This window comes from Pseudomonas umsongensis, from assembly GCF_002236105.1.
Classification (GTDB): domain Bacteria; phylum Pseudomonadota; class Gammaproteobacteria; order Pseudomonadales; family Pseudomonadaceae; genus Aquipseudomonas; species Aquipseudomonas umsongensis.
Genome location: NZ_NIWU01000003.1, coordinates 2,501 through 56,872, shown reverse-complemented (window position 1 = coordinate 56,872; position 54,372 = coordinate 2,501). Strand labels below are relative to the sequence as shown.

Here is a 54,372-nt window from a genome sequence, read left to right as displayed (position 1 = left end):
TGCCGAACAGGCTGGCAGCGGCAAAAACGGCGCTGATGATCAGATTACGCATGCTTTACTCCTGGACAATTTTTTCGCCTCGCGAGACCTGATTTCAGACAGGTCATGGCGGGCTTGAGTTCTGTAGTGTAACGGCAGCGGCCACAAAAAAGGGCGGCCAAAGCCACCCTTTTTATACTTGCTGTGACGGATTAATCGAGCGTTAACGCTGCAAGGGTTCTATGCCTTGCGCAACGCCCGATCCATCGGTCTTAGTGCAGGCCCTGGATATAGCTGGACACTGCGGCGATGTCTTCGTCGCTCAGCTTTTTGGCAATGCTCTGCATCGGTTTGGTATCGCCGTCGTTATTGCGACCGCCTTCTTCCTTGCGGAAGTCAGTCAGTTGCTTGGCGACATATTGAGCGTGCTGGCCACCCAGGTGCGGGAAGCCGGCGGCCGCGTTGCCCGCGCCATTCGGCGAGTGGCAGCCGGTGCACGATGGCAGGCCCTTGGCCAGGTCACCGCCACGGAACAGTGCTTCACCGCGAGCCACGATTTTCGGGTCGGCGGCACCGACGCTGCCCTTCTGGCTGGCGAAGTAGGCGGCGATGTCCGCCAGATCCTGGTCGCTCAGGTTGGTCAGCAGGCCGGTCATTTCCAGGACGGTGCGCTTGCCCGACTTGATGTCGTGCAACTGCTTGGTCAGGTAGCGTTCACCCTGGCCTGCCAGTTTTGGAAAGTTAGGCGCCATGCTGTTGCCATCCGGGCCATGACAGGCACCACATACGGCGGCTTTTGCCTGGCCTGCGGCGGCGTCACCAGGTTTGACTGGCTCACCTGCAGCATGGGCAATGCCGGAGATCCCCACGGTCAACAGCAGACTCACGATCAATTTGTTCATCAGCTAATCCAACTACGGCTAAGGGTTAAGTTATGGACCGGGTTTACTCGCTCATCCAGCGGATGATGGCTTGGTAATCCTCGGCACTGCAGTCCATGCACAAACCACGCGGCGGCATCGCCTTGAAACCCTGGGTCACGTGTTGCACCAGCGTCTCCATACCTTTCGCCAACCTCGGCTTCCAAGCTTCCTGATCGCCCTTGCGGGGCGCCATGGGTAGTTGGCCGGAATGACAGGCACCACAAACACGGTTGTACACAGTTTCCGGATCCTGTGTAGCCTGAGCGCTGTAAAGCGGCATCAAGACTCCGGTAACTAGCAGCCATTTCGTCATAAAACGACCTTTTCAGGGTTGAGAGCGATCTGCGTTCTAGTGCGCAATCAAGGTCTGTCGCTCTCGTGAACTTCATCCTGCATCGGGACAAAGCGCACACAAAATCTGCGGCATTATATACTGGCGTCACTGAAACGGAAGCGACACTGCTTGCCGCGCCCATTCCTGGCGCCGCCCACATCGGAAATCCCATGCAACTCAAGAATCCCATCCTCGGTCTGTGCCAACAGTCCACCTTCATGCTCAGCGCCGCCAAAGTCGACCAATGTCCGGATGACGAGGGCTTTGAAGTCGCCTTCGCCGGGCGTTCCAACGCCGGCAAGTCCAGTGCCCTGAACACCCTGACGCATGCCAGCCTGGCGCGCACCTCGAAAACACCGGGGCGCACGCAACTGTTGAACTTCTTCAAGCTAGACGATGAACGCCGTCTGGTCGACCTGCCGGGCTACGGTTATGCAAAAGTACCGATCCCGCTCAAGCAACACTGGCAGCGTCACCTGGAAGCTTACCTGGGCGGTCGTGAGAGCTTGAAAGGTCTGATCCTGATGATGGACATCCGCCACCCGATGACCGACTTCGACCTGTTGATGCTCGATTGGGCCGTCGCAGCCGGCATGCCGATGCACATTTTGCTGACCAAGGCGGACAAGCTGACCTACGGCGCGGCCAAGAACACATTGCTCAAGGTGCAATCGGAAATTCGCAAGGGTTGGGGCGACAGCGTGACGATCCAGTTGTTTTCGGCACCCAAGCGCATGGGCCTGGAAGACGCCTACACTGTATTGGCAAACTGGATGGAACTGCCGGACAAAGGCGCTGACGAAGTAACTGGATAAGCGTGAAAAAACTGTCTCAGGAGCGGTCAGGCCAGCGTGGCGTGACCGCATCAGGCAGTTTTCAGGCAAAAAAAACCCCGGACTTCTATGGGGAGGGGGAAGTTCCGGGGTTCAAGTTCTAGACCGCTAGGGCGGGGTCCAGATATCTGCCAACACTTAACACAACATAGGAGCATCGAAGGGCTTCACCAGCCATTCAGTAAATCTGAGTGGCCTTGGCGAGATTAGTTCAGTTTATTTTCAGAAGCTTTGGAATAAACCCAATCGCTTTTTGGACTAAGCAGCGCAGACGGGGGGGGCTGCCGCGGCATCATGCCGCAGCAGCGTTTGTACTCAGTGCGCCTCATCCCAGTTATTGCCTACCCCGACTTCCACCAGCAATGGCACATCCAGTTTCGCCGCACCGCTCATGTGCAAGCGAATCTCGTTGCTGACTTGATCGACAAGGTCCTCACGCACTTCAAGTACCAATTCATCGTGGACCTGCAGGATGACCTTGGCATCCAGGCCGGAGGAGGTCAGCCATCCATCCACGGCCACCATGGCTTTCTTGATGATGTCGGCTGCCGTGCCTTGCATCGGCGCGTTGATGGCCGTGCGTTCGGCTGCTGCACGCTCCTGCGGCTTGTTGGAATTGATCTCCGGCAAGTACAGCCGTCGCCCGAAGAACGTTTCCACGTAGCCTTGATCCGCGGCCTGCACGCGGGTGCGATCCATGTATTCGCGCACACCGGGATAACGGGCGAAGTAGGTGTCGATGTACGCCTTGGCGGTCTTGGTATCAACGCCGATGTCCTTGCCGAGTTTTTGCGCACCCATGCCATAGATCAGGCCGAAGTTGATCGCCTTGGCGCTGCGACGCTGGTCGGAGGTGACCTGGTCCAGTTCGACCTTGAACACTTCGGCAGCGGTGGCGGTGTGCACGTCCAGGTTATTGCGGAAGGCATTCATCAGGCCTTCATCGCGAGACAGGTGCGCCATGATCCGCAGTTCAATCTGCGAATAGTCGGCAGCCAGCAGCTTGTAGCCGGTCGGGGCGACAAAGGCCTGGCGGATACGCCGGCCTTCCGCGGTGCGCACCGGGATGTTCTGCAGATTCGGGTCGCTGGATGAGAGACGCCCGGTGGACGCCACGGCCTGGTGATAGGAGGTGTGGATGCGCCCGGTGCGTGGATTGATCTGTTCCGGCAGACGGTCGGTGTAGGTGCTTTTGAGCTTGCTCATGGAGCGGTATTCCATCAGCACCTTGGGCAGTCGATAGTCGTCCTCGGCCAGCTTGGCCAGCACTTCTTCGGCGGTCGATGGTTGGCCCTTGGCGGTCTTTTTCAGCACCGGCAACCCGAGTTTCTCGTAAAGGATGACGCCGAGCTGCTTGGGTGAGCCCAGGTTGAATTCCTCTCCGGCAATCTCGAAGGCTTCACGCTCCAGCGCCACCATCTTATCGCCCAGTTCGATGCTCTGCACGCCCAGCAGGGCGGCATCTACGAATGCGCCTTGGCGTTCGATACGTGCGAGCACAGGCACCAGGGGCATTTCGATGTTCGTAAGCACGCTGGCCAGGGTCGGGATGGCGGACAGCTTGTCGAACAAGGCCTGGTGCAGGCGCAGGGTGATGTCCGCGTCCTCGGCGGCGTAAGGCCCGGCCTGCTCCAGCGCAATTTGATCGAACGTCAGTTGCTTGACGCCTTTGCCGGCAATGTCCTGGAAACTCACGGTGGTGTGATCCAGGTATTTCAGCGCCAGGCTGTCCATGTCATGGCGGGTGGCTGTGGAATTGAGCACATAGGATTCGAGCATGGTGTCGAAAGCGACGCCGCGCACGGTGATGCCGTTGGCCTGATCGCCACCGATGGCGCAGTTGGCGAGAATGTTCATGTCGAACTTGGCGTGCTGGCCGACCTTGAGTTTGTTCGGGTCTTCCAGGATCGGCTTGAGGGCGCGCAGGACGGTGTCGCGATCCAGTTGCTCGGGTACGCCGATGTACGAGTGGGTCAACGGGATGTAGGCCGCTTCGTTGGCTTGCACCGCAAAAGACAGGCCCACCAGTTGTGCCTGCTGTGCGTCGATGCCGGTGGTTTCGGTGTCGAAGGCGAACAGCTTGGCGTTTTTCAGTTTATCCAGCCAAACGTCGAATCGCGCTTGATCGAGGACGGTTTCATAGCGGGTTTCTGACGTTGTCGCCGGCACTTCAGCTTCAGCTCCGGCTTCGGCGGCACTGAACAGGTCGACTATCGGAGCAGGCTCAGAGGCAGCACCGCTCAATTCAAGACGCTTGGCGTCCCGATCAAGATCGTTCAGCCAGCTTTTGAATTCCAGCAGGGTGTAGAGCTCGTAGAGCTTGGCCGGATCTTCCGGGCCCATCTGCAAGTCGTCGAGGCCAATGTCCAGCGGCACATCGACCTTGATGGTCGCCAATTGGTAGGAGAGGAACGCCATCTCCCTGTGCTCTTCGAGTTTGGCCGGCAGGGTCTTGGCGCCGCGGATCGGCAGGGTTGGGACGATGTCGAGCTGCGCGTAGAGCTCGGTCAAGCCACCATTCACACCCACCAGCAGGCCGGAAGCGGTCTTTGGACCGATGCCCGGAACGCCTGGGATGTTGTCGGACGAATCACCCATGAGTGCCAGATAATCGATGATCTGCTCGGGAGCGACGCCGAATTTCTCCTTCACGCCCTCTACGTCCATGCTGCTACCGGTCATGGTATTGACCAAGGTAATGTGGCCGTCGACCAACTGCGCCATGTCCTTGTCCCCGGTGGAGATGATCACCGGGCGATCGGCCGCCGCGCTGCTGCGGGCCAGCGTGCCGATCACGTCATCGGCCTCGACGCCTTCTACGCACAGCAGCGGGAAGCCCAGGGCGATCACGCTTTGATGCAGGGGCTCGATCTGCACGCGCATGTCGTCGGGCATGCTCGGCCGGTTGGCCTTGTATTCGGCGTACATGTCATCGCGAAATGTCCCGCCCTTGGCATCGAATACCACGGCGAAGGGACTGTCCGGGTACTGCTTGCGCAGACTCTTGAGCATGTTCAGCACGCCCTTGACCGCGCCGGTGGGCAGGCCTTTGGACGTGGTCAGCGGTGGCAACGCGTGAAAGGCGCGGTACAGGTAAGAAGAACCGTCCACCAGGACGAGGGGGGCTTGGCTCATGAGCAGGATCAACCTTTTCGGCGGGTCTGGCGCTAGAATAGCGGGACCGTTGACGACAAAGGGACAAGGTTATCATGCGCACACTAAATCGCCTGTTGCTGGCTGGCTTGTTTGCAATTACACCGTTGGCCGTCATGGCGGCGGACGATGCGCCATCGCCAGATCCGGAAGTGACCATTCGCACGGAAGGCGACAAGGTCATTCAGGAGTACCGCCAAAACGGTTTCCTGTATGCGATCAAGGTCACGCCGAAGGGCGCACCGCCGTATTTTTTGGTGCGCGCGGATGGGACCGATGCAAACTTCATCCGCTCGGATCAGCCGGATATGCTGATACCGTCGTGGAAGATCTTCGAGTGGAAGTAGTTTCTTAATTTCAATCGGCGTTGGCTCAAGGGCGGCGCCTCCTACTGGCAGTTTTAATCATGTCTGTGTTTACCCCCCTGGCTCGGCCCGAGCTGGAAGCTTTTCTCGCCCCTTATGGCCTAGGCCGCCTGCTTGATTTCCAGGGGATTGCCGCCGGTAGCGAAAACACCAATTTCTTTATTAGCCTGGAGCAGGGCGAATTCGTCCTGACCCTGGTCGAGCGCGGCCCGGTCCAGGAGATGCCGTTCTTCATCGAATTGCTCGACGTGCTGCACGAAGCTGACCTGCCGGTACCTTACGCGCTGCGCACTACCGACGGCGTCGCGTTGCGCGAGCTGGCCGGCAAGCCTGCGCTGCTGCAACCGCGCCTGGCCGGCAAGCACATCAAGCAAGCCAACGCACAGCATTGCGCGCAAGTAGGCGAGTTGCTTGCTCACCTGCACCTGGCGACCCAGGCCAAGATGATCAAGCGCAAGACCGATCGTGGCCTGGACTGGATGCTGGAAGAGGGCACGCAATTTCTCTCGCACCTCAATGCCGGGCAGAAAGCTTTGCTGGAGCGGGCGCTTGAAGAAATCACACAGCAGAAAGAGAAAATTCTGGCGTTGCCACGCGCCAATATCCACGCCGACCTGTTCCGCGATAATGCGATGTTCGAAGGCACGCACCTGACCGGTCTGATCGATTTCTACAACGCCTGCTCGGGGCCGATGCTCTACGACGTGGCGATCGCCTTGAACGACTGGTGTTCGGACGATGACGGCTTGATCGACGGCCCACGGGCGCGGGCGTTGCTGGGGGCTTATGCCGCGTTGCGTCCATTCACCGCGGCCGAGGCCGAGCTGTGGCCGACCATGTTGCGGGTGGCGTGCGTGCGTTTCTGGTTGTCGCGCTTGATCGCGGCGGAGTCGTTTGCCGGGCAGGACGTGTTGATTCACGATCCGATGGAGTTTGAGCTGCGGCTAGCCCAGCGGCAGACGGTCAATACGCCGCTGCCTTTCGCCCTGTAGGAGCGAGCATGTCGAATCGTCGCACCGTCGCGATGGTGGTTAACGATGACGCGGGGTGCCTGACACCCCGCGATGCTGGGGATTTCTTCGCGAGCATGCTCGCTCCTACAGAGAGCTGGGTTGTTACAACGACTCCAGGCACCCCGCCAAATCATTCCCCAACTTCTCCAAAATCTGCTCATACCCCTGGGCGGTCGCCGGCGTATACCCGCCCAACGCATCCAGCTCCGCAAGTTTCACCGGGAGCCCGGCCACCAGGGTTTCCGCCAGGCGCGGGCGTAGCGGTGGTTCGCTGAATACACAGGTCTTGCCGACTTCCTGCAGCCGCGCACGCATCGCCGCCACATGCTGGGCACCGGGCTGCACTTCGGCGGCGACACTGAACACACCGGCGTGCTTCAGGCCGTAGGCGTCTTCGAAGTAGTCGAACGCTTCGTGGAACACGAAGTAAGGCTTGCCTTCAATACCAGCCAGACGTTTCTTCAGACGAAGGTCCAGGGCGTCGAGACGCTCACCGAAAGCCTTCAGGTTGCTTTGGTAACGCGCTGCATTGACCGGGTCGGCAGCGCTCAGGTCCTCAGTCATTTTCGCCGCAATAACCCGGGCATTGACCGGCGCCAACCATAAATGCGCATCCAGGCTGCCCGGACGGTGATCGTGGTCATGTTCGTCTGCTTCTTCAGCGTGGGAGTGGTTGTCCTCAGCGAAATGTCGCAGTTTCAGGCCAGGAAGGTCCTGCACCGCAACGCTCGGCAGCGTACGACCATTGAGCACCCGAGGCATGAAACCTTCCATGTCCGGCCCGATCCAGTACAGCAGATCCACCGATTGCACCTTCCGTACGTCGGATGGGCGCAAGGCATAGTTATGCGGCGAGGCGCCGGGTGGCAACAAGACTTCCGGGATCGCCACGCCGTCCTGTACGGCAGCGGCGATCAGCTGTAGCGGCTTGATGCTGGTGAGGACCTTGACTTCGGCTTGCGCTGAGCCGATCAGCAGAAAACTTGTGAAAATTGCGACAAAGATGGAAAAAAGTCGGGACACGATGACCACTCGAAGAGGCGAGAACGGGTAACATAATAACGTCTCTCACAATACTCGTCGCCGCTCATGCCTAAAACACCGATAGCCAGCCGTCCTCACGACCACTCTCATTGCGTTCACAGCGCACTGTCTGAGGCCGACGCCCTGTGCGCGCGCCAGGGTTTGCGCCTGACCGCGTTGCGTCGGCGGGTGCTGGAACTGGTGTGGCAAAGCCATAAGCCACTGGGGGCCTATGACATTCTTGCGGTCCTCAGTGAGCAGGACGGGCGCCGGGCCGCACCCCCAACGGTTTACCGCGCTCTGGATTTCCTGCTGGAAAACGGCCTGGTACACCGTATCTCCTCGCTCAACGCCTTCATCGGCTGTAATCACCCGACGCACGCCCACCAGGGTCAGTTCCTGATCTGCCGTGAATGCCACGCCGCCATCGAACTCGAACAGAAGTCCATCAGCGACGCGATCATCGCCAGTGCCAGGGACGTCGGGTTTGTCGTCGAAGGCCAGACCGTTGAAGTGATCGGTCTCTGTTCGGGCTGCCAGGGGGCTTGATGAGCAACGCGCTGATCCGCCTCGAGCAGGTTGCCGTCACGTTTGCCGGGCAACCGGTGCTGGATAACATCGAACTGAGCGTCGAGCCGGGGCAGATTGTGACCCTGATCGGCCCCAATGGCGCCGGCAAGACCACACTGGTGCGCGCCGTGCTCGGTCTGCTGAAGCCCGACAGTGGCAGCGTCTGGCGCAAGCCGAAACTGCGGGTCGGCTACATGCCGCAAAAGCTGCATGTCGACCCGACCCTGCCGCTCTCGGTGCTGCGCTTCTTGCGCTTGGTGCCGGGTGTGGACCGCGCGATGGCGTTGGCCGCGCTCAAGGAAGTCGGCGCCGAGCAGGTGATCGACAGCCCCGTGCAAAGTGTTTCCGGCGGTGAGATGCAACGTGTCCTGTTGGCCCGGGCCTTGTTGCGTGAGCCTGAGCTGCTGGTGCTCGACGAACCGGTACAAGGCGTCGACGTGGCCGGCCAAGCTGAACTCTATAGCCTGATCACCCGCCTGCGAGATCGTCACGGCTGCGGTGTGTTGATGGTTTCCCACGATTTGCACCTGGTGATGAGCACCACCGACCAGGTAGTTTGCCTGAATCGCCATGTCTGCTGCTCCGGCCACCCCGAGCAGGTCAGCGGCGATCCGGCATTTGTCGAGCTTTTCGGAAAAAACGCGCAAAGCCTGGCGATTTATCACCACCACCACGACCACGCCCACGATCTGCACGGCTCGGTGGTCAAGGCGCCCACATCGGGTCATACCCATGTTCACGGAGATAGCTGCAAGCATGGCTGATTTTCTGCTCTACGCCCTGCTTGCAGGATTGGCTCTGGCAGTTGTGGCGGGCCCGTTGGGCTCCTTCGTGGTCTGGCGGCGCATGGCTTATTTCGGCGATACCCTGTCCCACGCGGCATTGCTGGGCGTGGCGCTGGGCTTTTTGCTGGATGTCAGCCCGACAGTGGCCGTCACCGTCGGCTGCTTGCTGTTGGCGGTATTGCTGGTGACCTTGCAACAGCGCCAGCCGTTGGCCTCCGACACGCTTTTGGGAATTCTCGCACCCAGCACCCTCTCTTTGGGCCTGGTGGTACTAAGCTTCATGCACGAAGTGCGGATCGACCTGATGGCCTATCTGTTCGGTGACTTGCTGGCGATCAGCCCGACCGATCTGGCATGGATCCTCGGGGGTAGCGCTGCGGTGCTGGCGTTGTTGGTGACATTGTGGCGGCCATTGCTGGCAATCACGGTGCACGAAGAGTTGGCGAGGGTCGAAGGGCTGCCGGTGGCGGGATTGCGCCTGGCGCTGATGCTGTTGATCGCCGTAGTGATTGCCGTGGCGATGAAAATCGTCGGTGTGTTGCTGATCACATCGTTGTTGATCATTCCGGCCGCCGCGGCACAACGTCACGCCCGCTCACCGGAGCAGATGGCACTGGGCGCCAGCCTGCTGGGCGTGCTCGCCGTGTGTGGCGGGTTGGCGTTGTCCTGGTTCAAGGACACCCCGGCGGGCCCGTCGATTGTAGTGGCGGCCGCCGCGCTGTTTCTGCTGAGTTTTGTTCTGCCCCGTCGAGGGGTGTAGACTTGCTCGTTTTTTGCGCAAATAGAGAGTCGCAGGAATGAAGTCGTTCGCCTCCCGTTATCTGCTCCTTGTCGCATTTTCTTTGCTGCTGGGCGCTTGCCAAAGCACGCCACCGGCAGCCACCGAGGCCCCGGATGCGCGGGCCACGGCCATTGCACAGCTGGAACAAAGCCTGGCCAGCAGCGAGCTGGCCACAGCCGAGAATCAATTGGCAGCGTTGCAGGCCGAGTCCCCCAACGATCAGTCCCTAGAGCAATACCAGCGTCAACTGGCCGAAGCCTATCTGCTGCGTAGTCAGATCGTCCTGCAAAAGGGCGATGTAAACGCTGCTGCCACCGCATTGGCCCGGGCTCGGGTCTTGATGCCTAAAGCGCCTGCGCTGACCGGTGGTGTCAACGGTGCCATCGCACAAGCCCGCAAGGCTGAGCTGGAAAAGGCCGAAGCAGACCTCAAGTCCGCCGAAGCCAAGCGCAAGGCCAAGGTCATTGACCCTGAGGCTGAAAGCACGACGGTGAAGCTGAAAATCACCGATATGGGGAAAATGCGTCGTCAATTGGATGCTATTGCCGCCGATGTGGTGAATTTTCAGTGCGATGTGAGCCTTCAGGTTCCGCGTACCGATGATTATCCTTGGCTGGCCAATTTGTTGATCAAGCGCGTGCAGAAGCTCGATCCGCAGTTTGATCTGAAGCTGGAGCGGCAGATTCTGCGCAGCGTTCCGGCGCAGATGGTATTGAGTCCCCGCAAAGCCCCTTGAAAGCATCGCGGGCAAGCCCGCGATGGCATCCTATCCGACGATAAAGCTTTCTAGGCCGGAATCGCCTTGACCTTGGGCTCCCTCTCCCAAACCCGATGCTGACCAATCGCCGTAAAGAACGGCTTGGCCAACTTCGCATCCGTACCCACAATCAACCCCGCATCAACCTCCAGTTTCAACACATCCAGCAACTGCTTCGCCTCACCGTGCAACGCAATCGCTTTCAAATGCTTGTAAGCCTCCAGTACGTAATGCAACGCCACACCGTCAGTGCTCAGCGCCTTGATCGATGCCGCGCCTCCAGGCACGAACACAGCGTCGAATGTTACTGAAGGCGAGCCTTCCATGGACGCATCTACCGGCAACGACTTGCCATCGGAGGTTTTCACCGGGGCCGAGGTCGGGCCGAGCAATTTGGCATGCGCCCCTTCAGCTTCCAGCGCTTTCTTCATGGCATCGATTGCTGCCCCGTCCACGCCGTCGGCCGCCAGGATCGCTACCTTCCGGGTTTTGATGTCGCCTGGCAGCAGGTTGGCCTGGCTCAGGGCCGGCGAGCGGTCCGGGGACGTTTTCGGTACATCGACGGTCCCCGCTTTCGGCGCCGCAAGCCCGAGGTTCTGTGCCACCCGTTTGGCCAGCTCCAGATCGATGTTGGCCAGGATTTCATTCACTTGCCTGGCCCGGATGAACTCACGCTCAACCTTGCCCAGCTCAAAGCTGTATGCCGCGATGATGTGTTCTTGCTCATGCTTGCTCATGCTGTGGAAAAACAGCCGTGCCTGGGAGAAGTGGTCGCTGAACGACTCGCTGCGCTGCCGGATCTTATTGGCGTCGATGCGCTCCGCATAACTTTCGAAACCGCCGTCCTGGGCGGCAGGAGGTGTTTCTTTCGGCCATCCGCCGTCGATGGAGTTGGGTTCGTAGGACGCACGCCCCTTGTCGATGGTGGTGCGGTGTAATGCATCACGCTGGCCGTTGTGGAGTGGTGTTACCGGACGGTTGATCGGGATTTCATGAAAATTCGGTCCACCAAGTCGGCTGATCTGCGTATCGGTGTAGGAAAACAGCCGACCTTGCAGCAACGGATCATTGGAGAAGTCGATCCCGGGCACGATATGCCCCGGGCAGAATGCAACCTGCTCGGTTTCGGCGAAGAAATTGTCCGGGTTGCGGTTGAGCGTCATTTTCCCCAGTGGCGTAATGGGCACGAGCTCTTCAGGAATCAGCTTGGTGGGGTCGAGGATGTCGAAATCGAAGGCGTGTTCGTTTTCCTCCTCAATAATCTGCACGCCGAGTTCCCATTCCGGGTAGTCACCCATCTCGATGGCTTCCCAGAGATCGCGGCGGTGATAATCGGTGTCTTTACCCGCCAGTTTCTGCGCTTCATCCCACACCAACGAGCAGGTCCCGGCGGCGGGGCGCCAGTGGAATTTGACGAAACGCGATTTACCTTCGGCGTTGATCAACCGGAAGGTGTGCACGCCGAAACCTTGCATGCTGCGCAGGCTTTTCGGAATTGCCCGGTCGGACATGGCCCAGATCACCATATGGGCTGATTCAGGTTGCAGTGAGACAAAGTCCCAAAACGTATCGTGGGCCGAGCCGCCAGTAGGGATTTCATTGTGAGGCTCGGGTTTTACTGCATGGACAAAGTCGGGAAATTTGATGGCGTCCTGGATGAAAAACACCGGCATGTTATTGCCCACCAGGTCGAAGTTGCCTTCATTGGTGAAAAACTTCACAGCGAAACCACGTACGTCCCGCACGGTATCGCCTGAACCACGGGGCCCCTGCACGGTGGAAAAACGCACGAACACCGGCGTTTTCTGCGCCGGGTCTTGCAGGAAACCGGCCTTGGTCAGTACTGAGTGGTTCTCGTAAGTCTGGAAGAAACCATGGGCACCCGTGCCTCGGGCATGCACGATACGCTCGGGGATGCGCTCATGGTCAAAGTGCGTGATTTTTTCACGCATGATGAAGTCTTCCAGCAACGATGGCCCTCGGGCGCCGGCTTTCAAGGTGTTCTGATTGTCCGCCACCTTCACGCCCTGATTGGTACGCAAGGCCTGACCGGTGGCGTCGGAACGGAATTTTTCCAGGCTATCGAGCTTGGTATTGGTGTTGCTGCGGTCCAGGGTATCGGTCCCGGCCAGTGCGCTCTTGGGGGCGGCAGGCTTCTTGGTGCTCATCAGGCATGACTCCTCGGGGATTGTTTCGAGTGGCCTAATTAGTGACTGATGACGTTTCGAGCCGTTCCTTTTATCTGACCTTTGATCGCGTTATTGCCAAATGACTGGTTGAATACGAAATAAATGCTAAGAACTGCTATACGGACAGGCTAAAATGCGCGCCCGGCTAACCGCTGATCCTTTTCCAACGCGCCCCACAAGGTTCGCTACGTGATCGAGTTTCAAAACGTCCATAAAACCTACCGCGTCGCCGGTAAGGATATCCCCGCCCTGCATCCGACCAGTCTGACGATAGAGAATGGTCAGGTCTTTGGTCTGATCGGCCATTCCGGTGCGGGAAAAAGTACCCTGCTGCGTCTGATCAATCGCCTGGAAAACTCCAGCGGCGGCAAGATCATCGTGGACGGCGAAGAAGTCACTGCGCTCGATGCCAACGGACTGCGCCGTTTCCGTCAGCAGGTCGGAATGATTTTCCAGCACTTCAACCTGCTGGCGTCCAAGACCGTTGCCGACAACGTTGCGCTGCCGCTGACGCTGGCCGGTGAATTGTCCCGCCGCGAGATCGATCTGCGCGTGGCCGAGTTGTTGGCCCGGGTCGGTTTGTCCGATCACGCCAACAAGTATCCAGCGCAGTTGTCCGGCGGCCAGAAGCAGCGTGTAGGCATTGCCCGCGCCTTGGCGACCAAGCCGAAAATCCTGCTGTGCGACGAAGCCACCAGTGCACTGGACCCGCAGACCACGGCGTCGGTCCTGCAATTATTGGCTGAGATCAATCGTGAGCTGAAGTTGACCATCGTGCTGATCACCCATGAAATGGACGTGATCCGCCGAGTCTGCGACCAGGTCGGCGTCATGGACGCTGGCGTGATTGTCGAGCAAGGTTCGGTGGCCGAGGTGTTCCTGCATCCGAAACACCCGACGACCAAGCGTTTCGTGCAAGAAGACGAGCACATCGACGAAAGCGAACAGCGTGACGACTTCGCACACGTGCCAGGCCGCATCGTGCGTCTGACCTTCCAGGGCGAAGCGACCTACGCGCCCCTACTGGGAACCGTCGCTCGGGAGACCGGTGTGGACTACAGCATCCTGGCCGGTCGGATCGATCGCATCAAGGACGTCCCTTACGGGCAACTGACCCTGGCCGTGACCGGTGGTGACATGGAAGCGGCTTTTGCCCGCTTCACCGCGGCCGACGTTCACATGGAGGTGCTGCGCTAATGGAAGCCCTGACTAGTTTCTTCGCCAACATCGACTGGTTCGAAATCTGGCTGGCCACCGGTGATACGCTGCTGATGCTCGGTGGTTCGCTGCTGTTCACCGTGTTGCTGGGCCTGCCGCTGGGTGTGCTGTTGTTCCTCTGCAGCCCGCGTCAGTTGCTGGAAGCCAAAGGCGTCTACGCGATGTTGTCTCTGGTGGTGAACATCCTGCGTTCGCTGCCCTTCATCATTCTGTTGATCGTGATGATTCCGTTCACCGTGTTGATCACTGGCACTTCCCTGGGGGTCGCCGGCGCGATCCCGCCGCTGGTGGTCGGTGCCACGCCGTTTTTCGCGCGGCTGGTGGAAACCGCTCTGCGCGAAGTGGATCGCGGCATCATCGAAGCGACCCAGGCCATGGGCGCGACGACGCGGCAGATCATCACCAATGCCTTGCTGCCTGAAGCCCGCCCGGGCATTTTCGCGGCGATTACGGTGACTGCCATTACACTGGTGTCCTACACGGCAATGGCCGGTGTGGTCGGTGCCGGTGGTCTGGGTGACCTGGCGATCCGGTTCGGCTACCAGCGTTTCCAGACTGACGTGATGGTGGTGACGGTGGTGCTGCTGCTGGTGCTGGTGCAGGTCCTGCAAACCGTTGGCGACAAGCTGGTTGTGCATTTCTCTCGGAAATAAAACGTTCTCGTACATGACAAATGAGCCGGCCATTCGCTTGAGGCGCCGAAGACTGGCGCCTCAAGCGGGTACCCAAAAGGAGTTAGCTGAATGAAAAAACTACTCGTCGCATTCGCTGCTGTTGCAGCCTTTTCCGCCCACGCCGCCGACACCCTGACAGTCGCCGCGACTCCGGTTCCGCACGCGGAAATCCTCGAGTTCGTTAAACCGGCCCTGGCCCAGCAAGGCGTGGACCTCAAGGTTAAAGTCTTCACCGATTACATCCAGCCGAACGTGCAGGTCGCGGAAAAACGCCTGGACGCCAACTTCTTCCAGCACCAGCCGTACCTGGATGAGTTCAACAAGGCCAAGGGCACCAACCTGGTCTCGGTGGCCGGCGTGCACCTGGAACCACTGGGTGCTTACTCCAGCAAGTACAAGACCCTGGAAGAGCTGCCAAGCACCGCCACCGTGGTGATCCCGAACGACGCCACCAATGGTGGCCGCGCGCTGCTGCTGCTGGCCAAGGCCGGTGTGATCAAGTTGCAGGATTCGAACAACATCCTGTCGACGGTCAAGGACATTACCGAGAACCCGAAGAACCTGAAATTCCGTGAGCTGGAAGCCGCGACCATCCCGCGCGTGCTGACCCAGGTCGACCTGGCGCTGATCAACACCAACTACGCGCTGGAAGCCAAGCTCGATCCGTCCAAGGACGCGCTGGTCATTGAAGGTAGCGACTCGCCTTATGTGAACATCCTGGTTGCCCGTCCGGACGACAAGGACAGTGAAGCGATGAAGAAGCTGGTTGCTGCCCTGCACAGCCCGGAAGTGAAGGCCTTCATTCTCGAGAAGTACAAAGGCGCGGTGGTGCCTGCGTTCTGATTGGCTGACGCAACGAAAAAGGGGACGCCATAAGCGTCCCCTTTTTTGTGCCTGAAATATCGTTCCCGTAGGAGCGGTATGGTGGTTATTTGCGGTTGAGCATCACCGGCAATTGCGCCACCAGCTTCACATTGTTCAACGGCGCCCGAATGAAGCCGCGCTGGGTTCCGTCCGGGCCAATGACCGCGAGGTTACCGCTGTGGTCGACCGTGTAGTTCGGCTTGCTTGTATCGGCCGGAATGAACGGGATGCTCACGGCATTAGCGATCTTTTGCAGATCCTCGGTCGACGTCGCCGTTAGGCCGACAAACTGCGGATCGAAGTAGCCCAGGTACTGCTTGAGCTGCTTGGGCGTATCGCGGTGCGGATCGACACTGACCAGCACGATCTGCAACTTATCCACAGCCTCCGGCGGCAATTCACTCTTGATCTGGCGCAGTTGGGCGAGGGTGGTCGGGCAGATATCCGGGCAGAAGGTGTAGCCGAAGAACAGCAGGCTCCACTTGCCTTTGAGCTCGTTGATGGCCACCGGCTTGCCGTCCTGATCAGTCATCTTCACATCCGGCAGGTTGCGGCTTTGCGGCAGGAGAATGATCCCCGCGTCGATCAGTGCCGTCGGGTCGCCCTGGCCTTTGCCGGAGAGCACTTTGTTGATGGTCAGGCCCAGGACCAGCGCGATCAGGGCGACAAGGATGAAGACGGTTTTCTGGGTTCGGGTCATAGGTTCAACAATAAGTAGTGGTCAACGAGCAGGGCGATGAACAGCAGGAACAAGTAGTAAATAGAGTACTTGAAGGTGTTGATCGCCGCGTGCGGCCGAGTGCCACGGTACAGCACCACGGCCCATTGCAGGAATCTGGCGCCAAGACCGATGGCGCAGACCAGGTAGAGCAAGCCGCTCATGTGGATCACGTAGGGCATCAGGCTGACGGCCAGCAGCGCGCAGGTGTAAAGCAGGATGTGGATCTTGGTGTAGTGCTCGCCGTGGGTCACCGGCAGCATTGGGATGTCAGCCTTGGCATATTCCTCCTTGCGATGGATCGCAAGGGCCCAGAAGTGTGGCGGGGTCCAGGCGAAGATGATCAGCACCAACAGCAGCGGTTCGGCGCTGACGTGGCCGGTGGCGGCGGTCCAGCCGAGCAGCGGCGGAGCGGCCCCGGCCAGGCCTCCGATGACGATATTCTGCGGCGTCGCACGCTTGAGGAAACCGGTGTAGACCACTGCGTAGCCGAGCAGGGAGGCAAGGGTCAGCCATGCTGTCAGCGGATTGGTGAAGGCCAGCAACAAGGCCTGGCCAAGCAGTGCCAGCACCAGGGCAAAAGTCAGCGCGGCGGCCGGAGACACCCGGCCTTCGGCCAGTGGCCGTTTGTGGGTGCGAGCCATGACCGCATCGATCCTGCGGTCCACCACGTGGTTGACCGCTGCCGCACCGCCTGCACACAAGGCAATGCCCAGGTTGCCGAACACCAGCACGGTCCACGGCACTCCGGCGCGCGTTGCGAGGAACATCCCTACCAGTGAAGTGATGAGCATCAGCACCACCACCTTTGGTTTGGTCAGCTCCAGGTAGTCACGCCAGATTGCCTGGCTGTGACGTTCGCCGATCAGAATCGCCATGGCGTCTCTCCTTTTATTGTTATGGGCCCGGCTGAATGTTTACGCGGGCTGAAACGCCAGCGTGTCGGCTGCTTGACCCGAACCAGGCTGGTCCGGGCGTGGTAATTGACCAACACCATCGTCAGCAACAGCGCTGCGCCCCCGGCGTTATGGGCGACGGCAATCGGTAGCGGCAGGTGCAACAGCACGTTGCTGATGCCCAGGGTGATTTGCGCCGCGAGGGCGATCAGCACCAACCCGGCGAGTCGCGTCATGCCAACGACTTTCAGTTGCCAGGCGAGGCCAAGTAACACCAGGGTCACCAACAACGCGCCGATCCGGTGTGTCAGGTGAATCGCGGTGCGGGCGTCGCTGTCCAGTTGCCCGCCGAGGTAGTTCGGGCCGATGTGCTGGGTCAGGTGAAAGCCATTGGCGAAGTCCGCAGGCGGCAGCCATTGCCCGTGGCACGTCGGAAAGTCGATGCAGGCCACAGCGGCGTAGTTGGAGCTGACCCAGCCACCCAAGGCGATTTGCCCGATGACCAGCAACAGCCCCGCCGTCGCCCAGTACTGCAGGCGTCGCGGCACCGTCAATGCGGGCAGTACGCCGGACAGGCGCAAGGTCAGCAGAAACAGCAGGCTCAGGGTCGCAAAGCCGCCAAGCAGATGTCCGGTGACGACTTGCGGCCAGAGCTTGAGTGTCACCGTCCACATGCCGAACGCGGCTTGGGCAAACACCACTGCCAGCAGGAACAACGGCAGCTTCACCGGTTGCCCTGGATGCCGGCGATGGACCCAGGCCCTACCGGCCAACACCGATATCAGCAGCCCCAGCGTGCCGGCGAAGTAGCGGTGGATCATCTCGTTCCAGCCTTTATGGGCTTCTACAGGCGTGTCCGGAAAATGCAATTCGGCATGGGCCAGTTGTGCTTCGCTTTTGGGCACGCTGATAAAACCGTAGCAGCCAGGCCAGTCCGGACAGCCCAAGCCTGCGTGGGTCAGGCGGGTATAGGCACCGAGCAACACCACAATCAGTGCCAGAAAGGTGGCAAACAGCGCGAGGCGAAATCCAGGCTTGGCCATGACGATGCCCTTATCCGATGTTCGACAGTTTCAGCAGGTGCCGCAGGTCATTGAGCAGATCCTTGCCCTTGACTGACGGGTCGTAGCGCAAGACCAGATTGCCGTGGGGATCGATGATCCACAGGTGTGGAGAGTCATTACTCTGAGCTCCTTTGGTGTAGGTCGGCAAATCCAGTGGATAGCGCTGCAACTGCGGGTACTCGCGTTGAAGTTTAGTCTCGTAATCACTGCTCAGCGGCTGTGTCGCCGCCAGTGCGTGACTGGCGCGACCGGCATCGCGACCCAGGCCGATCTGGATTTGGCGCGCCAGATAAACCAGTTGCTGGCAGTCCACCGAGCACTCTTTCGGTGCCGTCACCAGCAACTGCCAGCGGTTTTCCTGCGCCCGTACGCCAAGGTCGGCGCGGCTCTGTCCGTTGCCGATCAGTTCGCCGTGATAGCTGCGGCCTTCCGGCACCCAGAAATTCAGTTTGTACATGCCGGTGGCCAGGATCATCGGACCGACCACCCCGAGCACAATCAGCAGTAACTGCAACCGTCCCTTGCGCCGGTTCACCGGCGTTTTGGCCTCAGACATGCTGGGTGGATTCATGGCCGCTCCCATGGTGTTTCTCCTTTGCGTTGTGCCAGCCGAGGTAGAGGTAAAGACCGAACAGGGCGATCGACATGGCGAACCACTGCACGGCATAAGCGATGTGTTTTTCCGGCCCCATGGCCACTACCGGCCAATCGGCCTGGTACGTCGCGGGCCCGGTTTCTGCGCGTAATTCGTAGGCAAAGCCTTCACGGCCCAGGGCTGCCCAGAGTGCGTTCGGGTCAATGGCCGTGAGTAGTTTTGGCCAAGTGCTGGTGCTTGGGTCGGCGTGGAGCTGGAAGGTCGCGCCGGGTGAAACGTAGACCCACGCATCGAGACTCAAGGCATCGGTCGGTGTAGTGAATTGCGGCGGCGTCCGGCGGTCGGGCCAAGGCAGCCAGCCGCGATTGACCAGCAGCCACAGCCCAGTTGCCTGATCCTGAAACGGTTGCAGCAGCTCGACCCCGACTTTTCCGCCACGCTGACGGTTATCCAGCAACAGGCTGTGCGCGGCATCGAACTGGCCATGCAGGTGAATCCGTCTGAAGGCCGGGTCTGCCGTGTGTTGCAGCTCGGTGCTGGCCATCGGTTCTGCAGCCCGGCGTTCAGTGTAGGTTTGCAGTAGCGCGCTTTTCTCCGCGCCCCGGCTCAATTGCCAGAACCCAAGCGACACCAGCAGGGGCAGCAACAGCGCAACCACCAATGTCGGAATGATGCCCGGCCGAAAGCGCTTCATGGCATCGCCAGAAAGTCGGTCGTCGCGATAGCTATACTCAGATGCATCGCTTGTCCCCCGGAGTCCCACCATGCTCAAAGCAGCCATCGTCCTGATGCTGATTGCCACGGTTGTCAGCCTGTTCAGCGGCCTGTTTTTTCTGGTCAAGGACGACAGCAGCTCGAACCGCCTCGTCATTGCCTTGAGTGTTCGTGTAGCACTGGCCGCCATTACCGTCGGCTTGATCGCCTGGGGCTTTTTCAGCGGCCAGCTTGTATCTCGCGCACCCTGGTAACCGTAGGAGCGAGCATGCTCGCGAAAAACTCGAAAGCATCGCGGGGTATCAGGTTCCCCGCGTTATCGTTGGATACCATCGCGAGCATGCTCGCTCCTACAGCACATAGACGAAAACAAACAGCCCGATCCACACCACATCCACGAAGTGCCAGTACCAACTCGCTGCCTCGAAGCCGAACTGATGTTCGCTGTCGAAGTGCCCACGCATGACCCGCATCAGCATCACGAACAGGATGATGGTGCCGATCGTCACGTGGGCGCCGTGGAATCCGGTGAGCATGAAGAACGTGGCGCCGTAGATGCCCGAACCCAGGGTCAAACCCAGTTCGTTATAGGCGTGCATGTACTCTTCGGCCTGAAAGCCGAGGAACGCAACGCCCAGCAGCACCGTGAGCGCCAGCCAGATTTTCAGCGCGCCGCGATGGCCCTTCTTCAAGGCATGGTGGGCGATGGTCACCGTGACGCTGGAGGTCACCAGTATCACGGTATTGAGCAGCGGCAATCCCCAGGGGCTGATGACCTCCTTCGGTGGTGGGAACAGCTTGGAATCGGGGTTGTTCAGCAGTGGCCAGGTCCACTCGAAGGCAGGCCACAGCATGTGAGCGAGGCCCTTGGTGCCTTCGCCACCCAGGGCGGGACCGGATACATGGCGCACATAAAACAGTGCGCCGAAAAAGGCGATGAAGAACATCACCTCTGAGAAAATGAACCAGCTCATGCCCCAGCGGAACGAGCGATCCATCTGCGCGCTGTACAAGCCGCCGCGACTTTCCTTGATCACCGTACCGAACCAGCCAAAGAGCATGTAGGCCAGCAACAGGCCACCGACGAAAAAGATCAGCGGGCCGTGGGATTCCGGCCGCGCCGCTTTCAGATCGTTGAACCAGGTGGCCAGGCCGAACACCGTGACGAACATCCCGACCGTAGCGATGATCGGCCATTTGCTCTGGGCCGGAACGTAATAATGTTCATGAGTTGCCATTTATTGTTCTCCTTATCGGGCACGCTCAACCGCCAGTATTTACTGCGACCGGTGGATGTCGGGCGGTGATATCGAACAGCGTGTAGGACAGCGTCAGGTGCTTCACATCCTTGGGCATGTCACGGTCAACGATGAAACGTACCGGCATCTCGATTCGTTGACCGGGCTGCAGCACTTGTTGGGTGAAGCAGAAGCATTCGGTCTTGTGGAAGTACGCCGCCGCCGCGCTGGGCGCGATGCTCGGCACCGCCTGAGCGCTCATCGGGCGATCGGTAGGGTTGTGCGCGATGAAGATCATCTCGTTCACTGCCCCGGGGTTGGCCGTCAATTCATCATGCTTGGGATAGAAATCCCAGGACATGTCGGCGGAGTTGGTCGACAGGAACTGCACGCGAACCTGTCGCGAGGTATCGACCGTTTGCTCACCCTCATACTGCCCGGCGGTCTTGCCGTTGATGCCGAATGCCTTGCACATCACGTCGTAGATCGGCACCAGGGCAAAACCGAAGACAAACATCGCTACCACCACCAGTAACAGGCGGGTGACCAGTTTCTTCATCGAAATCGAGTCAGCCATGATTTCTCACCTGCGCCGAGAGCCATGTGGGAGCGAGCCTGCTCGCGAAGCAGACGCCACGGTTTGGCAGGTAGACCGCGTCATCGTTTTTCGCGAGCAGGCTCGCTCCCACAAAGGCCATGGCGCTCATTTCATTTCACTTCCGGCGGCGTGGTGAAGGTGTGATACGGCGCCGGTGAGGGAACGCTCCATTCCAGGCCTTCGGCCCCATCCCACGGTTTGGCCGGTGCTGGCGGGCCACCGCGAATGGTCTTGATCACGATGAACAGGAAGAAAATCTGCGTTGCACCGAACATGAAGGCGCCGATCGACGACACCATGTTGAAGTCGGCGAATTGCAGGTTGTAGTCCGGAATCCGTCGAGGCATGCCCGCAAGCCCGACGAAGTGCATCGGGAAGAAAGCCAAGTTCATGCCGATGAACGACAGCCAGAAATGCAGCTTGCCGAGGGTTTCGTCGTACATGTGGCCGGTCCACTTCGGCATCCAGTAATAGGCCGAGGCGAAGATCCCGAAGATTGCACCCGGCACCAGCACGTAGTGGAAGTGCGCGACCACAAAATACGTATCCTGGTACTGGAAATCCGCCGGGGCGATGGCCAGCATCAGTCCGGAGAAACCGCCGATGGAGAACAGGATCACGAACGCCACCGCGAACAGCATCGGCGTCTCGAAGGTCAGCGAGCCTTGCCACATGGTACTGGCCCAGTTGAACACCTTGACCCCGGTGGGTACCGCGATCAACAACGTGGCATACATGAAGAACAGCTCACCCACCAGCGGGATACCGACCACGAACATGTGGTGCGCCCAGACGATGAACGACAGGAACGCGATACTCGCCGTGGCGTAGACCATCGAGGTGTAGCCGAACAGCGGCTTGCGCGAGAAGGCCGGAATGATCGAGCTGACGGCACCAAAGGCCGGCAGGATCATGATGTACACCTCGGGGTGGCCAAAGAACCAGAACACATGCTGGAACAGCACCGGGTCACCGCCACCGGCGGCGCTGAAGAAGCTGGTGCCGAAGTGGATGTCCATCAGCATCATCGTCACGCAACCGGCCAGTACCGGCATTACCGCGATCAGCAGGAACGCGGTGATCAGCCAGGTCCAGACGAACAGCGGCATTTTCATCAGCGTCATGCCGGGGGCGCGCAGGTTGAGGATGGTGGCGATCACGTTGATCGCACCCATGATCGAACTGATCCCCATCAAGTGGATGGCGAAGATGAAGAAGGTCACGCTTTCCGGCGCGTACGTCGTCGACAGCGGCGCGTAGAACGTCCAGCCGAAGTTGGGTCCGCCTCCTGGGGTGAACAGGGTCGAAACCAGCAGGATGAATGCCGCTGGCAACAGCCAGAAGCTGAAGTTGTTCATCCGCGGCAGCGCCATGTCGGGTGCGCCGATCATCAGCGGAACCATCCAGTTGGCGAGGCCGACGAAGGCCGGCATCACCGCACCGAAGACCATCACCAGGCCGTGCATGGTGGTCATCTGGTTGAAGAATTCCGGCTGGACGATCTGCAACCCCGGCTGGAACAGTTCGGCGCGAATCACCATCGCGAACGAGCCGCCGAGCAGGAACATGGAAAACGCAAACCACAGGTACAGCGTACCGATGTCCTTGTGGTTGGTCGTCAGCACCCAGCGCATCAGGCCTTTGGCAGGGCCGTGGGCATGTTCGTGTGCGGTGCCGGTCTGAACATGGTCATCGACTACAACAGTCATGTCCTGTCTCCTGCAAGCAGATGGGCTGGGCAGGTCGGGGCGTGCTGCCCCGACGGGTTCCTTGGGTGCGCAATAGACTGGGTCATTTGCTTTCCGCCTGTTTCAGCTCCAGCACTTCTTTGGGGGTGACCATGTCGCCCTTGTTGTTGCCCCAGGCGTTACGCTCGTAGGTCACGACCGCTGCGATATCGACTTCCGACAGTTGCTTGCCGAACGCCGCCATGGCGGTGCCAGGCTTGCCGTGGAAGACAATGCTCAGGTGATCCTTGATGGGGCCGGTGGCGATTTTCGAGCCCTTGAGAGCCGGGAACATGGGCGGCAGGCCCTGGCCTTCGGCCTGGTGACAGGCCACGCAGGCGGTGTGATAGACCTTGTCGCCGCGCTCTTTGAGCTCGTCGAGGGTCCATTCCTTACTGGTCAGCTCCTTGAGTTGTGCAGCCTCTGCCTTGCGTTCAGCCAGCCACTTTTCGTAATCGGGCTTGTCCTTGACCTCAACCACGATCGGCATGAACCCATGATCCTTGCCGCACAGCTCGGCGCATTGGCCGCGGTAGACACCGGGTTTTTCGACACGGGTCCAGGCTTCGTTGACGAACCCCGGGATCGCATCGCGCTTGACCGCGAAGGCCGGCACCCACCAGGAGTGAATCACGTCGGCAGAGGTCACCAGGAAGCGCACCTTGGCGCCGATCGGAAGCACCAGGGGCTTGTCGACCTCGAGCAGGTAATGCTCGCTCTTGGCTTCCTTGTTGTGGATCTGATCGGCGGGAGTGGCCAGGTTGCTGAAGAACTCAACGTCCTGGCCCAGGTACTTGTAATGCCATTTCCACTGATAGCCGGTGACCTGGATATCGATATCCGGCTCACTGGCGTCGTACATCTTGATCAGGGTGGCAGTCGCCGGAACCGCCATGGCCACCAGAATAATGAAGGGCACGATGGTCCAGAGAATTTCGACGGTGGTACTTTCGTGAAATTTTGCCGCCACCTGCCCGGTAGAGCGGCGGTGCAAGATCATCGACCAGAACATGGCGCCAAAGACGATGATGCCGATCACTACACAGATCCAGAAAATGGTCATGTGCAGGTCAAACACAGCGTGACTGATTTCAGTCGCTCCAGGCGCCATATTCACAGTCCAGGCCGCTTGTGCCTGACTGAAAATCGACCACAACAGGAGGCCCATCCAGACATGTGGATGTCGCATCATTGCGGGTTCCCCTTATCGTTCTTGTTATCCCGCCGGTTTTCACCTGCGGCAAGGGAGCGGCTGCATCAGACTACGAACTTGAATCGCCGGGCCTTGCTGCATTGCAGTCGGGCGTCATCAGCTAACTCCATTCCAACCCGAGTATAGACAGCGACTCCCACCTCGCAATGTGCTGGCGTAAATCATCTGAAACAGCATTAACTTGCTTTGCAGGGCACGAATGGAGAAGGATGCAGACGAGTGGTGGCAAACCGATATAACGGAGGCGTCTCAAGGATGAAATAATTATGACAAATGCGTCTTAGCATTTTTCGTATGCCAGCTAAGTTATGTCTTCCCTATTTCATTGCCTTGTTTCCTGGAGTTTTCATGAACACCGCCGCATTGCGCGAGCAGATCCAAAAAGCACAACAACACGAAGCCGAGAGCGGCCTGCTGACGCGTCAGCTGGAAAACCAACTGCCTCACCTACACCGCGCGATCCAATTACCGGAGGCGGATGCCAACGGCGTCCTGACACGTTTTGTCGCCGCCTACATTGAGGAAGTACCTGATCTGCTGGATGCAGCCAATGAAGTCGCCAGGGAAGCGGGTATCGAATCGCAGGTAAAACCGGTGCTGAAAATCGCCGAACAGTACTTCCTCCAGCCGCCGGCGATCATGGCCGGGCACGTCGGGCTCGACAGCCTGCTGGACGAAGCCTATCTGGCGCACCGGTTCGTCGAAGAGGTCAACGACCTGTACATCAAGCATCTTGGCCAGCCACTGATCCCCTTGGACATGACTGTCGCCAACCTGATTGCTCACCAGTTGATCGGTGAGGAGTTCGCCAACCAACTGGACGAGGCGGTGCATCACGCTGTGGACGAGATGCTCAACGACGAAAGCTTTGCGCTGGAGTCGGTCGAAGCCTACCGCGAGAAACTCAGCAGCCCGGACACCGGCGCCGCATGGAAGCGCTGGCCGTGCATGTCCCGCCGCCTGGGTGTGGGCCTGGAGCTGGAACAGCCGGTGGCGTAGGTTCGCAATACCCTTGTAGGAGCGAGCATGCTCGCGATGGTCGACAACGATTCCGCGGGTATTCTGACACCCCGCGGTGTTCTTTGGTCCATCGCGAGCAGGCTCGCTCCTACAGGTGGGTTATTCAGCCAGCCGCACCAATTCCGATATTGGTCCGCACCCGGCCCTCCAGCCTTCGCTTCAACCCGCGCGACTCGATCAACAATTTCGAGCCCTTGGCCGCATTCGCCCGTCCCCATTCCTCCAGCAATTCCAGGCACGAATGGTCGATGTAGCTCAGGTTATTGAGTGGCACATGCACCGTCGCACCTGCCGGAATGCTACCCAGTACCCGGGTCAACGCCGGCACCTTGAGAAAGGTCGCCGCCCCCACCAGACGCAGCTCCATTTCGCCGTCCTGCGGAAGGTCGATCAGGCTTATTTTCAGTCGTGAGGCTTTCAGCGCCAGCTTCACCAAGGTCAAGCCGAAGCCGACCAGCACGCCCGTCAGCAAGTCGGTGAAGATGATCGCCAGCGCTGTCGTGGCGTAGGTGAACATCGGCATTCGACCGTATCGACCCAAACCGCGAAAAGCCTTGAGATCCACCAGTTTGAAACCGGTGTAAACCAACACACCGGCCAGGCTCGCCACGGGAATGCTTTGCAGTACGCTCGACAACAACATTACGAACGCCAGCAGCCATAATCCATGGAAAATCGTCGAGTAACGCGTGCTGGCACCGGCCTGGACATTGGCCGAGCTGCGTACGATCACTCCGGTCATCGGCAACGCGCCGAGCATTCCGCAAAGCATGTTGCCAACGCCTTGGGCGGACAGCTCGCGGTCGAAGTCCGAGCGTTGACCACTGTGCATGCGGTCGACTGCGGCAGCGGATAGCAAGGTTTCGGCGCTGGCAATGAATGCGACCGCGAATGCGGCAATCAGCAACGCAGGGTCAGCCAGGTTCAGCAAGTCGGCAGGTTTAAGCCAATCGATGGCTTCGGACAGGTTTGCGGGTACTTCCACCCGTTTGACTTGCAGCGCCAAGGCCAGGCTGACGACGGTGGCGATCCCAACCCCCAGTAGCGCGCCGGGAACGAAGCGCAGGGAATGGGGACGCAGCTTTTCCCACAACCACATGACTGCGATCGTTCCCAACCCAAGCAAACCGGCCTGCCAGCCAAAGGATGGCAAAGCCTGAGCCACGGCGGCCGGGAAGGCTGCCAGGTTATCCAGCCCCGAGGGCTTGGGCGTGGCGTCCAGCATCACGTGCAGCTGTGACAGGACGATCAGCACCCCGATGCCGGCGAGCATGCCGTAAACGACGGCGGGTGCTGTCACACGAAACCAGCAGCCCAGTTTCAAGCGACCGGCGACCAGTTGTAAAAAACCCGCCAACAGCAGGATCGGCCCGAGCATGACCACGCCATGCTGGCGTACCAGTTCGAATACCAACACCGCCAGCCCTGCCGCCGGGCCACTGACTTGCAACGGCGAGCCAGCCAGCCAACCGACTACCAGTCCACCGATGATCCCGGTGATCAGGCCTTTTGCCGGTGGCAGTCCCGAAGCAATGGCAATGCCCATGCACAGGGGCAGGGCGACCAGAAACACCACCACCGAAGCCAATAGCTCCCGTGGCAGCACAGCTTTAAGTTGTGCAGCACGCATGATGATTCTCCCGAAGTTTTCTTCAGGCATGGCGAAGCCGGGCCGCTGAAACAGCGGCTGGCGTCAAACCACACAGATGGTTAGGAGGATTTAGAAGCGCGCTTTGGGCGTCGCCACCGGAATCGGATGGCTGCCGTCGAGCGGCAGGAAACGACCCTGATCCGCGTCGTAAGCTTTGATTTCGCTGGTTTCGATGTCATAGACCCAGCCATGGATGAACAGTTGACCGTTCGCCATGCGCGAGGCTACCGAAGGATGGGTCCGCAAGTGCTGCAACTGGGCGATGACATTTTCATCAGTGAGGACGTGCATGCGTTCGTTTTCGTCGGCGCAGTTGCAGTTGTCGTGCACCATGGTTTTCGCGACTTCCGCATGCCGCAGCCAGGCTTTGACCGTAGGCATTTTTTCCAGGCTGTCGGGATTGAGTACCGCACGCATCGCTCCGCAATCGGAGTGGCCGCAGATGATGATGTGTTGCACGCCCAGTGCCAGCACCGCGTACTCGATGGCGGTGGACACACCACCGTTCATCTGGCCGTACGGTGGTACGACGTTGCCGACATTGCGAGTGACGAACAGGTCGCCCGGCGAGCTGTGGGTGATGAGCTCGGGGACGATGCGCGAGTCAGCGCAGGTAATGAACATCGCCCGTGGCTGCTGGGCCGTGGCGAGTTTTTTGAAGAGTTCTTCCTGTTGTGGAAAGATCTCATGATGAAAATGCAAAAAGCCGTCAACGATATGCTTCAGCGCTGCATCGGCGCTTTCCGCCCCGGGTTGGGCAGAAGCCGACGCAGCCAACGGCTGTTTATCCTTGTCACTCATGATTCATCCTCTTTGGCGGAGTCAGGGATATTCCCGTTTTGTCCGGTGTGAAGCCAGTGGCTGTCTAAAAAAACATCCAGGTCGTCGATCGACCCGTCAGTCACTCGATGAACAAGGTAGCCGTCGAATCTTAACTCAAACTGAAAAGACCGCTCTAGAACCTGTGTTCCAGGTCACAAAAAACGTGACTGGCGAAAAAGTTGAGGGCGATGCTCGTACTCAACCATAGGCTAATTGTCCTCAAATCAACGACATTTGGCGACCCGGCGGACAGAAGGCATCGCAGTCCAGGTTGAAACCTTCCCGATGGTTGAGCCCCAGGCGTTTAATGGCTTTGGCAAAACGTTGTGCCAACAAATCGGCAAAGGGGCCTTCACCACGCATGCGTGCGCCAAAGCGACTGTCGTACAACTCGCCGCCACGGCTCTGGCGAATCAGGCTGAGGACATGGGCCGCACGTTGCGGATAGTGGGCCGCCAGCCACTCTTCGAACAGGGGCGCGACTTCCAGGGGCAACCGCAGCATCATGTAAGCCGCGCTTTGTGCTCCAGCGGCATGGGCTTCTGTGAGCAGGTTTTCGATTTCGCTGTCGTTGATCATCGGAATCATGGGTGAGCACAGAACGCCCACAGGAACTCCCGCTTCGCGCAACACCCTGATCGCCCGCAGCCGGGCCTTGGGGGCCGCCGCGCGGGGCTCGAGGATGCGCTTGAGCTCGTCGTCCAACGTGGTCAGGCTGATCATCACCGCCACCAGCCGTTGACGGGCGAGTTCGGCCAGCAGGTCCAGATCGCGCAGAATCAACGAGCCTTTAGTCACGATGGTTACCGGATGACGATAGCGCAGCAGCACTTCGAGGGTTTGGCGGGTGATCTTGTAGTCGCGCTCGATGGGCTGGTAAGGATCGGTGTTGGAACCCAGGTTAATCGGTGCGCATTGATAGCCACGTTTGGAGAGCTGTTCTTCCAATATGTCCGCTGCATTGGTCTTGGCGATCAGCTTCGTCTCGAAATCCAGACCTGGCGACATGTCCCAATAGGCGTGGCTGGGCCGTGCATAACAGTAGATGCAACCGTGCTCGCAGCCACGATAAGGGTTGATCGAGCGATCGAAGGGCAGGTCCGGTGAATTATTGCGGGTGATGATGGTTTTCGCGGTCTCGATGGACACCTCGGTGCCTTGGGTCATCGGCGCTTCCTGGTACCAGCCGTCGTCCTCGGCCACCGAGCGATGGGGGGCGAAGCGGTTATGCGGGTTGGTGGCGGTGCCGCGACCGCGTGGGGGCAATGGCGCGTTCATGGGGATGGCTCGCATGCTGTATGTCTATACAGTATACGTGAAAGATTCGAGTGACCAGTGCCGTTGGGCAGCTCTTGGTTTCGAAAGTCATTGAACGATACACATCGCGTCTGGTTGAAACGCTCCAGCGACCGGTATTGTTATGGTCGCTCCATGCATTGATTGGAGCATTAATTAAAAGGATTTAATTATGTCGATGTTTAATCGCCGCGGTATTTTTTTGCAGAAACTTGGTCCGACTGTCGTCGATCCAAATGAAGTGCTTGTATCGATGCAGTTCGCATTGAAGGAAGAGGACTGGAGTGCTGGAAACTCCGTGCAGACTACTGCTTTGCTGGACGCCACCACCCTCATCGCCTCCTCAAATGATGGGGGACAATCATTCAAGATCCGTAACCTCAAAAAAGATGTCGATGGTGACGGCGATATTGATGCCGAGGACATGATGAAACTGCTGGCGCTGGCCAAAGCCTACGTCAGCATTTCCACGCCTTGACGGAATCTCGATACCTCTCACGACGTTGCGCCGTGAGAGGTGTCGCTTTCCTCTCAGTGTTGCTCGTCAGGCTTTTTCTTCAGCTTCGGATTCGGAAAAAACTGCACGGCCTGAACCTTGGTGTCCGCAGGCTTGAGTGCGGAAGTGTTGACCCGGGTACCCAGTTCCTTGGGAACGGACAGGCCTTGTTCATTCAGCGTATCGGAGTAACCGCAAGCCACGCATTCGCGATGCGGTACGTCGTCTTCGCTCCACATCATCAACTTGTCCGGCTCGCTGCAGGCTGGACAAACCGCGCCGGCGATAAAGCGTCGTTTGGTAATCACGGGGCTCTCACTCATGCTGCTGCGCCCTCACTCAGGCCGCTGTGGCGCAAGAGTGCGTCAATCGACGGCTCACGACCACGGAAATCGACGAACAGCACCATCGGCTCTTGAGAACCGCCGCGCGCCAGGATCGCTTCGCGGAATGCCCGGCCGGTGTCGGCATTGAGCACGCCCTCTTCCTCGAATTTGGAGAAAGCATCGGCCGAGAGCACTTCAGCCCATTTGTAGCTGTAGTAACCCGCCGCGTAACCACCGGCGAAGATGTGCGCGAAGCTGTTAGGGAAGCGGTTGTAGGCCGGAGGACGCATCACCGACACTTCGTCGCGCACGCCTTCAAGCACTTGCAATACGCTGCGACCGTCACCATGGGTGGCGTGCAGTTCGAAGTCGAACAGCGAGAACTCCAGTTGGCGAACCATCATCAGGCCGGACTGGAAGTTTTTCGCCGCGAGCATTTTCTGTAGCAGGTCCTGGGGCAGTGGTTCGCCGGTTTCATAGTGACCGGAGATCAGCGCAAGCCCCTCGGGCTCCCAGCACCAGTTTTCCATGAATTGGCTTGGCAGCTCGACCGCGTCCCAGGCCACACCGTTGATGCCGGACACCCCGGCGTGTTCGACGCGGGTCAGCAGGTGATGCAGGCCATGACCGAACTCGTGGAACAGAGTGGTGACTTCATCGTGGGTCAGCAGCGCAGGCTTGCCGCTGTCGGCCGGAGTGAAGTTGCACACCAGGTTGGCCACCGGGCTTTGCAGCACCCCTTCGGCGGTGCGGCGACGATCGCGGGCACCGTCCATCCAGGCACCACCGCGTTTGTTGGCGCGGGCGTAGAGGTCGAAGAAGAAGCGGCCGACGTGCTGGCCGTTTTCCTTGATTTCGAACAGGCGCACATCCGGGTGCCAGGTGTCGAAGCCTTGCTGCTCGGTGATTTCGATGCCGTATAGGCGTTGCACGATGGCGAACAGGCCGCCCAGTACTTTATCGATCGGGAAGTAGGCACGCAGGGCTTCCTGGGCAACGCTGTAACGTTGTTCGCGAAGTTTTTCGCCATAGAAGCCGCTGTCCCAGCTTTGCAGGTCCGGGCAGCCCTGTTCGGCCGCGTAGGCCTTGAGCTGTTCCAGGTCCTGGGCGGCGAACGGTTTGCTGCGCTTGGCCAGGTCGCGCAGGAAGCTCAGCACCTGATCGCTGGATTCCGCCATTTTGGTGGCCAGGCTCAGTTCCGAGAAACTGGCGAACCCCAGGAGCTTGGCCAGCTCCTGACGCAGGTCGAGGATTTCCTGCATGACCGGGCCGTTGTCGTTCTGGCCGGCATTCGGGCCCTGATCCGAGGCGCGGGTGCAGTACGCAGCGTAGACTTCTTCACGCAGGGCGCGATCGTGGGCGTAGGTCATTACCGCGTAGTAGCTCGGGAATTCCAGGGTGATCAGCCAGCCATCGAGGTCCTTGGCTTGCGCGGCGGCGGCCATTTGCGCCTTGGCCGAATCGGTCAGGCCGGCGAGGGCAGCTTCGTCGGTGATGTGCTTGGTCCAGGCCTGGGTGGCATCCAGCAATTGATTGGAGAAGCGGCTACCCAGCTCCGACAGTTTGCTCTGCACTTGGGCGTAGCGCTTCTGCTCGGCTTCCGGCAGGTCGATACCCGACAGACGAAAATCGCGCAGGGCGTGTTCCAGGATAGTTTTCTGCGCTACGTCGAAACCGGCGGCTTCCGGACTGTTGGCCAAGGCCTCATACGCCTGGAACAGTTCACGGTTCTGGCCCATTTCCGTGGAGTAGGCGCTCAATGCAGGCAGGCAAGCCTCATAGGCTTCACGCAGTTCGGCACTGTTGCACACGGCATTCAAATGGCTGACCGGACTCCACGCCGCACCCAGGCGGTCATTGAGCTCGTCCATGGCCAGCACCAGGCCGGCCCAGGTCGGTTGTTTGCCCTGGGTCTTGAGGATCTCGATAATGGCGGCGCGGTTGTCAGCCAGGATCTGTTCAATGGCCGGTTGCACATGCTCGGCACGGATCGCGGAGAACGGCGGCAGGTCGTAGGACTGCAAAAGAGGGTTGTTCACGCTCACGGTTGGCACCTTGGCTGGAAGAAACATGCAGCCATCTTAATTACAATCGACACTCACCGCAGCTATCAGCGACAGAGAGAGAACCTATCGTGTCCCTTCGCAAGTACCAGAACCACACGCCGTTGCTCGGCAAAGGCGCTTTTGTCGACAGTTCGGCGGTGGTGATCGGCGATGTTGAAATCGGCGAAGACAGCTCGGTATGGCCATTGACGGTGATCCGTGGCGACATGCACCGCATCCGCATTGGCGCGCGTACCAGCGTGCAGGATGGCTGCGTGCTGCACATCACCCATGCCGGGCCGTTCAATCCGGATGGTTTCCCGTTACTTATTGGCGACGACGTGACCATCGCCCACAAAGTCATGCTGCATGGCTGCACTGTGGGCAGCCGGGTCCTGATCGGCATGGGCAGCATCGTCATGGACGGCGCGGTGGTCGCCGACGACGTTATTATTGGTGCCGGAAGCCTGGTACCTCCGGGTAAACGCCTGGAAAGCGGTTTCCTGTATGTGGGCAGCCCGGTGAAACAGATCCGGCCACTGACTGACAAGGAACAAGCCTTTTTCACCTACAGCGCGGCGAACTACGTGAAGCTCAAGGATTTGCATCTGGCCGAAGGCTACGACCAGATCTGAAATGTCTCGCTATCGCCCAGGAATCTTCATGCATTACCAAACCGTTCTGTTTGACCTTGATGGCACCCTGACCGACCCGCGCGAAGGCATCACCCGTTCGATCCAGTTTGCCCTGGGTAAGCTGGGCATCGATGAACCCGACCTGACCAAACTCGAACACTTCATCGGTCCGCCCTTGTTACAGGCTTTCATGCAGTTTTATAGCTTTGACGAGCCCAGGGCCTGGGAGGCGGTGAACTTCTATCGGGAACGCTTCAAGGTTACCGGGCTTTATGAAAACCGCGTATTCGACGGTGTTACACCGCTGCTCGAAACCCTGGGTGGGCAAGGACGACAGCTGTACATCGCGACCTCTAAACCCTGGGTTTTCGCCCGGGAAATCGCTCGCCATTTCGACTTCGCCAAACACTTCAAGGTGATCTATGGCAGCGAACTGGACGGCACCCGGACCAACAAGGTCGAACTGATCGCCCACCTGATGGCCGAAGAAGGCCTCGACCCGGCGAGTACCCTGATGATCGGCGACCGTAAGCACGACCTGATCGGCGCGCGCAGTAACGGGCTGGATGCGGCAGCGGTGGGTTATGGGTTTGGCAGTCGGGAGGAGTTGAGTGCCGAAGCACCGGCCTATCACTTCGAAACGCTGGAGGAGATGCATCAGGCGTTTTTGCAGCGCTGATTAAATCGCTATCGCGGGCAAGCCTTGCTCCTACGGATTAATGTCGTTCACAACATTGTGGCTCGACCCATAACGCCTGTAGGAGCAAGGCTTGCCCGCGATGACGGCCTCGGAGACACATCCAGAACAACTAACATTAAGCCAATCTTCCTAAGTCGATCTAGCCTGACAGCTCAGGCCCAGATCAAGGAGGATCTTTAATGCCAAGCCGTCATCATGCCCATCGCTTGCGCACCGGACGTTACTCGGAGGAAGGGCAAATCTATTTACTGACAGCCGTCGTACTGAATCGTCAGCCCGTTTTTTCCAGCTTCAAGACAGGCAGGTTGGTTGTAGAAGCGTTTCGAAAAGCTCAAGAGGAGCAATTTGCCAACTCATTAGCCTGGGTTGTCATGCCCGATCATTTTCATTGGCTGATTGAACTGCAAAATACTCCGCTACGGACTTTGATGGCGCGTACAAAGTCTCGGACAACCGTTACGCTCAACCGCGAGCTACAGAGAGCAGGTTCATTGTGGCAACCGGGATTTCACGATCGCGCCATTCGAAGAGAAGAGGATTTACAGACAGTCGCTCGATACATCGTTGCCAATCCATTGCGGGCGGGATTAGTGGAGAAGGTAGGGGATTATCCGTTATGGGATGCGATCTGGTTATGAGTCTGGTCTAGCGAACACTCGCGATGACGTCGAGTCAATCACATCAAATGTCAGAACTTTTCAAAGCCTTCAATGCCGCTTTACGCTGTTCAACCGGCATCGCCCCAAGCCGCTCTACCCACGCATAAAACTTCACCCAATCCCCACCTACTTGCCTGAACAACGCCGCAAACGCCGGCACCCATTGGTCATACAGACCGAACGGCAGCAATCGTGCATTGTTCATCGGCGCATTAATCCAAGCGTCGTAGCGTTTGTCCCCGGCCCATTGTTCATCACGCATCTGGCGGTATTCGGCGCGCAACTGTTCGAACGCCTCAGCTTTACGCTGGCGCATTTGTTCGGGCGGCAGCGGCAGGGTGTATAGCTTTTCAAGCCGGGTGCGGGTGTCCAGAATCAGCTGAATGAATTGGCCCCGTTGTTTCTCCTGTGTTCTGTTTACGGGTGGAAGGCTACGGTAAGCCCGCCATTGGCGGGTGCCTTCCTGCTCGACAAAGGTGGCGAATGACTCGTTGAACTCAGTGTCATCCTTCACATAAACACGCTGATGCGCGAGTTCATGAAAGATCAGCGTGGCCAGTCGTTCATCACCCCAGCCCATCATTGAGTTCATGATCGGATCGTTGAACCACCCCAGGGTCGAATAGGCCTCTACTCCACCGATGGACACGTCCATGCCTTGCATGCGCTGCAGCGCCGCCTCACCGCGAGCCGCACTCTGGCTGTAATAGCCGCGATAAGCCACGCAACCGGCGACGGGGAAGCAGTGGTTTTGTGGCTTCAGGGAAAATTCCGGCGTGACAAACACGTTCCAGACCACGTAGGGACGGCCAATGTCGGCATACAGGCGGTAACTCTGATTATCCGGCAGGTGCAGTTGCTGGCTGGCAAAGGTCCTGGCTTTTTGTGATTGGACCAGGTGCGCGCGCAATTTCTGATCGCGCTGTGGGTCGGCAATGACGCGGGCAACGGGTTCTCGGGCCCGCAGCAGTTGCAGTTGACCACTGGCCAACTGGCTGTAGTAGCTGACGCTGGAACAACCGTTGAGTAACAAAAACAGCACACCCGGAAACAAAATGCGTAAAACGCGATCAAGTAACCCAAGGCTTCGATGCGGCCTGATCAAAATAAAAAAATCCCTGGAAAGTCTGCTCGCAAGACTATCCCGCTTGACTGGAGCTCCGCTATGCGCAAGTTGATGCTGACGGGAGGCCTGCTGATGCTGGCCGGATGTGCTGGATTCGGATTACCTCGCCATGATCCGACGCAAGCCTGGATCGATCTGGAGTCACATCAGGAAGACACGGCCCTGCTGGCGTTTGAAGTGGACAACAAAGCGGCAACCGACAAGCGCTATTTCGAGGTTCAACCCGGCAGCCATGAGTTGACCGTTCGCTACCAGTTCCCCGTCCAGCCCACCAATATCGGTCCCGATGCGCAACCGCTGTGGCGAGACTGTCAGATGAATGTGAAATTCAACGACTTCAATGCAGGCGAGCGCTATCAATTGCAGGCGGGGAATATTGGTTTCCGGCCATGGGCCAAGCTGTATGATCAACAGCGAAAAGTGATTGGCCAGGGCACACCAGCGGGCTGTCAACGATCCTGATCGGCGCTATCCTGAATATCCTGACATAGGGATATTTATCATGCGCAGGTTGATGCTGTTACTGGCTGCAAGTGCCGTGGCCGGCTGTTCGACGCCTATGCCGGCGGCCAATCCGCACATGGCGTGGGTAGACTTCTCTACGCCATTTCCTAACGATAAATTGCTGATGGCGGAGCGACTGGATAACCAGCGCTTGCGTGACGGGCGTTTTTTCCAGGTCACTCCCGGTAGCCACGAGCTGACCGTGCGCTTCGATTTTGAAGTGCCAGGCGGGAGCTCGGACTTGTTCGGCGGTACTACGGAGCGGCTATGCTACATAATCGTTAAATACGATCATTTCGAAGCCGGTCAGCGTTATCTGTTACAAGCCCGTTCCATGGCGTTCACCCCTGAAGCGCGCCTGTATAACGCCAGGCGCGAGATCGTCGCCGAAGCGAGCCAGATCAACTGTGTGCCTTGATTCAGGTCAGCGGTCATTCTTCTGGTAGATGATTTTCTTGGTGCCGCCGTCGCAGGAGCCAACGACCATGTTCTGATCGTGCACTTCGTCGTTGGTAACGATTTCCAAGGTGTAGGACGTCACGCCTCGGGCCTGGATCTTGGCTTCGATTTCGGCCTTGAGCTCTTCACAAGGTTTGGGTGCCGCCAGGGCCGAAGTGGCCAGGGCGCAGCAGATAATCGCCAAGGTAAAACGTTTCATGGTTGAAGCTCCTTGAGGCAGCGCGCATAGGTCATGCGTTTGTGCTGCTGTCATTTATTCGACCACAGTTTTACCGGGCAAATCTGTTTCAAATCAAAAAAGATCGCAGCCTGCGGCAACTCCTACAGGATCAAGAGTTGCCGAAGGCTGCGATCATGCGAACTTAGTTGACCAGCGTCGCATCCAGGCTGATTTTCGCATTCAGCACCTTGGAGACCGGACAACCCTCTTTGGCCTTGTTGCTCAACTCATCGAACTGCGCCTGGCTCGCGCCGGGGATTTTTGCCTTGAGGATCAATTTCACGGCCGTGATCGCGAAACCACCTTCTACCTGGTCCAGGGTCACTTCGGCGTTGGTATCGATGCTGTCGGCCTTGAGGCCGGCCTCACCGAGAATCATCGAAAACGCCATGGAGAAACAGCCCGCATGGGCCGCACCGATCAACTCCTCCGGATTTGTGCCCTTTCCGCCCTCAAAGCGGGCCTTGAAGCCATAGGGCGCGTCCCTGAGCACACCGGTTTCGGTGGAAATCGAGCCGATGCCGGTTTTCAGATCACCTTCCCAATGGGCCGATGCTTTCTTGGTGATAGCCATGCCTGTCTCCTCAAGATCCGGCGCGAAGCGTCGCGCCGTTGTGGTTTCGGTCGTTAGGGTTCTGAGGGTAGACCGGGGAGCAACGTTCAGCGCATCTGATCGTTCGGTTTTTTGTCGCTAAATTTCGCCTTGCTATTGAAACTCGGGTATATGCCCTCATTGCATGAAACACGCTTATGGATTCGGCAGGTTTTCGTTTGTAAAAAAACCTGCGCCCTCAATTGGAGAAGCAGGTTTATGAAACGACTGTCCGATATCAAGTTCTCGACCCTCGACCTGGTGCCCGTGCGCGAAAACGGCAGCGCCGCCCAGTCGTTGCGCAACTCGCTGGACCTGGCGCAGCACGTCGAGAAGTTCGGCTATAACCGCTTTTGGGTGGCTGAACATCACAACATGGACGGTATTGCCAGTTCTGCAACCTCCGTGCTGCTTGGCTATCTGGCCGGTGGTACGTCGACCATCCGTGTCGGGTCCGGTGGGGTAATGCTGCCAAACCATGCACCGCTGGTCATCGCCGAACAATTCGGCACGCTGGAAAGTCTGTATCCAGGGCGCATCGACCTGGGGCTTGGCCGTGCGCCCGGTTCCGACCAGATGACGGCCCGTGCGCTGCGTCGCGAACGTTCCGGCAGTGCCGACGACTTCCCGGAAGATGTGGCCGAACTGGTGCGTTATCTCGGCCCGCGCACCCCGGACCAGCGCGTCATCGCAATGCCGGGTACCGGCACGAATGTGCCGATCTGGTTGCTGGGCTCAAGCCTTTTCAGTGCGCAGCTGGCAGGGGAGCGCGGTTTACCTTATGCGTTCGCGTCACATTTCGCTCCGCGCTTCATGCATGAGGCCATTCGCGTCTACCGCAATCACTTCAAGCCTTCCGCCGTGCTGGACAAGCCGTACGTGATGCTTGGCGTGCCTCTGGTCGCCGCCGACACGGATGAACAAGCCGACTATCTGGCGACCTCGGTATTCCAGCGTATTCTTGCGCTGATGCGTGGTCAGAGCCTGGTGCAGCGCCCGCCGGTGAAGACGATGGACGGGCTGTGGTTGCCTCATGAGAAAGAGGCGGTCAGCGATTTCCTGGGATTGGCGATGATCGGCAGCCCGCAAAAAATCCGCGCCAAGCTGGACGTGCTGATCGAGCAGACCCAAGCCGACGAGCTGATTTTTACCTGCGACCTGTACGAACATGCGGATCGGCTGCATTCCTATGAGCTGCTGGCGCAAGTCATGAAGGGCTGAACACGTTGACCGCAAAAAAGCTGACGCGATGGCGTCGGCTTTTTGCTGGCAATCGGTTGGGGCTACCGTTTTCTGGTGCTACCGCTTATAGACTATTTCCTTGCTGCCCTTCTCGCAGGTGCCGACGATTTTCCCGCCAGACGCATTGCCTTTGTCGACAATTTCCAGCGAATAGCCGGAAATGCCCTTGGCGTCGAGCTTTGCTGCGATTTCGGCTTTCAATTCTTCGCAATTTTTGCCGTTATCAGCAAAGGCAGTACCCACCAGGCTCAACAAGCCTACCGCCAAAATAAATTTCTTCATCAGTCGCATTTCTCTGGTCGGATCAAAAAAAGGCATCCAGCCATTGGCCGGAAACGCATCTAGCGCACTGCCATTCCTTATGGCATTCGGCCAGCGCTCAAGTTCAACAGACTAGAACCAACGTCAGCTACTGGCAATCCGGAACCCGACCTTGAGTGTCACCTGGAAGTGCGCAGCCTTGCCATCCTTGATATGGCCACGGGTCTCAGTGACTTCGAACCATTCCATGTACTTGAGACTTTTGTTGGCCTCGGCCAGTGCGTTGTTGATCGCGTCTTCAATACTACTGGTGGACGAGCCGACGAGTTCGACTTTCTTATAGGTGTGATGGTCAGTCATGGCGTTCTCCTTAGGGTGTGAAATACAGCCTAGCAGTGATTTTCTGTCTTACTTCCTTCGGTCGTTGCGACATTGATACTCACATTTACTGCACTTTCTCGAGTCCCTGAAGTCCCAACCAACACACGCCACTCATCAACAATGCAGGAGAGCCACCATGGCCAACAGCTCGTTACGTAAAGCCTCATTGCAAAGCATGGAAGCGGAGATCGAGAGTCTGCTCAAATCCTTGGAAAGCCTGAAGGACGACGCCTCGGACGAGTCGCGTAAAACCCTCAAGGTGCTTAAAGGCAATGCCGAGAACGCTCTGAGGCATTCACGCCATCTGCTCTCGGATGCCTATGAAGAGGTCAAGGTCAAAACCCGTGAAACCGGAATTGCCACTCGGGATTACGCGCAGGAACACCCTTGGACGACTGCTGGTGTTGCCGTTGGTGCGCTGGGCCTGTTGGCGGCCTATTTGCTGTTTAAGCGCGGGGAATGATCTGTCTGGCGCAGCTCAGTCTTGAGCCATTGCGCCAGTTGCCTGGCGCGCCCGTCCGCGGCGCGCTTGGGTAGCCACAGGGCCAGTTGAGCGGGTGTTTCGCAAAATCCCCAAGGGGCGACCAGGCGACCCGCCTTCAGGTCCTCGGCCACCAGCGGCTCGGGAGCAATCGCAACACCCAGTCCGGCTACGGCCGCTTCCAGCAAATAATACAAATGCTCGAAACCTTGGCCGTACTTCAACGCTTTGGCGTCGAGGCCGCTTTGCTGCGCCCAACTGGGCCAGGCTTGCGGTCGCGAAGTGGTATGCAGCAAGGGTTCAGTGAGCAGCGCTGCAGCCGGCGCTGTTTCCAGGTGCTCATAACCGGCGAACCGTGGGCTCATGACCGGGCCGATCCGTTCGCTGGCCAGTTCGAAGACCTGCATATCAGCGGGCCAGGGCGGTTCGGCAAATACGAGCAGGGCATCCAGGCCGGGGCGACGGGGATCGAGATCGCCTTCGCCGGCTGACAGGTGCAGGCGCAAATCAGGCAGATCAGCGTTCAGTCGGCCCAGGCGCGGTATGAACCAGCGTGCCAGCAGGCTTCCTGAGCAGCCCAGGACGAACGGTGCATCGGCAGTGCTTTGCGTGAGCTCGGCGCACACCGTGCGCAGGCGTTCGAAGGCGTCGGCGCTGGCATCGCGTAAACGCATGCCGGCATCTGTGAGTTTCAGGCCACGGCCTTCCTTGGTGAACAGGCTCACCCCGAGGTGTTCTTCAAGCACCTTCAGTTGGCGACTGACAGCACCGTGGGTGACATGCAGCTGCTCGGCAGCCTGGCTGACGCTGTTCAGGCGGGCAGTGGCTTCGAAGGCGCGCAAGGCGTTCAGGGGTGGCAGATCGTGGCTCATGATATCTGTGAGTTTTCCTGACAGGTTGTGGCGATCTTATCGGTTTTCAGAGCCTGGCGTCAGGGGTAGAGTTAATCCCATTGTCATATCACGCATTCAATTGGAGCGCCCCATGACCCGGACTAATCTGCGCAACGGCCCTGACGCCAACGGCCTGTTCGGCGCGTTTGGCGGCCGTTACGTCGCTGAAACCCTGATGCCACTGATCCTTGACCTGGCCCGCGAATACGAAGCGGCCAAGGAAGATCCGGCATTCAAGGAAGAGCTGGCGTACTTCCAGCGCGACTACGTCGGTCGTCCGAGCCCGCTCTATTTCGCCGAACGTCTGACCGAATTCTGTGGCGGCGCGAAGATTTATCTCAAGCGCGAAGAGCTGAACCACACTGGCGCGCACAAGATCAACAACTGCATCGGCCAGATCCTTTTGGCGCGACGCATGGGCAAGAAACGTATCATTGCCGAAACCGGCGCTGGCATGCACGGGGTGGCGACCGCCACCGTGGCTGCGCGTTTTGGCCTGGACTGCGTGATCTACATGGGCACCACCGACATCGAACGCCAGCAGGCCAACGTGTTCCGCATGAAGCTGTTGGGCGCTGAAGTGATCCCGGTCGTGGCCGGCACCGGCACCCTGAAGGATGCGATGAACGAAGCCCTGCGCGACTGGGTGACCAACGTCGACAGCACCTTCTACCTGATCGGCACCGTCGCCGGTCCACACCCTTATCCGGCAATGGTCCGCGACTTCCAGGCCGTTATCGGCAAGGAAACCCGTGACCAGCTGCAAGCCCAGGAAGGCCGCCTGCCGGACAGCCTGGTGGCGTGCATCGGTGGCGGTTCCAATGCCATGGGCCTGTTCCACCCGTTCCTGGATGACAAGAGCGTTGAGATCATCGGCGTGGAGGCGGCCGGCCACGGCATCGAGACCGGCAAGCACGCGGCCAGCCTGAACGGCGGCGTACCGGGTGTGCTGCACGGCAACCGGACCTTCCTGCTGCAGGACGACGATGGCCAGATCATTGACGCACACTCGATCTCCGCTGGCCTGGACTACCCGGGCATCGGCCCGGAGCACGCCTGGTTGCATGACATCGGCCGTGTCCAGTACACCTCGGTGACCGACGACGAAGCGCTCGCTGCATTCCACCAGTGCTGCCGTCTGGAAGGGATCATTCCTGCCCTGGAAAGCGCCCATGCCCTGGCTGAAGTGTTCAAGCGCGCGCCGACGCTGCCGAAGGATCACCTGATGGTGGTCAACCTGTCGGGTCGCGGCGACAAAGACATGCAGACCGTGATGCACCACATGGAACACTCTCAACACGAGCAATCCAAGCAGGAGAAACACTGATGAGCCGCCTGCAAACGCGTTTTGCCGAACTCAAGGAACAGAACCGCGCCGCCCTGGTGACCTTCGTCACCGCCGGCGACCCGGAATACGACACCTCCCTGGCGATCCTCAAGGGTTTGCCAGCCGCTGGCGCCGACGTGATCGAATTGGGCATGCCTTTCACCGATCCGATGGCCGACGGCCCGGCGATCCAGCTCGCCAATATTCGCGCGCTGGCGGCCAAGCAGAACCTGGCGAAAACCCTGGAAATGGTGCGTGAGTTCCGCAAGGACAACAACGAGACGCCACTCGTCCTGATGGGTTACTTCAACCCGATCCACAAGTACGGTGTACCGCGTTTCATCACCGATGCAAAAGAGGCCGGTGTCGATGGCCTGATCGTGGTGGACATGCCGCCCGAGCATAACGGTGAGTTGTGCGACCCGGCCCAGGCCGCCGGTCTCGATTTCATTCGCCTGACTACCCCGACCACTGACGATGTGCGTCTGCCAACAGTCCTTAATGGTAGCTCCGGGTTTGTTTACTACGTATCGGTGGCCGGTGTGACCGGTGCTGGCGCAGCAACCCTGGAACACGTCGAAGAAGCGGTCACTCGTCTGCGCCGTCACACCGATCTGCCGATCAGCATCGGTTTCGGCATTCGCACGCCAGAGCAAGCGGCGTCCATCGCGCGCCTGGCGGACGGAGTGGTGGTGGGTTCGGCACTGATCGATCACATCGCCAATGCCACGACGCCGGAACAGGCGATCGATGGTGTGCTGAGCCTGTGCTCGGCATTGGCCGATGGCGTGCGTAAGGCCCGCGTCAGCTAACGGAACAGTTGCTACACAGAGGAATCAAACCCTCTCGTCACAGGTTGATCAGCAAGATCGAGGGCTTCAGGACAATGTTCTGAAGCCCTTTTGCTTTTTTAGCCTCAAGGCAATTGAAGGCCACCTGCTGCCTTGTGCAATTTACGCAGATGCTCACCGATCTGTTTCACGTTGGCTTCGTTGGCCGCCATTTCCGCTGCGCGGTCTGGATCGAGCAGGGCCCGGACTTCCTTGTCCAGATCCCCGGTCAGTGCCTGAAGCTGCTTCTGCCGCAGGCTGGTCTCCGATTCCAGGCGTTGCCATTCAGCAGGTTGTGGCAAGCCATACCCGCCGCTGCCGAGTAATTCCGCCGGACGACTGAGGAAACCGCTGTTATCGAGAATTTGCCTCAGTGTCGCGTTGGCTTTGTCCATTCCGCCGTTTTTCAGCTCACGGGCACCCAAGTAACGTTGTTTGACTTCGTCCTGGGCCAGGAGCAACTGCTGGCGATAGCTTGCCTGTTCCAGCAAGAGCAATGCCGCGCTGGTGCGCAAATCTGCCTGATCGAACCATTGGCGGCGTTGTGCGGCGGTCAGGGACAGCCAGTCTTCGACCTTCTCCTGTTTGATCGGTAGCTGTTTTCTCAATACCTCGAACATTGCTTGATAGCGATCGCGGAAAGAGTCAAAGCGATAGCCCAGGCGAAGCGCCTCACGTGGATCGTCCAGCACGCTGGTATCCGCCAGACCGCGCCCCTTGAGCACCTCCAGCAAACCATTGGGCATGATGTTGTCCAGGGCAACCAGTTTTGAGTTGTTGGTGCCGCCACGCAATAACTTCAGCTCTTCGACAGCGCAGTTGTTCGACAGGAAGAAGTAGTTGCCGTCGTAACTCCAGTGCATCTCTGCGGCACGCTCCACCACGTTTTCAACCTCTTCACGAGACAGGTTCAGTGGCACGGAGGCGAGGCTGCGTAACTCGGTCTTGGTGTATTCGTCGATCACTTGGGCCAGCGGCAACACGAACAGGCGTGAGGGGTATTTACCCACCAGTCCATCCCAACTCGATAGTTGCACGTCGCCCACGAACGCACGGTAGGACAACACCAGGTGCTGGTCCAGGTCCAGGCGGCAATCCGGCCCGCGTGGCCGGCCAGGTGCACAGATCACCAGGCGCAACATGCTGTGGCCCCAACGGCTGACCCAGTTCTGATTGGCCTCTGCCAGTAGATAGTCGACGGCGTAGACCCGCTCCGGATCGACCTGGCCCAAAGGCGTCTTGGCAAAGTCATTGCCGGCGTTGAGGAATGCGAAGGTCTTGCCGCAATCGTTCTTGGCCGCAGGTGCCCAGCCGAAACGCTCCTTGTAGTAGCGGTACAGCGCAGGGCGACGACAGGCGTAGCTCGGGTCGAGGAGGAAATACTCCATGTTGACCGCGACGAATTCCTTGGGGCTGCTGGTCTCGTAGATATCCGGGCTGCGGGCGATCTGACGGTTGTGCTGTTCGCGCTCGCCCCGACGGCCAACGTACTGTTGCCAGCCGGCAAGGTCGAGCAGGCGCGGATCATCGCTCAAGGTAAAGCGTCTATCGGACTGCCCACGGCATTGATCGGGAATACCGATCAGCCCTGAACTGCCGCTGCGTTGGGTGCAGCGCTGGATCAGCGTGCGTTCCGCGTTTGGCCAGAGGCGCGAGCGATCATAAATATGGGTCAGCTCATGCAGCACCGTCGCGAGCATTTCCCGGCGCACAGTGCCATGGGGACGATAGGTTTTCTTGGTGGCAGCGCTGCCATCGGTGAGGCTCGCCAACAAATTGCGATTCAGATCGAGTTCGGAAACCAGCGACGCCTGACCGTAGGCATCGCTGCGCATTTTATCGGTCCAGCCGACGTCGATACGCCGGTCGAGTTGCTCGATGAACCGTGGCGGCAATGCCTGCATGGCTTCATCAAGCAAAGCCTGGCTGGCCCGCTGTTGCGCCGGGCTAAGGCCATCGGTCTTGAGGTGTAGTTCGAGGTCGGCGTGGGCCGTGCTGCCAAACAGCAGCAGGGCCCCGGCCAACAGCCAGGAAGCTGGAGACCTCACAGTGCGAGGATGGCTTCGGCGAGATCCTGATCACTGGCATCGCGGGCTTCAGGAACGCGAGTGCGCAACAAATTGAGCGCAGATTCCAGGTGTGCACCACGAATATCGCCGTTGCTGGCGACGAAACTGGCGGCATCGTCCTGGGCTTCACGGACGATTTTAGAGTCGCGGATCGACGTCGTGGTGTCGGAAGTGAAATCCAGTGTGCGCTGGGTGGCACGAATGAGGATGTTGCTGGTGGCAACCAGGGTTTGGGCCTGGGCCACATCAGCCAACAACAATAGGCCAAGGGTGGCAACAATCAGCGGGTTACGCATGGAACGACTCCGGAGAAACATGGGATAACTATTGGACGAGAATTGCTCGTGCCAGTTCAAGGTCACTGGCATGAAGTTTTGGCTGGGCCTGGCGCAGGTAATCCAAGGCCGATTCCAGTCGTGCGCCTCTCATTCGACCATCACTGGCGATGAATACCGCGGCATCATCCCGGGCGTTGAGGAGCAGTTTATGATCGAAGGGGGCAGAGGTCACCAGGCCTGTGGCATAAACGCTAGCCACGATGCCTTGGGTAGACAGGTTAAACGCGTCGAAGGCATGGGCTGCCCCCGAATAGCAGGCTGCTAGAAAGACTGGAGCAACCAGCAGGTTTGAAAGAAAACGCATGAGACTCGACAGTTGAGTGTGAGTCCCAAGGCTAGCGCAAGGCCCGGGCTAGAGCCAGCGCTGAAACATTGGGACACGTCACGCGTGTCCCCCATCATGGAAAACGCTTAGATAGTCAGGATGGCTTGCGCCAGCTGGGCGTCTGTTGCATTCAGTTGCGGAGCCTGGTGGCGAATGTGATCGAGTGCACTTTCCAGTTTAACCCCACGGATCGAACCTTCGCTGGCGACGAAGCTGGCAGCATCGTCACGGGCCGCGAGCACGATCTTGTCGTCCTTGAACGAAGACGTCACGTCGGAGGTGGCGTCGGACGTGGCTTTGAGTGCACCGACGACGGCATCGGTGGTCACGATGAAGCTGGTGGCGTGGGCATTGGCAGCCACGGCAAGCAGGGCTGCAGCGCTGAGCAGACGAAGACGGGACATGGTGTAACTCCTTTGGATAAGACGATAAAGGTGGCGCAGTGTCTGGTGATTCAGACGCCAGACACTCGGGGGGCGCCACGTTCTGGCTTGATATTAGGCCTGAGCAGGTCGTTTCGAACAGCCTATAAGAGAAAAGGTTGCTAAAAATCAGTTCGAGCGGTCGATAGTCGATTGCAAACTGTAATGGTCTGATCCTGAACTATAAAAACTGTACCTGTTTGCGCATTGATAACACCTGAAACGACAAAGCCCGTCGTGGAATCCCACGACGGGCTTTGTTTGTGCAATTCGGGTTGCTGGCGGTGGACCCTGCGGGTCAGAGCCAGCGACGCTGACTTAGCGCCAGAACGGCTTGCTCAGCTCTTCGTAGCGTTGTGCTTCGCTAATCCCGGCGTCAGCCAGCAGACGCGAATCCAGGCGAGCCAGTTGGTGGCGGCTGGAGATGCGGCGCTGCCACAGCATCAGGTTGGCGATAACGCGCAGAGGCATGGAAGCCTGGGTTTTTGCAGCAGTGTCTTCGAAGAACAGTTCGGAACTGAGTGTACGTTCCATGGTTTTCATCCTTCCGCTTATGGCGGGATTAGGTAGTGGCTTAACTGGTGCCCATGATCCTCTTGTTTGCCTAGTCTCTGTAGATACAGTTCATCTGTATTGTGAGAGCTCAGTTAACTGTTTATAGGGGGTGTACTGGTCAAAAATGAGGCAACTGTATCTATCTGCGCCATTATGGTGCGATTTTACTGATTTGGCGGGGTGGAGTAGGAAAATTCGGTAGGAAATGACCGGTACAGCAGTACAGTTTTTGTCAGAATACGAGGTGACAACAGCGAGCTGACGAAACTGTGTTTGCGTCAGCTGCCATCTGTATCAATTAAACAGCGATCATTCTCCCGGTTTCTTCCAGGTTCATGTGCCAGCTCAGTGCATCACGCAGGATATGGGGCGTGTGTCCGCCGATGGCGCAGGCGGCCGTGAAGTAGTCGTTCAGTGCCTGGCGATAATCTGGATGTACGCAGTTGTCGATGATGACGCGTGCCCGCTCCCGGGGTGCCAGGCCGCGCAGGTCCGCCAGGCCGACTTCGGTGACGAGGATGTCGACATCATGTTCGGTATGGTCAACGTGGCTGACCATCGGCACCACGCTGGAAATCGCCCCGCCCTTGGCGATCGACTTGGTGACGAAAATCGCCAAGTGCGCGTTGCGCGCGAAGTCGCCCGAGCCGCCAATGCCGTTCATCATCCGCGTGCCGCAGACATGGGTGGAGTTGACGTTGCCATAGATATCGAATTCAAGGGCGGTGTTGATGCCGATGATCCCGAGGCGGCGGACCACTTCCGGGTGGTTGGAGATTTCCTGAGGGCGCAGCACCAGTTTGTCCTTGTAGCGCTCCAGGTTGCCGAATACGTCAGCGTTGCGGCGACTCGACAAGGTGATCGAACTGCCAGAGGCAAAACTCAACTTGCCGGCATCGATCAAGTCGAACGTCGAGTCCTGAAGCACCTCGGAGTACATGGTCAGGTCTTCGAATGGCGAATCGATCAAACCACACATCACGGAGTTGGCGATGGTGCCGATCCCGGCCTGCAGTGGGCCGAGCTTGTTGGTCATGCGTCCCGCGCCGACTTCTTGCTTGAAGAAGTCGATCAGATGATCGGCGATCGCTTGGGTATCCACGTCCGGTGGCAGCACGGTGGACGGTGAGTCGGACTGATTGGTGACCACGATCGCGACGATCTTTTCCGGTGGAATCGGGATGGCGGTGCTGCCAATGCGATCGTCGACCTTGACCAAGGGAATCGGCGTACGGGTCGGGCGATAGGTCGGGATATAGATGTCGTGCAGACCTTCGAGGTTGGGGTTGTGCGCCAGATTGATCTCGACGATCACGTGCTTGGCGAAAATCGCGAAGCTGGCCGAGTTGCCCACGGAAGTGGTCGGCACGATATGACCTTGCTCGGTAATGGCCACGGCTTCGATCACCGCGATGTCCGGCAGCTTCAGTTGCTGGTTGCGCAATTGCTCGACGGTTTCCGAGAGGTGCTGGTCAATGAACATCACATCGCCAGCGTTGATCGCCTTGCGCAAGGTGCTGTCCACCTGGAACGGCATGCGTCGTGACAATACGCCGGCTTCTGTGAGCTGTTTGTCGAGGTCGTTGCCCAGGCTGGCGCCGGTCATCAGGCTGATCTTCAGCGGGGAGGCTTTGGCCCGTTCGGCCAGTGCGTGGGGCACGGCCTTGGCTTCGCCGGCACGGGTGAAGCCGCTCATGCCGACGGTCATGCCGTCCTCAATCAGAGCGGCAGCCTCGGCGGCGCTCATCACTTTATCCAACAACGAAGGCAGGCGAATACGGTCACGGTACATGGATTGTTATCTCGGGCAACGGGTAGCAGGACATGCAGTCTATTGAATTTCACGGCGCTGTGTCCCGCTACCAAGGTCGCAAACGAGGTGTCTATTCCGGTGCTTTCAGACAAAACACCGTTACCGTTTCGGTAACAACGCGACGGTTTGACCATTGATTTGCACAAACAAAAACGCCCCGACGAGTCGGGGCGTTGTGGCACTGCGAAACGGTCTTACTCGACGGCTTTAACCATGTCTTCGATGACTTTCTTGGCGTCGCCGAAGACCATCATGGTTTTGTCCAGGTAGAACAGCTCGTTGTCCAGGCCGGCATAGCCGCTGGCCATCGAGCGCTTGTTGACGATGATGGTCTTGGCCTTGAACGCTTCGAGGATCGGCATGCCGGCAATCGGCGATTTCGGATCGTTCTTCGCCGCCGGGTTGACCACGTCGTTCGCGCCCAACACCAGTACCACGTCGGCCTGGCCGAACTCGGAGTTGATGTCGTCCATCTCGAACACCTGGTCGTAAGGCACTTCGGCCTCGGCCAGCAGTACGTTCATGTGGCCAGGCATGCGACCGGCAACCGGGTGGATCGCGTACTTCACGGTCACGCCACGGTGGGTCAGCTTCTCGGTCAGTTCCTTCAGCGCATGCTGGGCCCGCGCTACCGCCAGGCCGTAGCCCGGAACGATGATCACGGTGTCGGCGTTGGTCAGCAGGAAGGTTGCATCGTCAGCCGAACCGGATTTCACCGGACGCGCTTCTTTCGAGCCTGCAGGGCCTGCGTCCGCCGTGTTGCCGAAACCGCCGAGCAATACGTTGAAGAACGAACGGTTCATCGCCTTGCACATGATGTACGAAAGAATCGCGCCGGACGAACCGACCAGCGAGCCGGCAATGATCAGCATCGAGTTGTTCAGCGAGAAGCCGATACCCGCCGCCGCCCAGCCCGAGTAGCTGTTGAGCATGGACACGACGACCGGCATGTCGGCACCGCCGATCGGGATGATGATCAGCACGCCAAGCACGAAGGCCAGCGCCAGCATCACGGCGAAAGCGGTGTAGTCGCCGGTGAGCATGAAGGTCACGCCCAGGGCCAGTGTGGCCAGGCCGAGCAGCAGGTTCAGCTTGTGCTGACCGCCAAACTGTACTGGCGCGCCCTGGAACAGGCGGAACTTGTATTTGCCCGCCAGTTTGCCGAAGGCAATGACCGAACCGGAGAAGGTGATCGCACCGATGGCAGCGCCGAGGAACAACTCCAGGCGGTTACCGGCCGGGATCGCATCGCCGAGGTTCTGGACGATACCCAGCGACTGTGGCTCGACCACGGCGGCCACGGCGATAAACACCGCCGCCAGGCCGATCATGCTGTGCATGAAGGCGACCAGTTCGGGCATCTTGGTCATTTCAACACGTTTGGCCATGATCGTACCGACAGTGCCGCCGATCAGCAGGCCGACGATCACGTAGACGATACCGTCGTGGGCCAGCTCGGCGCCCAGCTTGTAGATCAGGCCAACCGTGGTGAGGATCGCCAGGCCCATGCCGAGCATGCCGAACAGGTTGCCGCGACGCGACGTGGTTGGGTGCGAGAGTCCCTTGAGCGCCTGGATGAAGCAGACCGAGGCGATCAAATACAGGGAAGTAACCAGATTCATGCTCATGCTTGCTGCACCTCAGCCTTGATTGCTTCGGCCTTGGCTGCCGGAGCTTTTGCTGGAGCCGCTTTCTTCTTGAACATTTCCAGCATGCGCCGGGTAACCAGGAAGCCACCGAACACGTTCACTGCGGCCAGGGCCACGGCGAGGGTGCCCATGGTCTTGCCCAGTGGGGTCACGGTGAGGGCGGCAGCCAGCATGGCGCCGACGATGACGATGGCCGAGATCGCGTTGGTCACGGCCATCAGAGGGGTGTGCAGTGCAGGGGTCACGTTCCAGACCACGTGGTAGCCGACATAGATGGCCAGCACGAAGATGATCAGGTTGTAGATACCGTGAGAGATCAGCATGTCTTCCATTGTTTTTATCCTCAGCCGTTCTTGCGCACGATCTGGCCGTCGCGGCACATCAGGCACGCGGCGACGATATCGTCTTCAAGGTTGATCACCAGTTGTCCTTCTTTATCGAACAACAGTTTCATGAAGTCCAGCAGGTTGCGTGCATACAGTGCCGAGGCGTCGGCAGCGACTGCGGCCGCCAGGTTGGTCGGGCCAACGATGGTCACACCGTTTTCGACAACCACCTGGTCGGCCACGGTCAGCGGGCAGTTACCGCCTTGGGCAGCCGCCAGGTCGATGACCACCGAGCCCGGTTTCATCTGTGCCACGGTCTCTGCACTGAGCAGCGTCGGTGCCTTGCGACCCGGAATCAGCGCCGTGGTAATGACGATGTCAGCCTGTTTGGCGCGTTCGTGCACGGCCACGGCCTGGCGCTGCATCCAGCTGGCAGGCATCGGGCGAGCGTAACCGCCGACACCGACAGCGCATTCACGCTCTTCATCGGTCTCGTAAGGCACGTCGACGAACTTGGCGCCCAGGGATTCGATCTGTTCTTTTACCGCCGGACGCACGTCAGACGCTTCGATCACCGCACCCAGGCGCTTGGCCGTAGCGATGGCCTGCAGCCCGGCAACACCGGCGCCGAGAATCAGCACCCGCGCCGCTTTCACGGTGCCCGCGGCGGTCATCAGCATCGGCATGAAGCGCGGATAGTGATGAGCGGCCAGCAACACGGCTTTATAGCCGGCGATGTTGGCTTGCGAGGACAGCACGTCCAGGCTCTGTGCGCGCGAGGTGCGAGGAGCGGCCTCCAAGGCAAAGGCAGTAATGCCGCACTCAGCCATCTTGGCGATGGTTTCGTTGTTGAACGGATTGAGCATCCCCACCACAACGGTGCCGCTCTTAATCAGCGCAAGCTCGCTGTCGCTGGGGGCGACCACCTTCAAAATCAGCTCTGCACCAAACGCCTCGCTGGCACTGCCAATGGCCGCGCCTGCGGCTTCATAGGCACTGTCGACAACACTGGCATTGACGCCGGCGCCGCTTTGTACAGTGACCTTATGACCCTGGCCGATCAGCTTCTTGATGGTTTCGGGGGTTGCAGCAACCCGTGTTTCACCGGTCTGGGTTTCGAGAGGAACACCAATGTGCACGTCAAATCTCCTGCGTGATCTTATTGAGTAAACCCATGCACTACGGATGGTGCGGCTGGGGCGGCCGATCAGCACGACCCCGCTAAATTCAGGCGGGGCGCGGCATTTTGCAGGCGAACTTTGTGCCCTTACAAGGGATTATGACGGGTGACGGAAAATTAACTACAAGTCACCCCGTGACCGAATGTCGCAACCAAACGGCTCAATCCCTTGTAGGCCGTGCCTTTCGGGCATTTTGGCGCAAATCCAACAATATACACATCGGCCATATGAATGATGCGGAATCGACCTGGAATAGTGGCGCAAAGCCGCGTCTTCAGGCGCTTGTGGCACGTTTGTACTGCTTCGTCGTACAGTTTCTCTCTATGCGACAATTACTTATATCTGTAGGGTTTTCAGTTTTCTGACTACGAGGTCAGATAAGTTCTGCAGGCCTTTATCCTTCTAGGCTGTAGCCATGGGCCTGATTTACCAGCCAGTCCCGAAAAGCCCTTAAAGACGCCGATTCGACCTTTCTCTCCGGAATCATCAGGTAATAGGCCTTTATGCTGGAGAGCGCCTGCGGGTTGGCGATCACCAGGCGAGCCTCGGCCAATTCGCGCTGAATCAGGAACGGCGGGATCAGTGCAATCCCCATGTCGTGCATCGCCGCCTGGGCCAGCATGGAGAATAGCTCGTAGCGCGGCCCTGTCATGTCGCGTGGGACGTTCAGGTGCTGAGAGTCGAACCATTGGCGCCAGGCGTAGGGGCGGGTGGTCTGTTGCAGAAGGGGAAGGTCGGCGATTTCAGCGGCTGTCAGGGCATTTTTTTGGCCCAATAGGTTGGGGCTGCACACGGGCATCGGATTTTCGCCCATCAGCCTGTGGGATTCAGTACCCGACCAATCCGCATCACCGAAGTAGATCGCTGCGTCGAAATCGGTGTCGGCAAACAGAAACGGCCGTGTGCGGTTGGTCAGGTTGACTGTTACTTCCGGGTGTTTCTGTTGAAAGTCCTTGAGCCTGGGCAGCAGCCACTGGGTCCCGAACGTTGGAACTACGGCCAGTTCTATGACGTTGGCCCCCTGTTGGCCCATCACGGACAAGGTGTCGCGCTCAACCGCATCGAGTTGGGTGGCAACCCGGCGACTGTAGGAAAGACCCGCCTCCGTCAGCTTGACCCCGCGTCGGGAGCGTCGGAACAGTTCCACGCCCAGGAACTCCTCGAGGCTGGCGATCTGTCGACAAATTGCCCCTTGGGTCAGCGAAAGCTCCTGGGCTGCCTTGGTAAAGCTTTCATGGCGGGCGGCGGCTTCAAAGCTGATCAGGGCCGTTGTGCTGGGTATTTTCCTGCGCATGTACGTCAACCTCACTAATACATCGCCTTAAATGGCTTTTGCGACATCTCGGAGTGAGAAATTAGCACAACAGTATGCGAAATCCTCGTTTGCCCAGACGGCGAACCCGGCCTAGGATCACTGCACGTTATTTGACCTGTTTCGAGAGGACACACTCATGGCCGGTAAAGCTAGCTTCAACTGGATCGATCCCCTGCTGCTGGATCAACAGCTCACCGAAGAAGAGCGCATGATCCGCGACACCGCTGCGCAGTTCGCTCAGCAGAGTCTCGCGCCGCGTGTGCTCGAAGCCTTCCGCCATGAAAAGACCGATCCGGCGATCTTCCGTGAAATGGGCGAAGTGGGTCTGCTGGGTGCAACCATTCCCGAGCAGTACGGTGGCAGCGGCCTGAACTACGTCAGCTACGGTTTGATTGCGCGTGAAGTCGAGCGCGTCGACTCCGGCTACCGTTCGATGATGAGCGTGCAATCCTCGCTGGTAATGGTGCCGATAAATGAATTCGGTACTGAAGCCCAGAAACAGAAGTACCTGCCAAAACTGGCGTCGGGCGAGTGGATCGGCTGCTTTGGCCTGACCGAGCCAAACCATGGCTCCGATCCAGGTGCAATGATCACCCGTGCACGGAAAGTGGAAGGCGGCTATAGCCTGACCGGCAGCAAGATGTGGATCACCAACAGCCCGATCGCCGACGTATTCGTGGTTTGGGGCAAGGACGATGCCGGCGACATCCGCGGCTTCGTTCTGGAGAAGGGCTGGAAAGGCCTGAGCGCTCCGGCGATTCACGGCAAGGTTGGCCTGCGGGCATCGATCACCGGCGAGATCGTCATGGACAACGTGTTCGTTCCGGAAGAAAACATCTTCCCTGACGTCCGAGGCCTGAAAGGTCCTTTCACCTGCTTGAACTCGGCCCGTTACGGCATCTCCTGGGGGGCGCTGGGCGCCGCTGAGTTCTGCTGGCACACCGCTCGCCAATACACCCTGGATCGTCAGCAGTTCGGTCGCCCATTGGCCGCGACCCAGTTGATCCAGAAGAAGCTGGCCGACATGCAGACCGAAATCACCCTGGCGCTGCAAGGCTGCCTGCGTCTGGGGCGCATGAAGGACGAAGGCACCGCGGCGGTTGAAATTACCTCGATGATGAAGCGCAACTCCTGCGGCAAGTCCCTGGATATCGCGCGCATGGCCCGCGACATGCTGGGCGGTAACGGTATCTCGGATGAATTCGGCGTTGCTCGTCATCTGGTCAACCTGGAAGTGGTGAATACCTATGAGGGTACGCATGACGTCCACGCGCTGATCCTCGGTCGCGCTCAGACCGGCCTCCAGGCGTTCTATTAATAGGAGAACGTCATGGGCGCGCTTTCACATCTACGGGTACTGGATTTATCGCGGGTGTTGGCTGGGCCATGGTCCGGCCAGATCCTCGCCGACCTTGGCGCTGAAGTGATCAAGGTCGAGCGTCCGGGCAATGGCGATGACACGCGCGCCTGGGGCCCTCCGTTCCTCAAGGACGCCTATGGCGAGAACACCAGCGAGGCTGCCTATTACTTGTCGGCCAACCGCAACAAGCAATCGGTCACCATCGACTTCACGCGTCCAGAGGGGCAGAAGCTGGTGCGTGACTTGGCGGCCAAGTCGGACATCCTCATCGAGAATTTCAAGGTCGGCGGTCTGGCAGCCTACGGTCTGGACTATGAGTCGCTGAAAGCGATCAATCCTGATCTGATTTATTGCTCGATCACCGGGTTTGGGCAAACCGGTCCCTACGCCAAGCGCGCAGGTTATGACTTCATGATCCAGGGCCTTGGTGGCCTGATGAGCTTGACGGGTCGACCTGAAGGCGAAGAGGGTGCTGGGCCGGTCAAGGTGGGTGTGGCGCTGACGGACATCCTCACCGGGCTGTATTCCACTGTGGCTATCCTGGCCGCGCTTGCGCATCGAGACCACGATGGTGGTGGGCAGCATATCGATATGGCATTGCTGGATGTTCAGGTCGCCTGTTTGGCCAATCAGGCGATGAACTACCTGACAACGGGCAATGCGCCAAAGCGCCTGGGCAATGCACACCCGAACATCGTGCCTTATCAGGACTTCCCTACGGCTGATGGCGACTTCATCCTGACGGTCGGGAATGACGGGCAGTTTCGCAAGTTTGCCGAAGTGGCTGGGCAGCCTCAGTGGGCGGACGATCCGCGTTTTGCAACCAACA

At 58.9% G+C, this 54,372-nt stretch carries 60 protein-coding genes (2 of these 60 only partly in view); 24 read left to right on the top strand and 36 right to left on the bottom strand.

Going from position 1 to position 54,372, the window contains the following annotated elements:
• The 3 genes from PSUM_RS16850 to PSUM_RS16840 all read right to left on the bottom strand — a co-directional run.
• Positions 1–52: the start of a thiol:disulfide interchange protein DsbA/DsbL gene (locus PSUM_RS16850; protein ID WP_020798035.1), read on the bottom strand. 590 nt of this gene lie to the left of the window's left edge; the window shows 52 of its 642 coding nt (coding positions 1–52); it begins with the start codon at positions 50–52; its stop codon lies beyond the left edge, outside the window.
• A gap of 199 nt (positions 53–251) precedes the next feature.
• The gene (locus PSUM_RS16845; protein ID WP_083349949.1) at positions 252–881 is read right to left on the bottom strand and encodes a c-type cytochrome; all 630 of its coding nucleotides are present in this window, start codon (positions 879–881) and stop codon (positions 252–254) included.
• A gap of 43 nt (positions 882–924) precedes the next feature.
• Complete coding sequence (locus PSUM_RS16840) at positions 925–1,215, bottom strand: c-type cytochrome (protein WP_033038856.1); 291 nt, start codon at positions 1,213–1,215, stop codon at positions 925–927.
• 191 nt (positions 1,216–1,406) lie between these two features.
• Here PSUM_RS16840 and yihA point away from each other — a divergent pair, with 191 nt between their 5' ends.
• On the top strand, positions 1,407–2,051 hold the full coding sequence (gene yihA / locus PSUM_RS16835) for a ribosome biogenesis GTP-binding protein YihA/YsxC (RefSeq protein WP_083349950.1): 645 nt from the start codon (positions 1,407–1,409) through the stop codon (positions 2,049–2,051).
• Positions 2,052–2,384: 333 nt separating this feature from the next.
• On the opposite strand, the gene polA is transcribed toward yihA, so the two are convergent.
• Positions 2,385–5,204, bottom strand: a complete 2,820-nt coding sequence (gene polA / locus PSUM_RS16830) for a DNA polymerase I (RefSeq protein ID WP_083349951.1) — start codon at positions 5,202–5,204, stop codon at positions 2,385–2,387.
• Positions 5,205–5,278: 74 nt separating this feature from the next.
• On the opposite strand from polA, the gene PSUM_RS16825 reads away from it, so the two are divergent.
• Both PSUM_RS16825 and PSUM_RS16820 read left to right on the top strand, forming a co-directional pair.
• Positions 5,279–5,569 carry a DUF2782 domain-containing protein gene (locus PSUM_RS16825; RefSeq protein WP_020798042.1) on the top strand — a complete coding sequence of 97 codons (291 nt, stop codon included), beginning with the start codon at positions 5,279–5,281 and terminating at the stop codon, positions 5,567–5,569.
• A gap of 59 nt (positions 5,570–5,628) precedes the next feature.
• A complete protein-coding gene (locus tag PSUM_RS16820) occupies positions 5,629–6,579 on the top strand; it encodes a homoserine kinase (protein ID WP_033038864.1) in 951 nt (316 codons plus the stop codon).
• Positions 6,580–6,702: 123 nt separating this feature from the next.
• On the opposite strand, the gene PSUM_RS16815 is transcribed toward PSUM_RS16820, so the two are convergent.
• Positions 6,703–7,623 carry a zinc ABC transporter substrate-binding protein gene (locus tag PSUM_RS16815; RefSeq protein ID WP_033038866.1) on the bottom strand — a complete coding sequence of 307 codons (921 nt, stop codon included), beginning with the start codon at positions 7,621–7,623 and terminating at the stop codon, positions 6,703–6,705.
• A gap of 66 nt (positions 7,624–7,689) precedes the next feature.
• Here PSUM_RS16815 and zur point away from each other — a divergent pair, with 66 nt between their 5' ends.
• Genes zur through PSUM_RS16795 form a run of 4 tightly spaced genes read left to right on the top strand, consistent with a single transcriptional unit; the run spans position 7,690 to position 10,495 of the window.
• Entirely contained in the window at positions 7,690–8,172 is a 483-nt protein-coding gene (gene zur / locus PSUM_RS16810) for a zinc uptake transcriptional repressor Zur (protein ID WP_033038868.1), read from the top strand.
• Positions 8,172–8,957, top strand: coding sequence for a zinc ABC transporter ATP-binding protein ZnuC (znuC, locus tag PSUM_RS16805; RefSeq protein WP_020798046.1), 786 nt, complete (start codon positions 8,172–8,174; stop codon positions 8,955–8,957). Before zur ends, znuC begins: the two co-directional genes overlap by 1 nt.
• Positions 8,950–9,738, top strand: a complete 789-nt coding sequence (znuB, locus tag PSUM_RS16800; RefSeq protein ID WP_020798047.1) for a zinc ABC transporter permease subunit ZnuB — start codon at positions 8,950–8,952, stop codon at positions 9,736–9,738. Before znuC ends, znuB begins: the two co-directional genes overlap by 8 nt.
• A gap of 37 nt (positions 9,739–9,775) precedes the next feature.
• Positions 9,776–10,495, top strand: a complete 720-nt coding sequence (locus tag PSUM_RS16795) for a PA5502 family lipoprotein (protein ID WP_020798048.1) — start codon at positions 9,776–9,778, stop codon at positions 10,493–10,495.
• A 50-nt stretch (positions 10,496–10,545) separates the two neighbouring features.
• On the opposite strand, the gene katE is transcribed toward PSUM_RS16795, so the two are convergent.
• Positions 10,546–12,705, bottom strand: coding sequence for a catalase HPII (gene katE, locus PSUM_RS16790; protein WP_269458351.1), 2,160 nt, complete (start codon positions 12,703–12,705; stop codon positions 10,546–10,548).
• A 189-nt stretch (positions 12,706–12,894) separates the two neighbouring features.
• Between katE and PSUM_RS16785 the strand changes: the two genes are divergently transcribed.
• The 3 genes from PSUM_RS16785 to PSUM_RS16775 all read left to right on the top strand — a co-directional run bounded on the left by PSUM_RS16785 (position 12,895) and on the right by PSUM_RS16775 (position 15,440).
• Positions 12,895–13,902 carry a methionine ABC transporter ATP-binding protein gene (locus tag PSUM_RS16785; RefSeq protein WP_033038874.1) on the top strand — a complete coding sequence of 336 codons (1,008 nt, stop codon included), beginning with the start codon at positions 12,895–12,897 and terminating at the stop codon, positions 13,900–13,902.
• A complete protein-coding gene (locus PSUM_RS16780; protein WP_008002212.1) occupies positions 13,902–14,576 on the top strand; it encodes a methionine ABC transporter permease in 675 nt (224 codons plus the stop codon). The genes PSUM_RS16785 and PSUM_RS16780 overlap by 1 nt, the downstream gene beginning before the upstream one ends.
• 90 nt (positions 14,577–14,666) lie before the next feature.
• Positions 14,667–15,440, top strand: a complete 774-nt coding sequence (locus tag PSUM_RS16775; RefSeq protein WP_020798051.1) for a MetQ/NlpA family ABC transporter substrate-binding protein — start codon at positions 14,667–14,669, stop codon at positions 15,438–15,440.
• Between the two features lie 85 nt (positions 15,441–15,525).
• On the opposite strand, the gene PSUM_RS16770 is transcribed toward PSUM_RS16775, so the two are convergent.
• Genes PSUM_RS16770 through PSUM_RS16750 form a run of 5 tightly spaced genes read right to left on the bottom strand, consistent with a single transcriptional unit; the run spans position 15,526 to position 19,428 of the window.
• Positions 15,526–16,161 (bottom strand): SCO family protein, encoded by a 636-nt coding sequence (locus PSUM_RS16770; RefSeq protein WP_020798052.1) that lies wholly within the window; start codon positions 16,159–16,161, stop codon positions 15,526–15,528.
• A complete protein-coding gene (gene cyoE / locus PSUM_RS16765) occupies positions 16,158–17,057 on the bottom strand; it encodes a heme o synthase (RefSeq protein ID WP_020798053.1) in 900 nt (299 codons plus the stop codon). The genes PSUM_RS16770 and cyoE overlap by 4 nt, the downstream gene beginning before the upstream one ends.
• Positions 17,045–18,118 carry a COX15/CtaA family protein gene (locus PSUM_RS16760; protein WP_020798054.1) on the bottom strand — a complete coding sequence of 358 codons (1,074 nt, stop codon included), beginning with the start codon at positions 18,116–18,118 and terminating at the stop codon, positions 17,045–17,047. The genes cyoE and PSUM_RS16760 overlap by 13 nt, the downstream gene beginning before the upstream one ends.
• A 10-nt stretch (positions 18,119–18,128) precedes the next feature.
• Positions 18,129–18,722, bottom strand: coding sequence for a hypothetical protein (locus PSUM_RS16755; RefSeq protein WP_020798055.1), 594 nt, complete (start codon positions 18,720–18,722; stop codon positions 18,129–18,131).
• Positions 18,688–19,428, bottom strand: a complete 741-nt coding sequence (locus tag PSUM_RS16750) for an SURF1 family protein (RefSeq protein WP_083349953.1) — start codon at positions 19,426–19,428, stop codon at positions 18,688–18,690. The genes PSUM_RS16755 and PSUM_RS16750 overlap by 35 nt, the downstream gene beginning before the upstream one ends.
• A 70-nt stretch (positions 19,429–19,498) precedes the next feature.
• Between PSUM_RS16750 and PSUM_RS16745 the strand changes: the two genes are divergently transcribed.
• Positions 19,499–19,702 (top strand): twin transmembrane helix small protein, encoded by a 204-nt coding sequence (locus PSUM_RS16745; RefSeq protein ID WP_083349954.1) that lies wholly within the window; start codon positions 19,499–19,501, stop codon positions 19,700–19,702.
• A 96-nt stretch (positions 19,703–19,798) separates the two neighbouring features.
• Here the strand turns inward: PSUM_RS16745 and PSUM_RS16740 are convergent, their stop codons facing one another.
• The 4 genes from PSUM_RS16740 to coxB form a co-directional block, all read right to left on the bottom strand.
• Positions 19,799–20,686 (bottom strand): cytochrome c oxidase subunit 3, encoded by an 888-nt coding sequence (locus tag PSUM_RS16740; RefSeq protein ID WP_083349955.1) that lies wholly within the window; start codon positions 20,684–20,686, stop codon positions 19,799–19,801.
• Between the two features lie 25 nt (positions 20,687–20,711).
• Positions 20,712–21,263, bottom strand: a complete 552-nt coding sequence (locus PSUM_RS16735; protein WP_033038877.1) for a cytochrome c oxidase assembly protein — start codon at positions 21,261–21,263, stop codon at positions 20,712–20,714.
• 131 nt (positions 21,264–21,394) lie between these two features.
• A complete protein-coding gene (ctaD, locus tag PSUM_RS16730) occupies positions 21,395–22,993 on the bottom strand; it encodes a cytochrome c oxidase subunit I (protein ID WP_020798060.1) in 1,599 nt (532 codons plus the stop codon).
• Positions 22,994–23,075: 82 nt separating this feature from the next.
• Positions 23,076–24,203: a cytochrome c oxidase subunit II gene (gene coxB / locus PSUM_RS16725; RefSeq protein ID WP_020798062.1), complete on the bottom strand. Its 1,128-nt coding sequence runs from the start codon at positions 24,201–24,203 to the stop codon at positions 23,076–23,078.
• Positions 24,204–24,572: 369 nt separating this feature from the next.
• Here coxB and PSUM_RS16720 point away from each other — a divergent pair, with 369 nt between their 5' ends.
• Positions 24,573–25,223: a hypothetical protein gene (locus PSUM_RS16720; RefSeq protein ID WP_020798063.1), complete on the top strand. Its 651-nt coding sequence runs from the start codon at positions 24,573–24,575 to the stop codon at positions 25,221–25,223.
• A gap of 124 nt (positions 25,224–25,347) precedes the next feature.
• On the opposite strand, the gene PSUM_RS16715 is transcribed toward PSUM_RS16720, so the two are convergent.
• The 3 genes from PSUM_RS16715 to PSUM_RS16705 form a co-directional block, all read right to left on the bottom strand.
• The gene (locus PSUM_RS16715) at positions 25,348–26,874 is read right to left on the bottom strand and encodes a SulP family inorganic anion transporter (protein ID WP_083349956.1); all 1,527 of its coding nucleotides are present in this window, start codon (positions 26,872–26,874) and stop codon (positions 25,348–25,350) included.
• A gap of 90 nt (positions 26,875–26,964) precedes the next feature.
• On the bottom strand, positions 26,965–27,696 hold the full coding sequence (locus PSUM_RS16710; protein ID WP_020798065.1) for a carbonic anhydrase: 732 nt from the start codon (positions 27,694–27,696) through the stop codon (positions 26,965–26,967).
• A 240-nt stretch (positions 27,697–27,936) separates the two neighbouring features.
• On the bottom strand, positions 27,937–28,995 hold the full coding sequence (locus tag PSUM_RS16705; RefSeq protein WP_033038882.1) for a PA0069 family radical SAM protein: 1,059 nt from the start codon (positions 28,993–28,995) through the stop codon (positions 27,937–27,939).
• Between the two features lie 190 nt (positions 28,996–29,185).
• On the opposite strand from PSUM_RS16705, the gene PSUM_RS16700 reads away from it, so the two are divergent.
• The gene (locus tag PSUM_RS16700) at positions 29,186–29,491 is read left to right on the top strand and encodes a hypothetical protein (RefSeq protein ID WP_083349957.1); all 306 of its coding nucleotides are present in this window, start codon (positions 29,186–29,188) and stop codon (positions 29,489–29,491) included.
• Between the two features lie 53 nt (positions 29,492–29,544).
• Here PSUM_RS16700 and PSUM_RS16695 read toward each other — a convergent pair whose 3' ends face one another.
• A complete protein-coding gene (locus PSUM_RS16695) occupies positions 29,545–29,832 on the bottom strand; it encodes a YheV family putative zinc ribbon protein (protein WP_008064765.1) in 288 nt (95 codons plus the stop codon).
• The gene (gene prlC / locus PSUM_RS16690) at positions 29,829–31,907 is read right to left on the bottom strand and encodes an oligopeptidase A (protein WP_169840442.1); all 2,079 of its coding nucleotides are present in this window, start codon (positions 31,905–31,907) and stop codon (positions 29,829–29,831) included. Before prlC ends, PSUM_RS16695 begins: the two co-directional genes overlap by 4 nt.
• Positions 31,908–31,969: 62 nt before the next feature.
• Here prlC and PSUM_RS16685 point away from each other — a divergent pair, with 62 nt between their 5' ends.
• The 3 genes from PSUM_RS16685 (at position 31,970) to PSUM_RS16675 (ending at position 33,853) form a co-directional block, all read left to right on the top strand.
• Complete coding sequence (locus PSUM_RS16685; RefSeq protein ID WP_008064772.1) at positions 31,970–32,515, top strand: gamma carbonic anhydrase family protein; 546 nt, start codon at positions 31,970–31,972, stop codon at positions 32,513–32,515.
• A gap of 28 nt (positions 32,516–32,543) precedes the next feature.
• Positions 32,544–33,194: an HAD family hydrolase gene (locus tag PSUM_RS16680; protein WP_083349958.1), complete on the top strand. Its 651-nt coding sequence runs from the start codon at positions 32,544–32,546 to the stop codon at positions 33,192–33,194.
• Positions 33,195–33,394: 200 nt separating this feature from the next.
• Positions 33,395–33,853, top strand: coding sequence for an REP-associated tyrosine transposase (locus PSUM_RS16675; RefSeq protein ID WP_083349959.1), 459 nt, complete (start codon positions 33,395–33,397; stop codon positions 33,851–33,853).
• Between the two features lie 43 nt (positions 33,854–33,896).
• Here the strand turns inward: PSUM_RS16675 and PSUM_RS16670 are convergent, their stop codons facing one another.
• The gene (locus PSUM_RS16670) at positions 33,897–34,979 is read right to left on the bottom strand and encodes an aminopeptidase (protein WP_083349960.1); all 1,083 of its coding nucleotides are present in this window, start codon (positions 34,977–34,979) and stop codon (positions 33,897–33,899) included.
• A 60-nt stretch (positions 34,980–35,039) separates the two neighbouring features.
• On the opposite strand from PSUM_RS16670, the gene PSUM_RS16665 reads away from it, so the two are divergent.
• Together PSUM_RS16665 and PSUM_RS16660 are read left to right on the top strand one after the other, a co-directional pair.
• Complete coding sequence (locus PSUM_RS16665) at positions 35,040–35,462, top strand: PA0061/PA0062 family lipoprotein (RefSeq protein WP_033038893.1); 423 nt, start codon at positions 35,040–35,042, stop codon at positions 35,460–35,462.
• Positions 35,463–35,502: 40 nt separating this feature from the next.
• On the top strand, positions 35,503–35,922 hold the full coding sequence (locus PSUM_RS16660) for a PA0061/PA0062 family lipoprotein (protein WP_033038895.1): 420 nt from the start codon (positions 35,503–35,505) through the stop codon (positions 35,920–35,922).
• A 6-nt stretch (positions 35,923–35,928) separates the two neighbouring features.
• Here the strand turns inward: PSUM_RS16660 and PSUM_RS16655 are convergent, their stop codons facing one another.
• Positions 35,929–36,162: a DUF1161 domain-containing protein gene (locus PSUM_RS16655; protein WP_020798074.1), complete on the bottom strand. Its 234-nt coding sequence runs from the start codon at positions 36,160–36,162 to the stop codon at positions 35,929–35,931.
• Between the two features lie 163 nt (positions 36,163–36,325).
• Complete coding sequence (locus tag PSUM_RS16650) at positions 36,326–36,757, bottom strand: OsmC family protein (RefSeq protein ID WP_020798076.1); 432 nt, start codon at positions 36,755–36,757, stop codon at positions 36,326–36,328.
• A 237-nt stretch (positions 36,758–36,994) separates the two neighbouring features.
• On the opposite strand from PSUM_RS16650, the gene PSUM_RS16645 reads away from it, so the two are divergent.
• Positions 36,995–37,996 carry an LLM class flavin-dependent oxidoreductase gene (locus PSUM_RS16645; RefSeq protein WP_020798077.1) on the top strand — a complete coding sequence of 334 codons (1,002 nt, stop codon included), beginning with the start codon at positions 36,995–36,997 and terminating at the stop codon, positions 37,994–37,996.
• Positions 37,997–38,074: 78 nt separating this feature from the next.
• Here PSUM_RS16645 and PSUM_RS16640 read toward each other — a convergent pair whose 3' ends face one another.
• Entirely contained in the window at positions 38,075–38,299 is a 225-nt protein-coding gene (locus PSUM_RS16640; protein ID WP_020798078.1) for a DUF1161 domain-containing protein, read from the bottom strand.
• 123 nt (positions 38,300–38,422) lie between these two features.
• Positions 38,423–38,638 (bottom strand): dodecin, encoded by a 216-nt coding sequence (locus PSUM_RS16635; protein WP_007940746.1) that lies wholly within the window; start codon positions 38,636–38,638, stop codon positions 38,423–38,425.
• Between the two features lie 157 nt (positions 38,639–38,795).
• On the opposite strand from PSUM_RS16635, the gene PSUM_RS16630 reads away from it, so the two are divergent.
• Positions 38,796–39,122, top strand: coding sequence for an ElaB/YgaM/YqjD family protein (locus PSUM_RS16630; protein ID WP_020798079.1), 327 nt, complete (start codon positions 38,796–38,798; stop codon positions 39,120–39,122).
• Here PSUM_RS16630 and PSUM_RS16625 read toward each other — a convergent pair.
• A complete protein-coding gene (locus PSUM_RS16625) occupies positions 39,095–40,012 on the bottom strand; it encodes a LysR family transcriptional regulator (RefSeq protein ID WP_020798080.1) in 918 nt (305 codons plus the stop codon). The genes PSUM_RS16630 and PSUM_RS16625 overlap by 28 nt on opposite strands.
• A 112-nt stretch (positions 40,013–40,124) precedes the next feature.
• On the opposite strand from PSUM_RS16625, the gene trpB reads away from it, so the two are divergent.
• The gene (gene trpB, locus PSUM_RS16620; RefSeq protein WP_033038898.1) at positions 40,125–41,360 is read left to right on the top strand and encodes a tryptophan synthase subunit beta; all 1,236 of its coding nucleotides are present in this window, start codon (positions 40,125–40,127) and stop codon (positions 41,358–41,360) included.
• A complete protein-coding gene (trpA, locus tag PSUM_RS16615; protein ID WP_020798082.1) occupies positions 41,360–42,172 on the top strand; it encodes a tryptophan synthase subunit alpha in 813 nt (270 codons plus the stop codon). Before trpB ends, trpA begins: the two co-directional genes overlap by 1 nt.
• Positions 42,173–42,276: 104 nt before the next feature.
• Here the strand turns inward: trpA and PSUM_RS16610 are convergent, their stop codons facing one another.
• From PSUM_RS16610 to PSUM_RS16565, 10 genes are all read right to left on the bottom strand, one after another.
• Positions 42,277–44,238, bottom strand: coding sequence for a DUF7844 domain-containing protein (locus PSUM_RS16610; protein WP_033038900.1), 1,962 nt, complete (start codon positions 44,236–44,238; stop codon positions 42,277–42,279).
• Positions 44,235–44,555: a DUF2388 domain-containing protein gene (locus tag PSUM_RS16605; protein ID WP_020798084.1), complete on the bottom strand. Its 321-nt coding sequence runs from the start codon at positions 44,553–44,555 to the stop codon at positions 44,235–44,237. Before PSUM_RS16605 ends, PSUM_RS16610 begins: the two co-directional genes overlap by 4 nt.
• Before the next feature lie 28 nt (positions 44,556–44,583).
• A complete protein-coding gene (locus tag PSUM_RS16600) occupies positions 44,584–44,901 on the bottom strand; it encodes a DUF2388 domain-containing protein (protein ID WP_020798085.1) in 318 nt (105 codons plus the stop codon).
• Between the two features lie 107 nt (positions 44,902–45,008).
• The gene (locus tag PSUM_RS16595; protein ID WP_008064820.1) at positions 45,009–45,326 is read right to left on the bottom strand and encodes a DUF2388 domain-containing protein; all 318 of its coding nucleotides are present in this window, start codon (positions 45,324–45,326) and stop codon (positions 45,009–45,011) included.
• Positions 45,327–45,662: 336 nt separating this feature from the next.
• Positions 45,663–45,878 carry a DUF1127 domain-containing protein gene (locus tag PSUM_RS16590; protein WP_007902752.1) on the bottom strand — a complete coding sequence of 72 codons (216 nt, stop codon included), beginning with the start codon at positions 45,876–45,878 and terminating at the stop codon, positions 45,663–45,665.
• Positions 45,879–46,197: 319 nt separating this feature from the next.
• Complete coding sequence (gene scpC, locus PSUM_RS16585; protein WP_020798086.1) at positions 46,198–47,691, bottom strand: succinyl-CoA:acetate CoA-transferase ScpC; 1,494 nt, start codon at positions 47,689–47,691, stop codon at positions 46,198–46,200.
• Between the two features lie 215 nt (positions 47,692–47,906).
• On the bottom strand, positions 47,907–49,340 hold the full coding sequence (locus PSUM_RS16580) for an NAD(P)(+) transhydrogenase (Re/Si-specific) subunit beta (RefSeq protein WP_083349961.1): 1,434 nt from the start codon (positions 49,338–49,340) through the stop codon (positions 47,907–47,909).
• Complete coding sequence (locus PSUM_RS16575; protein WP_008064823.1) at positions 49,337–49,693, bottom strand: NAD(P) transhydrogenase subunit alpha part 2; 357 nt, start codon at positions 49,691–49,693, stop codon at positions 49,337–49,339. Before PSUM_RS16575 ends, PSUM_RS16580 begins: the two co-directional genes overlap by 4 nt.
• 11 nt (positions 49,694–49,704) lie before the next feature.
• On the bottom strand, positions 49,705–50,826 hold the full coding sequence (locus PSUM_RS16570) for a Re/Si-specific NAD(P)(+) transhydrogenase subunit alpha (protein ID WP_020798088.1): 1,122 nt from the start codon (positions 50,824–50,826) through the stop codon (positions 49,705–49,707).
• A 436-nt stretch (positions 50,827–51,262) separates the two neighbouring features.
• On the bottom strand, positions 51,263–52,162 hold the full coding sequence (locus PSUM_RS16565) for a LysR family transcriptional regulator (protein WP_020798089.1): 900 nt from the start codon (positions 52,160–52,162) through the stop codon (positions 51,263–51,265).
• 157 nt (positions 52,163–52,319) lie between these two features.
• Between PSUM_RS16565 and PSUM_RS16560 the strand changes: the two genes are divergently transcribed.
• On the top strand, positions 52,320–53,501 hold the full coding sequence (locus tag PSUM_RS16560) for an acyl-CoA dehydrogenase (RefSeq protein WP_033038907.1): 1,182 nt from the start codon (positions 52,320–52,322) through the stop codon (positions 53,499–53,501).
• A 12-nt stretch (positions 53,502–53,513) separates the two neighbouring features.
• Positions 53,514–54,372 carry the 5' portion of a CaiB/BaiF CoA transferase family protein gene (locus PSUM_RS16555; RefSeq protein ID WP_020798091.1) on the top strand. The gene runs 362 nt beyond the window's last position, so the window shows 859 of its 1,221 coding nt (coding positions 1–859); its start codon is at positions 53,514–53,516; its stop codon lies beyond the right edge, outside the window.

What these genes read in the sequence shown, in the direction of transcription:
- PSUM_RS16720 (WP_020798063.1), top strand. Translation starts at nt 24,573, where the DNA reads ATGAACACCGCCGCATTGCGCGAGCAGATCCAAAAAGCACAACAACAC.
- cyoE (WP_020798053.1), bottom strand. Translation starts at nt 17,057, where the DNA reads ATGGCGATTCTGATCGGCGAACGTCACAGCCAGGCAATCTGGCGTGAC.
- PSUM_RS16560 (WP_033038907.1), top strand. Translation starts at nt 52,320, where the DNA reads ATGGCCGGTAAAGCTAGCTTCAACTGGATCGATCCCCTGCTGCTGGAT.
- PSUM_RS16605 (WP_020798084.1), bottom strand. Translation starts at nt 44,555, where the DNA reads ATGCGTAACCCGCTGATTGTTGCCACCCTTGGCCTATTGTTGTTGGCT.
- PSUM_RS16645 (WP_020798077.1), top strand. Translation starts at nt 36,995, where the DNA reads ATGAAACGACTGTCCGATATCAAGTTCTCGACCCTCGACCTGGTGCCC.
- scpC (WP_020798086.1), bottom strand. Translation starts at nt 47,691, where the DNA reads ATGTACCGTGACCGTATTCGCCTGCCTTCGTTGTTGGATAAAGTGATG.
- PSUM_RS16845 (WP_083349949.1), bottom strand. Translation starts at nt 881, where the DNA reads ATGAACAAATTGATCGTGAGTCTGCTGTTGACCGTGGGGATCTCCGGC.
- PSUM_RS16565 (WP_020798089.1), bottom strand. Translation starts at nt 52,162, where the DNA reads ATGCGCAGGAAAATACCCAGCACAACGGCCCTGATCAGCTTTGAAGCC.
- PSUM_RS16640 (WP_020798078.1), bottom strand. Translation starts at nt 38,299, where the DNA reads ATGAAGAAATTTATTTTGGCGGTAGGCTTGTTGAGCCTGGTGGGTACT.
- zur (WP_033038868.1), top strand. Translation starts at nt 7,690, where the DNA reads ATGCCTAAAACACCGATAGCCAGCCGTCCTCACGACCACTCTCATTGC.
- PSUM_RS16770 (WP_020798052.1), bottom strand. Translation starts at nt 16,161, where the DNA reads ATGACCCGAACCCAGAAAACCGTCTTCATCCTTGTCGCCCTGATCGCG.
- PSUM_RS16780 (WP_008002212.1), top strand. Translation starts at nt 13,902, where the DNA reads ATGGAAGCCCTGACTAGTTTCTTCGCCAACATCGACTGGTTCGAAATC.
- PSUM_RS16840 (WP_033038856.1), bottom strand. Translation starts at nt 1,215, where the DNA reads ATGACGAAATGGCTGCTAGTTACCGGAGTCTTGATGCCGCTTTACAGC.
- trpA (WP_020798082.1), top strand. Translation starts at nt 41,360, where the DNA reads ATGAGCCGCCTGCAAACGCGTTTTGCCGAACTCAAGGAACAGAACCGC.
- PSUM_RS16675 (WP_083349959.1), top strand. Translation starts at nt 33,395, where the DNA reads ATGCCAAGCCGTCATCATGCCCATCGCTTGCGCACCGGACGTTACTCG.
- PSUM_RS16695 (WP_008064765.1), bottom strand. Translation starts at nt 29,832, where the DNA reads ATGAGTGAGAGCCCCGTGATTACCAAACGACGCTTTATCGCCGGCGCG.
- PSUM_RS16700 (WP_083349957.1), top strand. Translation starts at nt 29,186, where the DNA reads ATGTCGATGTTTAATCGCCGCGGTATTTTTTTGCAGAAACTTGGTCCG.
- PSUM_RS16735 (WP_033038877.1), bottom strand. Translation starts at nt 21,263, where the DNA reads ATGGCTGACTCGATTTCGATGAAGAAACTGGTCACCCGCCTGTTACTG.
- trpB (WP_033038898.1), top strand. Translation starts at nt 40,125, where the DNA reads ATGACCCGGACTAATCTGCGCAACGGCCCTGACGCCAACGGCCTGTTC.
- PSUM_RS16580 (WP_083349961.1), bottom strand. Translation starts at nt 49,340, where the DNA reads ATGAGCATGAATCTGGTTACTTCCCTGTATTTGATCGCCTCGGTCTGC.
- PSUM_RS16715 (WP_083349956.1), bottom strand. Translation starts at nt 26,874, where the DNA reads ATGCGTGCTGCACAACTTAAAGCTGTGCTGCCACGGGAGCTATTGGCT.
- PSUM_RS16630 (WP_020798079.1), top strand. Translation starts at nt 38,796, where the DNA reads ATGGCCAACAGCTCGTTACGTAAAGCCTCATTGCAAAGCATGGAAGCG.
- PSUM_RS16740 (WP_083349955.1), bottom strand. Translation starts at nt 20,686, where the DNA reads ATGGCAACTCATGAACATTATTACGTTCCGGCCCAGAGCAAATGGCCG.
- PSUM_RS16795 (WP_020798048.1), top strand. Translation starts at nt 9,776, where the DNA reads ATGAAGTCGTTCGCCTCCCGTTATCTGCTCCTTGTCGCATTTTCTTTG.
- znuB (WP_020798047.1), top strand. Translation starts at nt 8,950, where the DNA reads ATGGCTGATTTTCTGCTCTACGCCCTGCTTGCAGGATTGGCTCTGGCA.
- PSUM_RS16635 (WP_007940746.1), bottom strand. Translation starts at nt 38,638, where the DNA reads ATGACTGACCATCACACCTATAAGAAAGTCGAACTCGTCGGCTCGTCC.
- PSUM_RS16760 (WP_020798054.1), bottom strand. Translation starts at nt 18,118, where the DNA reads ATGGCCAAGCCTGGATTTCGCCTCGCGCTGTTTGCCACCTTTCTGGCA.
- PSUM_RS16655 (WP_020798074.1), bottom strand. Translation starts at nt 36,162, where the DNA reads ATGAAACGTTTTACCTTGGCGATTATCTGCTGCGCCCTGGCCACTTCG.
- PSUM_RS16650 (WP_020798076.1), bottom strand. Translation starts at nt 36,757, where the DNA reads ATGGCTATCACCAAGAAAGCATCGGCCCATTGGGAAGGTGATCTGAAA.
- PSUM_RS16660 (WP_033038895.1), top strand. Translation starts at nt 35,503, where the DNA reads ATGCGCAGGTTGATGCTGTTACTGGCTGCAAGTGCCGTGGCCGGCTGT.
- znuC (WP_020798046.1), top strand. Translation starts at nt 8,172, where the DNA reads ATGAGCAACGCGCTGATCCGCCTCGAGCAGGTTGCCGTCACGTTTGCC.
- PSUM_RS16820 (WP_033038864.1), top strand. Translation starts at nt 5,629, where the DNA reads ATGTCTGTGTTTACCCCCCTGGCTCGGCCCGAGCTGGAAGCTTTTCTC.
- PSUM_RS16665 (WP_033038893.1), top strand. Translation starts at nt 35,040, where the DNA reads ATGCGCAAGTTGATGCTGACGGGAGGCCTGCTGATGCTGGCCGGATGT.
- PSUM_RS16825 (WP_020798042.1), top strand. Translation starts at nt 5,279, where the DNA reads ATGCGCACACTAAATCGCCTGTTGCTGGCTGGCTTGTTTGCAATTACA.
- PSUM_RS16775 (WP_020798051.1), top strand. Translation starts at nt 14,667, where the DNA reads ATGAAAAAACTACTCGTCGCATTCGCTGCTGTTGCAGCCTTTTCCGCC.
- PSUM_RS16590 (WP_007902752.1), bottom strand. Translation starts at nt 45,878, where the DNA reads ATGGAACGTACACTCAGTTCCGAACTGTTCTTCGAAGACACTGCTGCA.
- PSUM_RS16705 (WP_033038882.1), bottom strand. Translation starts at nt 28,995, where the DNA reads ATGAACGCGCCATTGCCCCCACGCGGTCGCGGCACCGCCACCAACCCG.
- PSUM_RS16680 (WP_083349958.1), top strand. Translation starts at nt 32,544, where the DNA reads ATGCATTACCAAACCGTTCTGTTTGACCTTGATGGCACCCTGACCGAC.
- PSUM_RS16710 (WP_020798065.1), bottom strand. Translation starts at nt 27,696, where the DNA reads ATGAGTGACAAGGATAAACAGCCGTTGGCTGCGTCGGCTTCTGCCCAA.
- PSUM_RS16600 (WP_020798085.1), bottom strand. Translation starts at nt 44,901, where the DNA reads ATGCGTTTTCTTTCAAACCTGCTGGTTGCTCCAGTCTTTCTAGCAGCC.
- prlC (WP_169840442.1), bottom strand. Translation starts at nt 31,907, where the DNA reads ATGTTTCTTCCAGCCAAGGTGCCAACCGTGAGCGTGAACAACCCTCTT.
- PSUM_RS16755 (WP_020798055.1), bottom strand. Translation starts at nt 18,722, where the DNA reads ATGGGAGCGGCCATGAATCCACCCAGCATGTCTGAGGCCAAAACGCCG.
- PSUM_RS16595 (WP_008064820.1), bottom strand. Translation starts at nt 45,326, where the DNA reads ATGTCCCGTCTTCGTCTGCTCAGCGCTGCAGCCCTGCTTGCCGTGGCT.
- PSUM_RS16575 (WP_008064823.1), bottom strand. Translation starts at nt 49,693, where the DNA reads ATGGAAGACATGCTGATCTCTCACGGTATCTACAACCTGATCATCTTC.
- yihA (WP_083349950.1), top strand. Translation starts at nt 1,407, where the DNA reads ATGCAACTCAAGAATCCCATCCTCGGTCTGTGCCAACAGTCCACCTTC.
- PSUM_RS16750 (WP_083349953.1), bottom strand. Translation starts at nt 19,428, where the DNA reads ATGAAGCGCTTTCGGCCGGGCATCATTCCGACATTGGTGGTTGCGCTG.
- coxB (WP_020798062.1), bottom strand. Translation starts at nt 24,203, where the DNA reads ATGATGCGACATCCACATGTCTGGATGGGCCTCCTGTTGTGGTCGATT.
- PSUM_RS16745 (WP_083349954.1), top strand. Translation starts at nt 19,499, where the DNA reads ATGCTCAAAGCAGCCATCGTCCTGATGCTGATTGCCACGGTTGTCAGC.
- polA (WP_083349951.1), bottom strand. Translation starts at nt 5,204, where the DNA reads ATGAGCCAAGCCCCCCTCGTCCTGGTGGACGGTTCTTCTTACCTGTAC.
- PSUM_RS16625 (WP_020798080.1), bottom strand. Translation starts at nt 40,012, where the DNA reads ATGAGCCACGATCTGCCACCCCTGAACGCCTTGCGCGCCTTCGAAGCC.
- ctaD (WP_020798060.1), bottom strand. Translation starts at nt 22,993, where the DNA reads ATGACTGTTGTAGTCGATGACCATGTTCAGACCGGCACCGCACACGAA.